Source organism: Bordetella ansorpii, assembly GCF_900078705.1.
Taxonomy (GTDB): domain Bacteria; phylum Pseudomonadota; class Gammaproteobacteria; order Burkholderiales; family Burkholderiaceae_B; genus Bordetella; species Bordetella ansorpii_A.
Window position 1 is genome coordinate 1,017,403 of sequence record NZ_FKIF01000006.1, and the last position, 54,927, is coordinate 1,072,329.

Below are 54,927 nucleotides of genomic sequence, written 5' to 3' on the forward strand. Positions count from 1 at the left end.
AGTAGCCGCTGTCCTTGCGCTGCAGGCCGGCGCCGCCGTCGGTGTTGCCCATGACGGCGTTGACCCAGCCGGTTTCGTCACGGCCATTGAGGTAGCCGGCGAACAGCTTGACCTCTTCGATGACCTTGAACGAGGCGTTGAGGTTCCAGACGCGCTGGTCGAAGTCCGAGTTGGCCGACGAACGCGACAGCTGGTAGCCGCCCCCGATCTGGAAGGGGCCGGCCGTGTAGGCCAGCGTGCCGCCATATTGCTGGCCCAGCTTGCGGTCGCTGAAGCTCTCGCCGCCGGTGACGTCGGAATTGAACGAGTATTGCAGCACCACGTCCAGGCCGCCCAGCTTGTTGTTGCGGTAGCGGATGGAGTTGTCGCTGCGGGCGCGCGACAGGGCCACGGGCAGCCACGAGTTCTGGTCGTAGTTGCCGACGGTCAGGGGATCGAAGGTATCGGCCAGCAGGGTGAACAGCGCGGTGTCCTGGCGGCCGAACGAGATGGCGCCGGCGCTGCCGCCGTCCAGGCCCACGTAGGCTTGGCGGCTGAACAGGCGATTGGAGTCGGAACGCTGGCCGTTCTGGACGTTGAAGCCATTTTCCAGGCGGAAGAAGGCCGAATTGCCGCCACCGAGGTCTTCGGTGCCGCGCAGGCCCCAACGGCTGCCCGAGATGGCGCCATTGTTCATGCCGATGCGGCTGTTGCCGTTCTCGCCATGATTAAGGTAACGGATGCTGATGTCGGCAATGCCGTAGAGGGTCACGCTGGTTTCGGCGTGGGCCGTGCCGGCGAAAACGCCAGCCAGTACCAGAGCCGGTACAAAACGCTTCATGGGTCCTTCTCCTCTTTTTTCGAGCCTGTTGGGCCCGCCATGTTCTCGGTGTGCCGCCCGGATGGGACGAGCGCTGCAAAGGTATTGCAGGCGCTAACAGTACCATCGGGTTACGGGATGTGGCTCACGGAAACGTGAATAGAGGATTAATTCACCCCATCTCGCTCTAAAGTAGCGATCTCGTTGCGGCGTAAATGCAACAGCAAAAGACCAGGCAGCGCGATCGCCACGGTGACCAGGAAAAAGCCGGGCCAATCGAGATAATGCACCAGCACGGGCGTCAACGGGCCGGCCAGATAAGTCCGTCCCACGGCGGACAGGGCGGACAACAGCGCAAACTGGGCAGCGGAAAACCGTTGCCGGCACATTGCCATCAGCAGGCCGACGAAGGCCGCCGTACCCAGGCCGCCGCAAAGGTTCTCGACGCCGACGGCGGCGCCCATCAGCCAGATGTTGCGCGGGCTGACCGCGATCAGCCAGTAGGCCAGGTTGGACACCGCTTGCAGCAGGCCGAACACCAGCAACGACCGATACAGGCCCCACCGTGACATCAGGCTGCCGCCCGCCAGGGCGCCGATGATCGTGGCCGCCAGGCCCATGATCTTGTTCACCTCTCCCACCTGGCTCGCCGTAAATCCGGCGCCCGAGATGAGAAAAGTCGTGGAGAGCGCGCCGGCGAAGGCGTCACCCAGCTTGTAGAGCACGATCAGCAGAAGCATGCCGAGCGCACCGCGCCTGCCGAAGAAATCCCGGAATGGCTCGACGACCGCGGCGCTGAGACTGCGAGGCGCGGCAGCGGGCACCTCGGGTTCGGGCGCCCACAGCGTGGCCGGGATGCAGGCCAGCATCAACAGCCCCATCAACATATAGGTGTTGTTCCAGCCAAACCAGTCGTCGGCCAGGACCAATGCCAACCCGCCCGACACGAGCATCGCGACACGGTAGCCCATCACCCTGACCGCCGCCCCCGCGCCGCGTTCTTCCTTGCGCAGGACATCGGTGCAATAGGCGTCGAAGGCAATGTCCTGCGTGGCCGAGAGAAACGCCACGAATACCGCCAGCAGGGCCAGCGGCATCAGCGCGGAGGACGGAGACATCAGCCCCATGCACATGATGCTGACCGCCAGCAGCAACTGCGCGATCAGCATCCAGCCACGGCGGCGGCCCAGGAACGGCGGGGCATAGCGGTCGATCAACGGCGCCCACAGGAATTTCAGCGTGTAGGCGCTGCCCACCAGCGTGAGAAAACCGATTTGCTGCAGGGAAATGTTCTCGACGGTGGCCCATGCCTGCAACGTGCCGCTGGTCAGCGCCAGCGGCAACCCGCTGGCGAACCCCAGCGCCAGCAACGGCGCCACGCGGCGGCTGAGATACACCTTGCCCGCGGCGGGCGCTTCTGCGTCTGCGATGACCACTCTCCGTCGATATCGGGGCAGGCATCTCGGCCCGCCCGGTTCCGGCATCTTACCGAAAGGCGGCCCTCCGCCGCTGGCTTTGGTAGAATCCCCAATTGCCGAACAAGAAGAAACGCGCGTTTTCTGGTTCCATGCGCCAGAGCAAGCCGGCATCCGCAACTCGCACGCCCTGGATGGAAAATCCCCACCGTGGGCACAGGCGGTTGCGCTTGGGGGAGATAAGTCAATCAGCCGGGCATCCGGCTGGATTCAAGACCCTGCCCTCATCAGGGTGATCTCCCCGGAGCACCAATAAAATTGGCCTCGAAACCCAACGCTGACGCGAAAACCCGCGCCGCCAGCAAGCATTCCTTCACCCGCCGCCATTTCCTGGGCACCGCCGCGCTGGGCGCCGGCGCCGTGGCGATCGGCTATCACGCCCTCTCCGACGACCAGTACCGCGCCGAGAAAGCCGACCGCAATGTGGACGTGCTGCTGATCGGCGGCGGCATCATGAGCGCGACGCTGGGCACCTACCTGACCGAGCTCGAACCCAAGTGGTCGCTCGAAATCTTCGAACGCCTGGACGGCGTGGCGCAGGAAAGCTCCAACGGCTGGAACAACGCGGGCACCGGCCACTCGGCCCTGTGCGAGCTGAACTACACGCCGATGGACGTCGACGGCAATGTCCAGATCGCCAAGGCCATCGAGATCAACGAGCAATTCCAGGTCTCGCGCCAGTTCTGGTCGCACCAGGTGCGCCGCGGCGTGCTGGGCCAGCCGCGCGAGTTCATCAATTCGACGCCGCACATGAACCTGGTCTGGGGCCAGGAGAACGTCGACTTCATGAAGAAGCGCGTCGCCGCCCTGCAGGCCAGCCCGCTGTTCACCGGCATGGAGCTGACGACCGACCCGGCCAGGATCGCCGAATGGGTGCCGGTCATGATGGAAGGCCGCCAGAGCGGCCAGATGCTGGCCGCCACGCGCTCGCCGCTGGGCACCGACGTGAACCTGGGCGAGATCACCCGCCAGTTCTACAGCCACCTGACCGGCACGTCGAAACTGAAGCTGTCGACCGGCCATGAAGTGCGCTCCATCACGCGCAACCCGGACGGCACCTGGCGCGTCTCGGCCTTCGACATGAAGGACGGCTCGAAGATCCAGACGGTCGACGCGCGCTTCGTGTTCATCGGCGCGGGCGGCGCGGCGCTGCCGCTGCTGCAGAAGTCCGGCATCCCGGAAGGCAGGCAGTACGGCGGCTTTCCCGTGGGCGGCGCGTTCCTGGTCACCGAGAATCCCGAGATCGCGCAGCGCCACCTGGCCAAGGTGTACGGCATGGCCGAAACGGGCTCGCCCCCGATGTCGGTGCCCCACCTGGACACGCGGGTGCTGGACGGCAAGCGCGTGCTGCTGTTCGGCCCGTTCGCCACCTGGTCGAGCAAGTTCCTGAAGGAAGGCTCGTACTTCGACCTGCCCGCGTCGCTGACGATGAGCAACCTGATCCCGTCGATGCAGGTCGGCGTGCACGAGTTCGGGCTGGTGAAGTACCTGGCCGAGCAGCTCTCCCTGTCCAAGGAAGAGCAGATGAACGAACTGCGCCGCTACATGCCCGAGGCCCGCGATGAAGACTGGCGCCTGTGGCAGGCTGGCCAGCGCGTGCAGATCATCAAGAACGATCCCGAAAAGGGCGGCGAGCTGAAGCTGGGCACCGAGATCGTCATGGCGAAGGACCGATCCATCGCCGCCCTGCTGGGCGCCTCGCCTGGCGGCTCGACCTCGCCGGCCATCATGCTGTCGCTGCTGCAGCGCGCCTTCCCGGATCAGGTGAAATCGGCCGCCTGGCAGGACAAGCTGCACCAGATCATTCCCAGCTACGGCAGGAAGCTGAACGAGAATCCCGAGCTGCTGGCCACCGTGTGGCGCGACACCGAGCAGGCGCTGCAACTGGCGATCCCGTCGCCCAGCCTGTCGGGCGTGCAGGCCGGCGCCGCCGCGCCGCGGAATCCCGCGCCGGTGCCCAAGGTGTCGGACATCCAGCTGTAAAGGCGGGCCGTCACCCGCTGCGCTCAGAACCTTGCCGCCGCCCCCAGCACGGCCAGGACCGACGCGGTGGCGATGTTCGGGTGGCGGCCCACGCCGAAACGCGAACCGGGCACTCCGGGCACGGCAGCCTCGACAATCGCGACGGCCACCGCATCGGAACCCGCGCCCAGGCTGCGCTGCTCATAACTGTCGATGCGCAATGTCCCCCCCAGCGCCGCCACGGTCGCGGCGATCGGCCCGTTGCCGGTTCCCTCGACGACCCGGACCTGCCCCTGCGCATTCGCCAGTTCCAGCCGGATGCCCTGCCCGTCCGCATGCTCGAACAGATGGTGGTCGCGATGGATGAAGTCGGATTGCCCTCGTACCGCCGCGAGATACGTGCGGTCGAAGACCGCCCAGATCTGCTCGCTGCTCAGTTCCGTCTCGCTGGCGTCGGCCAGCGCCTGGACGATGGCGCTGAACTCCACCTGCATGCGGCGGGGCATGACGATGCCGTGGTCGCGTTGCAGCAGAAACGCGATACCGCCCTTGCCCGACTGGCTGTTGACCCGCACGATACTGTCGTAGGTGCGGCCCAGATCCTTCGGGTCGATCGGCAGGTAGGGCACGCGCCACCGCGCATCGGCTTTCTGCGCCGCGAATCCCTTGGCGATGGCGTCCTGGTGCGACCCGGAGAATGCGGTGAACACCAGATCCCCCACGTACGGATGGCGGGGATGGATGGGCAGCGCGGTGCAATCCTCGGCCACGCGCGCCACCGCCGCGATGTCGGAGAAATCCAGTCCCGGCGCAATGCCCTGGGTATACAGATTCAGCGCCAGCGTCACCACATCGACGTTGCCGCTGCGCTCGCCATTGCCGAACAGGCAGCCTTCGACCCGCTGCGCGCCGGCCAGCATGGCCTGTTCGGCGCACGCCACGCCGGTGCCCCTGTCGTTATGGGGATGCACGGACAGCACGATGTGTTCGCGCCGTTCCAGCCGCCGGTCCATCCATTCGATCTGATCGGCGAAGACGTTGGGCGTGGAGACCTCCACGGTCGTCGGCAGATTGACGATCATCGGCCGCCGCGGCCCGGCGTCCCAGGCGCGGATGGCGGCATTGCAGACCGCCAGCGAGACATCCAGTTCGGCCATGCAGAACGTCTCGGGCGAGTATTGCAGGACCCATTCGGTCTCGGGATGCTCGGCCGTCAACTGCTTGAACCTTTCGATATGGCGCTCCACCATCTCGACGATCTGCGGCACGCTCATGCCGAAGACGATCTCTCGCCAGGCCGGCGCGATGGCGTTGTAGAAATGCACGATCACCCGCCGCGCGCCCGCGACGCTGCGCACCGTGTCGGTGATCAGGTCATCGCGCAGTTGCGTCATGACCATGGGCGTGACGTCGTCGGGAATCCGGCCCGCGTCGATGAGGTGGCGCACGATGTCGAAATCGGTGCGCGACGCGGCGGGGAAGCCCACTTCGATTTCCTTGAAACCGATGCGCACTAACTCATCGAACAGGCGCAGCTTGCGGTCACGGTTCATCGGCTCGAACAGCGCCTGGTTGCCGTCGCGCAGGTCGGTGGACAGCCAGACCGGTGCCCGCGTCAGCGTGCGCGAGGGCCATCGGCGGTCGGCAAGATCGACCGGGGGAACGGGATGGTATTTGGGGGAAGGGTCAGCCAGCATGATGGGATGCTCCAAGACAATCGATGACACCCGATCCCCCTGGCCTGGAACAAGCTGACGCGGTCGGGGTCAGGGGGGATCAGGATGGGTCGTGACGCGGAAGGACGCGTGCGGACCCCGACCGTGGAGCAGCCGTAGTAGCCATTGCGCGAGACCGGGTAAGAACATGCGTGGGATCGACGTGGGGATTCGCGCTTGCATGCTAGGCTTGCCGGAGCAGTCCGTCTACATAAAAATAGACATCTTCTTTCTTTATTTGGACAAACGACATCGCCATGGGATACCTCGCTCCAGAAGATGGCGGGCATGCCCTGGACCTGGCGGCCAGGCAGGTTCCCGATGTACCCGTGTTCGGCGCCGCCGTGCGCTATCCACAGGGCCACACCGTGCCCGTCCATACCCATCCCCATGGTCACCTGATCTACGCGGATCGCGGCCTGTTGCGGGTCGAGGCCGGGAGCGGCCAATGGCTGGTGCCGCCCACGGCGGCGGTCTGGCTGCGGCCGGGCGTGGCGCACCGCCTGATCGTGCCCGTGGCGCTGCGGGCGCATGGCCTGTTTCTGCGCACGGAGGTGTGCGCCCGCCTGCCGGCGACGGATTGCGTCATCCATGTCTCGGGGTTGCTGCGCGAGTTGATCATGGCGCTGACCCGCGCCGGCGACGCGGCCGCGCCTGAGCGCACGCGTTTGCTGGGCGCGCTGCTAGCCGAGGAACTGCGTGCCCAGCCAGTGCTTCCGTTTCATCTTCCATGGCCCACCGATGGCATGGGCGGGGCAGGCGGCCCGATACACCGCACTTGCCAGATGCTGCTGAACGATCCCGCGGATACCGCCACCGCCGCGCAGTGGGCGGACAGGCTGGCGCTGGGTGGCAAGACGTTCCACCGGCGCTTTCTGCAAGCCACCGGCATGACGTTCGGCAAATGGCGGCAGCAGCTACGGCTGATGTCTTCGCTTACCCCGCTGATGCAGGGGACGCCCATCACGCAGGTGGCGCTGGCCTGTGGCTACGACAGCCACAGCGCCTATACGACGGCCTTCAGCAAGCAGTTCGGGCAGCCGCCCTCCGCCTACGCGTCGAACGGCACGGCCGCCGATGCGTCGTGACGTGCGGCATCGCGGCGGAACCGCGCAGCCGCTCCAGGGCGCCGGCGCTTACGGCGCCGCGAACCGATAGACCGCCAGCGTGCTGCGCCATCCGGGCAGCACGCGCACTTCGCGGTCATTGTTGAAGGTGGCCCGTTCCAGGATGCGCAGCTTCAGGCGCGCGGCCAGGTCCTCGAAATCGCGCAGCGTGCACAGGTGGATGTTGGGCGTGTCGTACCACTGGTACGGCATCTGGCCGGTCACCGGCATGCGGCCGCGCAGCAGCGCCCAGCCATGCGGCCAGTAGCCGAAGTTGGGAAACGACACCACGCCGTGTCGCGCCACGCGCGCCATCTCGCGCAGGATGTGTTCGGTGCGGTGCATCGATTGCAGCGTCTGCGACAGCACCACGGTTTCGAACTGCTTGTCGTCGAACAGCGCCAGGCCGTCTTCCAGGTTCTGCTGGATGACGTTCACGCCCTGCTGCACACAGGTGATGACGTGGTTGTCGTCGATCTCGACGCCGGCGCCGCGCACCTGGCGGTGATCGCGCAGCCAGGCCAGCAGTTCGCCGTCGCCGCAGCCCAGGTCGAGCACGCGGCTGCCGGGATCGATCCAGCTGGCGATGCGCGCCAGGTCGGGGCGCAGTGCGGGGGCATCGGAACGGGCGGATACAGAATTCATGGGGCGCGTCATCCTTGGGCGGCGACCGGCTCCGTCAGGCCGAGTTCGCGCGCGATGCGTTCGTAGTAGCCGCGCACCACGGCGTGATAGCGGCTGTCTTCCAGCAGGAAGGCATCGTGGCCGTGCGGCGCATCGATCTCGGCATACGTGACGGGGCTGCCGTTCTTCAGCAGCGCGCGCACGATCTCGCGCGAGCGTTCGGGCGGAAAGCGCCAGTCGGTGGAGAACGACACCAGCAGGAAATCGGCGGTGGCCGGCGCCAGCGCGCGCGCCAGGTCGCCGCCGGTGTCGCGAGCCGGATCGAAATAGTCCAGCGCGCGCGTGATCAGCAGGTAGGTGTTGGCGTCGAAATAGCGCGAGAACTTCTCGCCCTGGTAGCGCAGGTACGACTCGACCTCGAACTCGACGTCGTAGCCGTAGCGGTAGGCGCCGTTCTCGGCGGGCTCGCGCCGCGTGCGGCCGAACTTCTCGGCCATGTCGTCATCCGACAGGTACGTGATGTGGCCGATCATGCGCGCCACCGACAGGCCGCGGCGCGGCACGGTGCCATGCGCGTAGTAGTCGCCGCCATGGAAATCGGGATCGGTGATGATGGCGCGGCGCGCCACTTCATTGAAGCCGATGTTCTGCGCGGACAGGCGCGGCGTGCTGGCGATGACCACGCAGTGGGCCACCCGCTCGGGGCAGGTGATGGCCCAGCTGAGGGCTTGCATGCCGCCCAGCGAACCCCCCATCACCGCGGCGAAACGCTCGATGCCGAAGTGGTCGGCCACGCGCGCCTGGGCATGCACCCAGTCCTCGACCGTCAGCACCGGAAAGGCGGCGCCCCACGGCCGGCCGGAGACCGGATCGGTGCTGGCCGGCCCGGTGGAGCCGAAGCACGAGCCCAGGTTGTTGACGCCGATGACGAAGAAGCGGTTGGTGTCCACGGGCTTGCCCGGCCCGACCATGTTGTCCCACCAGCCGACGTCCTTGGGGTTGTCGGCGGCGATGCCGGCCACGTGGTGCGAGGCGTTCAGCGCGTGGCACACCAGCACCGCGTTGCTGCGCTCGGCGTTCAGCGTGCCGTAGGTCTCGATGGCCAATTCATAGGACGACAGCGATTGCCCGCTGGCCAGGGGCAGCGGATCGTCGAAGCGCAGGAAAGTGGGAGAAACGACGCCCACCGAGCCGTGATCATCGGCCTGGGACGCGGAGGCGGCAACCGCCTCGCTCGATTCGAGAGCAGGAAGGGTCATACGGACCTCTTTAGCAGGATTTATAGAGGCGCCCGCAAGCGGATCAGGCAAATCGGCGCCGTTCGAAGCGTGAATTCTAGCACTGGCCCGGACCGCCGGGTCTGGCGGGCGGCAGCGGGGGCCGGTCCGGCCTGGCCGTGCGGCGCCTCAGACCAGGGCAACGTCCTGGCCCAGATACTCGTAGTGCTCGGTGTTGACGCGCGACACGCGCCACTCGACCGGCTGGCGGCTGTAGGAATAGGCCACGCGCCGCACTTCCAGCAGCGGCGCGCCCTCCGCCACGCCCAGCCAGGCGGCGTGCTGCGGGTCGGCCAGGCAGGTGCGCAGGCGTTCGTCGGTGGCGATGACGTTCACGCCGAACATGTCCTGGTAGAAGCTGTAGAGCGTGCCGGTGCGTTCGTGCAGCATGCGTTCGGTCAGTCCGGAGAAGCGCGCATCGGGCAGGCAGATGGTGTCGGTCTGGACCAGCTCTCCGTTAAGGGAAAGCACGTTCGAGAACTCGAACACGCTGGCGCCGGTGGCCAGCCCCAGCTTCTCGCGCGCCAGGGCGCTGGCGCGCACGCGCCGGAAACGCTGCAACGCCGTGACGGGATACGACTTGTGGCCGTCCTGGCGGACGATGCGGAAGAACTTGAAGAAATGCGAGTTGCGGCTGTGCACGGCCACGTAGGTGCCACGGCCCTGCTGGCGCACCAGGATGTTCTCGGCGGCAAGGTCGTCGATGGCCTTGCGCAGCGTGCCGATGGACACGCCGAAGCGCTCCGCCAGCTGTTTCTCGGGCGGGATGGCGTCGCCCTGCTTCCACTCGCCCTGCGCCAGGGCGGCCAGCACGGCCTGCTTGACCTGCTCGTAGAGGGGGCTGCCGGGAGGCGCCTCGGGAAGAAGAATCTGGTTCATCGTGAACGGAACGACTGCGATTCCCGGGATTCTACCGGTTGCGCTCGCAACGCCTCAAGTCATTTAAATCATATATATGATCTAGTTGACTTTGAGAAAGCAGGCCCATAACATGCGTGCTCCAGCCCGGCCGCGGGACGGCCGTGCGACACCTCAGGAGGAAACAATGATTCACGCCGTATTGCACGACGCCAAGGACACCGTGGCCGTCGTCGTGGTCGAAGGCCTGACCGCGGGGACGGAACTCAACGCCTGGATCATGGACGAGGACCGCGTCATCCAGGTCCGCGCCCGCCAGGACATCCCGATCGGCCACAAGGTGGCGCTGGCCGACATGGGCGTGGGCGACACGATCTACAAGTACGGGGAAGACATCGGCAAGGTGGTGGCGCCCATCCAGGCGGGCCAGCACGCCCACGTGCACAACATCAAGACCAAGCGCTGGTAAGGCGCGCTCGTCCACCCATTACAGGATTCCCGCCATGGCTATCGTCTCCCGCTCCACCACCTTCCACGGCTACCGCCGCGACAACGGCCGCGTCGGCGTGCGCAACCACGTCATCGTGCTGCCCGTGGACGACATCTCCAACGCCGCGGCCGAAGCCGTCGCGAACAACATCAAGGGCACCCTGGCCCTGCCCCATCCGTATGGCCGCCTGCAGTTCGGCGAAGACCTGGAGCTGCACTTCCGCACCCTGATCGGCACGGGCTGCAATCCCAACGTGGCCGCGGTCATCGTGATCGGCATCGAGGACGGCTGGACCAAGCGCGTGGTCGACGGCATCGCCGCCACCGGCAAGCCCGTGGCCGGCTTCAGCATCGAGCTGCACGGCGACCACGACACCATCATGCGCGCCTCGCGCCAGGCCAAGGAATTCGTGCACTACGCCACCGCGCTGCGCCGCGTGGAATGCCCCATCTCCGACCTGTGGGTATCGACCAAGTGCGGCGAGTCCGACACTACGTCGGGCTGCGGCGCCAACCCCACCGTGGGCAACGCCTTCGACAAACTGTACGACCTGGACACCACGCTGGTGTTCGGCGAAACCTCGGAACTGACCGGCGGCGAGCACATCGTGGCCGCGCGCTGTGCCAACGACGCGGTGCGCGAGCGCTTCATGTTCATGTTCAACCGCTACCAGGACATGATCGACCGCTGGAAGACCAGCGACCTCTCCGAATCGCAGCCCACCAAGGGGAACATCGCCGGCGGCCTGACCACCATCGAGGAAAAGGCCATGGGCAACATCCAGAAGATCGGCAAGAAATGCCGCATCGACGGGGTGATCGACAAGGCCGAGATCCCCACGCACAAGGGCCTGTGGTTCATGGACTCGTCGTCGGCCGCGGCCGAGATGGTGACGCTGTGCGCGGCCTCGGGCTACGCGGTGCACTTCTTCCCCACGGGCCAGGGCAACGTCATCGGCAACCCTATCCTGCCGGTCATCAAGATCTGCGCCAATCCGCGCACCGTGCGCACCATGTCCGAACACATCGACGTGGACACCTCGGGCCTCTTGCAGCGCGAGATCGACCTGGATCAGGCCGGCGACAAGCTGCTGGAGTGCATGCTGGCCACGGCCAACGGCCGCTGGACCTCGGCCGAGGCGCTGGGCCACCGCGAGTTCGTGTTGACGCGCCTGTTCGAAAGCGCCTGATCGGCCATCCCGGCAAATCCGCGCGCGGCGCCGTATCGAAGCGTCAGACTTCGGACGGCCGCCGCGCGCGCCGCAAGACCCGTCGTCCGCGCCTCGCGGCCGACGGCAGCAGACCCGGGCGCGGTATCGCCCCGCGGCAGCACAGCGGAGCAGGCCGGCCACAGTCCGGGCATTTCCACACACGGAGGAGGAAGGCATGCAACGCAACAACGATACGTCCGTCGATACCGGGCGGCGCCAGGTGCTGTGCGCAGGCGCCGCGGCCGGCCTGATGGGCATCCTGCCCTTGGGCAACGCGCTGGCACAGGGCAAGTGGCCCGCGCAACCCATCAACTACGTCGTGCCGTTTCCGCCCGGCGGCCTGACCGACGTGGCCGCGCGCACCGTGGCCAAGGCGCTGAACGACGCCCGCGGCTGGAACGTCATCATCGAGAACAAGCCCGGCGGCAACGCCAACATCGGCGCGGCCTTCGTGGCGCGCGCGCAGGCCGATGGCTACACCTGGCTGGCCATCACGCTGTCGCACGCCGCCAACGCCACGCTGTTCGAGGGCAAGGCCGGCTATGACCTTATGAAGGATTTGACGCCCCTGGCCGGCCTGGCGTCGTCGAGCATGATGGTGGTGGTCAACGCCAAGAGCCCGATCAAGAACATGGCAGACCTGCGCAAAGCCGCCGAGACCGGCAAGCTCACCGCCGCGTCCAGCGGCAACGGCACGCCCCCGCACCTGACGCTGGCGCTGTACCAGAAACTGACCGGCACCAAGATCATGCACGTGCCCTACAAGGGCGGCGCGCCGTCCCTGACGGACCTGATGGGCGGCCACGTCGACGTGATCTTCTCCAACTACCCCGAGTCGCTGGCGCACGTGCAGGCCGGCTCGCTGCGGGCGTTGGCGGTGACCACCAGGCAGCGCAGTCCCGACCTGCCCGACGTGCCCACGGTGGGCGAGGCCGGCATGCCCGAGTTGATCGTCGAGAACTTCACCGGCGTGATGGCGCCCAAGGGGCTGCCGCCCGAGGTCGTCGAGGCGGCCGGCGAAGCCATCGCGGCCGAGATGCGCAAGCCCGCCATGCAGCAGGGCATGGTCAAGCTCGGCTTCATTCCGCGGCCGCGCGGTACCGCCGAATTCGGCACGTACCTCAGCGCGGAAGTGAAGCGCTGGGGCAAAATCATCAAGGAAGCCGGCATTCAGACCGCTTGAATGCAACGCCCCCGCCCATCCCAGGAATCTTTCACATGCTCATCGTCATCTCGGAATTCATGGATGAAGCCGCCGTCCGCGCGCTGTCCGCCCGCTGCACCGTCCGCTACGAACCCGACCTGGCCGACCGGCGCGGCGATCTGCTCGCCGCCTGTGCCGACGCGGACGCGCTGATCGTGCGCAACCGCACGCAGGTCGACGCGGCGGTGCTGGCGGCCACGCCGCGATTGCGCGCGGTGGGCAGGCTGGGCGTGGGGCTGGACAACATCGACCTGCCTGGCTGCGCCGCGCGCGGCGTCCAGGTGCTGCCCGCCACGGGAGCCAACGCCCGCGCCGTGGCCGAATACGTCGTCGGAACGCTGTTGCTGCTGCTGCGCGGCGCCTATGGGCAGAGCGCCGACGTGGCCGGCGGCAAGTGGCCTCGCAACGCGCTGTCCAATGGCCTGGAGGCCGAGCATCGCACGCTGGGCATCGTCGGTTTCGGCGGCATCGGCCGGCTGACGGCGCGCCTGGCGCAGGGGCTGGACATGACGGTCGTGGCGCACGATCCCATGCTGGCCGACGACGCGCCCGTCTGGCAGGAATCCGGGGTGCGTCCCATGGCGCTGGACGCGTTGCTGGCCGACAGCGACGCCGTCACGCTGCACCTGCCGCTGACGCCCCGAACGGCGGGCCTGTTCGACGCGGCGCGCCTGGCCAGCATGAAGCCCGGCGCCATCCTCATCAACACCGCGCGCGGTGGCGTGGTGGACGAAGCCGCGCTGGCCGCCGCGCTGCGCAGCGGCGCGTTGCGGGGCGCGGCCATCGACGTGTTCGACCAGGAACCCCTGCCCGCTGGCAGCCCGCTGGCCGATGTCCCCAACGCCGTGCTCACCCCGCACATCGCCGGTCTGACGCAGGAAGCCAACGTGCGCGTGTCCACGCTGGTGGCGCAACGCGTGGCGGATGCGCTTGGCCTGACCCTTTGATTCCACGGCGCAGGGCGGGCATGCGGTTCCATGGACATGAGGAGACCGCTCACCCGCCTGGCCGCCACAGACTGACTGACCGCAAACGGAGTGTTCCATGGCACGTATCGCCATCGATGAATTGCAGCAACTGGCCACGCAGGCGCTGGCCGCCAGCGGGGCGCATGCCGGCATGGCCGCCAGCACGGCGCGCGCGCTGGTGCGCGCCGACGCGCAGGGCCTGGCCTCGCACGGCGTTTCGCGCGTGCCTTCCTATGCGGCGCATCTGCGCAACGGCCGCGCCGACGGCGCGGCGCAGCCCATCGTCGCGCACGAGCGCGGCGCGGCCCTGCTGGTCGACGCCGCCGACGGCCTGGCCTTCCCGGCCTGCGCGCTGGCCGTGCACGAAACCATCGAGCGCGCGCGCAAGCTGGGCGTGGCTTTCGCGGGCGTCACCAACAGCCATCACTTCGGCGCGGCGGGCCTGCATCTGGAAGCCGTGGCCGACGCCGGCATGGTGGGCCTGGCGTTCAGCAACTCGCCCTCGGCCATGCCGGCCTGGGGCGGCAAACGCGCCTTGTTCGGCACCAACCCGATCGCCGCCGCTTTCCCCCGGCGCGATGGCCCTCCCTTGCTGATAGACCTGTCGCTGTCGGCGGTGGCGCGCGGCAAGCTGATGGTGGCCGCGCGCGACGGCAAGGCCATTCCGGAAGGCTGGGCACTGGACGACCAGGGCCGGCCAACCACGGATCCCAAGGCCGGGCTGGCGGGCAGCATGCTGCCCGCGGGCGGCGTCAAGGGCGCCATGCTGGCCCTGGTGGTCGAACTGCTGGTGTGCGCGCTGACCGGCGCGCGGTTCGGCTTCGAAGCGGATTCGTTCTTCACCGATGAAGGCAACCGGCCCCGCATCGGCCAGGCCTTCCTGGTGATCGATCCGGGCGCGCTGGCGGGGCAGGACGTCTTCCTGGATCGCGTCGAGACGTTGATCGCGGCCATGCAGGAGGACGAAAACGTGCGCCTGCCCGGTGCGCGGCGCGGCGAGCTGGCGCGCCAGGCACGGGCCCAGGGCGTCGAAGTGCCCGACGCGCTGCTGGGGCAGATCCGCGAACTGGCCGGACAAGCCTGAGGCCGCAGGGCGGCTATCCGAAAAGACGGCCGCCGTCCGGGCGGCCGGACCGGCCCGGGAAAGGAATCCCCCCGCCGCGCAGCGCGGGCGCGACGCCGGGCATTCCCAGGATCAGGTCATCGCCATCAGCAGCAGCGGCGCCAGCACCAGGAACACCACGGTGGACACCAGCACGGCGCCGGCCGCGATGTCGCCCAGGTCGGTGTAGCGCTGAGCGTACATGTAGCTGACCACGGCGCACGGCATGGCCATCTGCAGCGCCAGGGCGCCGCCCAGGCCGTCGGGCAGGTGCAAGAGCGTCACCACGCCGTAGCCCACCGCCAGCCCCAGCACCAGGCGCAGCCCGGCCACCACCGTGCCGCCACGCAGCCCCTTGGACGGAATGATGGCCAAGGCATGGCCCAGGCTGATCAGCATCAGCGGCACCGTGACGGCGCCCAGCATGCGGCTGGTCTCGATGGTCCACCCGGGCACGGGGATGCCGGTCACGCGCAGCGTCACGGCCACCAGCGCCGCCAGCAGCACCGGGCTGCGCCAGGCCTTGTTGGCGCCGGCATCGGCGACCATGCGCACACCCACGGTATGCATCACGAAGGAATTGATGGCGAAGAACGCCACAGCCACCGACAACCCGGCGTCGCCGAACGCCAGGTGCGAGATCGGCAGGCCCAGGTTGCCCGCGTTCGGCATCGCGGCCGTCGGCAGCAACTTGCGCACCGGCAGTCCGGCCAGCTTCAGGCCCGCCGCGCACAGCAGGGCGCAGACGAACATGGCCAGCAGCGAGGCGCCCGCGATGTCGGCCAGCGCGCCATTGTCCAGCTGGGTGGTGGTGAAGGTATGGAACACCAGGGCGGGCGTGGTCACCGAGGTGACCAGCGTGGTGGCGAAGGCGCCGCCGAACGGATGATTGCGCTTGCCCCAATAGAGGCCGATACCCACGCAAAACAGCAGGGGCGCCATCAGCACCACGACAGACCAGTAGAACTCCGCGACCGAGACCATGATTGAGTGACTATTCGAACGAAAATTACGGCATCAATGCCGTGAGAAATGGTTGCTGGGCATGCCGCGAGGATGCGGCGATGATGAGGGCATGCAAAGACCTTCCGCCCCGACTGAATTGGCCGAATTGGCCGGCACACCGCCCGCCGCGCCGCCGAAACCGCTTTCCCAGCGCGAGCGGACCTGCCTGCATTGGGCGGCCGTCGGCAAGACCAGCTGGGAAACCTCGCTGATACTTGGCGTCAGCGAACACACCGTCAACTTCCACCTGAAGAACGCCTGCCGCAAGCTCGGCGTGCGCACGCGCCGCGCCGCGGTGGTGGCGGCGCTGCAACGGGGTGTGCTGGGCCCGCTCACCGATGCACCCGCACCCCATTCATGAACTCACGCGCGCGCTCCGGGGCCAGCTTGTTCTCGGCGCCGGCGGCCACGGCCTCGATCAGCATGCCGTTGGCCACCCACACCCTCGCCAGCATCCAGCTGCGCGCGCCGGCGTTGGCGGCCTGGCCATGCACCTCGATGTCCTGCCCCATGGCCGGCAAGGTGTCGGGCGCGTCGGCGCCCAGGTTGGCGTACAGCGATTGCACCAGCGCGCCAGCCAGCGCCTGGCTGGCGGCGGCGTCGCCGGCCACGCTGGCGGGCAGCGGCGCATACCCCACGGCATACACCGCCTGGTTCACCTCGGCCGCGGTCAGCGAGAACCTCAGCGTCTTGCCGCCCAGGGCCAGTTCCCGGGTTTCGGTCTGCACCCGGGCCGGGAAGGCCGCCCGCACCCGGCCATCCGCCACGTCGAGTTCCCGCCAGTTGTGCTCAGGCGAGCACGCGGCCAGCAGCGATGCCGCCGCCAATAGTGGCAGGGCATTCTTCAACATGAAACGAAACAGCGTTGAAATCATGGCTACGCTCGCCCGATGGGCCGTATCCCCCAGGAGACATGGAATTGTCGCCGATTTCCTACACCCCCGCCCCCGACGGCACCCCGCTGGCCAACTACCTATGGGAACCGGCCGCCGGCATGGCGCCGCCGCTGCCCGGTCCGGGCACGCCCAGCATCTACCTGCTGCATGGCCTGAGCGAGCATGCCGGACGCTACGACCGGCTGGCCCGGCGGCTGGCCGCCCTGGGATGGCGTGTCGGCATGCACGACCATCGCGGCCATGGCCGCTCCGAGGGGGCGCCGGCCACGCTGGCCACCCAGGAAGACCTGGTGCTCGACGCCGCCTCGCAACTGCGCGCCTGGACCGCCGCCCAGGGCCGGCCCCCGGTGCTGCTGGGCCACAGCCTGGGCGGCCTGGTTGCGGCCCGCATCGCCCTGCAGCGCCGCGCCGACCTGGCCGGCCTGGTGCTGGCCTCGCCGCCCTTCCAGGTGCGGGTGCCCAACTGGACCAAGCCGGCATTGACCTGGCTGGCCCTGCGCTACCCCGACGTGCGCGTGCCGCATGGGCTGCCGCCCGGCAACATCACGCACGACCGCGCCATCGTGGCCGCCTTCAAGGCCGATCCCCTGGTGCACCGCTGCATCACGGGCCGGCTGGCGCATTTCATCGAGCAGGGCGGGCGGGAGTCCCTGCGCGACGCCGGGCAGCTCCACTGCCGCACCCTGCTGCTGGTGGCGGGCGCCGACCGCATCGTGGCGTCCAAGGGCAGCCGCATTTTCGCCAGCCGCGCGCCGGCCGGCCTGCTCACCCTGAAATGGTACGACGGCGCCTGGCACGAGCTGTTCAACGAGCTGCCCCACGTGGCCGACCAGGTGCACGCCGACCTCGAACAGTGGCTCGCCGGCCTGGCCTTCGACGCGGCTCCCGCCATGGCGCCGGCGGCATTGTCCCTTCAGGATGTAGCCCTACCCCAGGCAATCGACGCCGTCACCCCGTAAAATCAGTCGATTGACATCCCAGATCTGTTTATCGTGACTGATACCGCCGCCACACGCCACGCCCGCCTAGAGGCGAACGCCACCCTGCTCAAGCAGGCCCTGCGCGGCATCGAGAAAGAAGGCCTGCGGGTGGACGCCCGCGGCGCGCTCGCGCTCACGCCCCACCCCGCCCGGCTCGGCTCGGCGCTGACCAACGAGCACGTCACCACCGACTACTCCGAGTCGCTGCTCGAACTCATCACCGGCACGCACGACAACGTCGACGGCCTGCTGGCCGAACTGACCGACACCCACCGGCACGTCTACAGCGTGCTCGACGGCGAATACATCTGGAATCAGTCCATGCCGGCCACCCTGCCGGCCGAGGCCGACATTCCCATCGCCTGGTACGGCACGTCCAACACCGGCATGCTCAAGCACGTCTACCGCCGTGGCCTGGCCGAGCGCTACGGCAAGACCATGCAATGCATCGCGGGCGTGCACTACAACTTCTCGCTGCCCGACGCAGTGTGGGAAGTGCTGTCGCCCGAGGAACCCGACCCCGTGCAGCGCCGCTCGCGCGGCTACATCAGCCTGATCCGCAATTTCACGCGGTATTCGTGGCTGCTGATGTACCTGTTCGGCTCGGCGCCGGCCCTGTCGCGCGACTTCATGCGCGGCCAGCCGCACGCCCTGCGCGTGCTGGGCGAGGACACCCTGTACCTGCCCTACGCCACCAGCCTGCGCATGAGCGACCTGGGCTACCAGAACAAGGCGCAGTCGCAGCTCAAGCTTTGCTACAACGACCTGGACACGTTCCTGGGACGCCTGTACTCGGCCGTCACGCAGCCGTGGCCCGCCTACCAGGCGCTGGGCACGCACCGCGACGGCCAATGGATCCAGCTCAACACCAACGTGCTGCAGATCGAGAACGAGTACTACTCGAGCATCCGCCCCAAGCGTGCCACCGGCCGCTGCGAGCGCCCCATCACGGCCCTGGCCGAGCGCGGCGTGCAGTACGTCGAAGTGCGCTGCCTGGACATCGACCCGACCTCGCCAGTGGGCATCACCGCCGACACCGCGCGCTTCGTCGACGCCTTCCTGCTGTACTGCGCCGCGTCCGACAGCCCGTTCTTCGGGCCGGACGGCTATTGCCAGCTCAGCGCCGACAATTTCTCGATGGTGGTCAAGGAAGGCCGCAAGCCGGGCCTGATGCTCAACCGCGAAGGCTCGCCGATCCCGCTGGCGCAGTGGGGCGCCCAAATGCTCGACGCCATCGCGCCGTACGCCGCGCTGTACGACAAGGCATCGGGCGGCACCGCCTACGCGGACGCACTGGAACGCCAGCGCGCCAAGCTGGCCGACCCGGCATCGACGCCCTCGGCCCGCCTGCTCGACGCCCTGCGCGCCTCCGGCGGTTCGTTCCACGACTACTCGCTGGAGCAAAGCCGCCTGCATGGCGACGCCCTGCGCGCGCAGCCGCTGCCCGCCGAGCGGGCGGCAGCGTTCGAGGCCGACGCGCAACGCTCGCATGAAGAGCAGCACAAGCTGGAAGCCGGCGATACCGTGGACTTCGAAACCTACGTGGCGAAGTATCACGAAGCGCTGAAGAACCCGCTGCCGCGGGCCGCCTGAGGCGCCAAAGAACCGCACAAACGATTCATTAACAGGGCTTATCGACCGAAAATGCCCTGTTAATGAATCAAATCCAGAGCCCCCGCCTGCTTGCCTGATCGCCGCCCCTCTCTCTTTCATGATCCATTAAAAGGGCGTACCATACAGATATGCCTCATTAATGAAGCATCGCCCGATCATGGCAAAACCTCCATCCCGCACTTATTCCCGTTACAGCATTGAGGCCGCCAAGCTGCTGGGCTTGAGCATCCGTGCTGCCCGGATCGAACGGGGCATCACCATAGAAGCCTTGGCGGAGCGCGCGGGCGTGTCGCGAGGGTTGGTCTCACGTGCCGAAGCCGGTGACATGGGATGCTCACTAGGCCTCGTTTTCGAGCTCGCTACCCTGGTCGGCGTTCCCCTTTTCACGCCAGACCGCTCCCAGATGACCCGTAGAGCAGCGGAGTTGGAGAAGACGCTCACCCTCTTGCCCCGCTCCGTGCACCACGCGAAGCCGGTGGTGAACGATGACTTCTGACCCGCTCGCCGACAATGCTTTCGTATGGATCTGGCTGGCCGGAGCAACGGAGCCCGTTGTCGCTGGCCAGCTCACCCGACATGCTGACCGGTTCATCTTCAACTATGGGCGCAGCTATCTCGAGCGGGCCGATGCCATCCCGATTTACACCCCTGAGTTGCCATTGCGGCGAGGTGCAATCAACCCCGCCGATGGGCTGCAACTGGCCAGCGCGCTACGCGATGCAGCCCCTGACGCCTGGGGCCGCCGCGTCATCCTCAATCGACTGGTCGGCGCGAAAGGCAAGAATGCCGATCTTGGCATGCTGGATGAACTGACATATCTGCTTCAGTCCGGATCCGACAGAATCGGCGCTCTCGATTTTCAGGCATCGCCGACGCACTACGTCGCGCGGGCCGCGCAAGCCGCCTCGCTGGACGAACTGATGAATGCCGCGGCAAGAGTGGAGCAAGGCATACCGCTGACGCCGGACCTCGAACAGGCGTTGTTTCATGGCAGTTCACTGGGCGGCGCGCGCCCGAAAGCCATGATCCTGGACGATGACCGCAAACTGATCGCCAAGTTCTCGTCCTCCACGGATACCTATGACGTCGTCAAAGCCGAATACGTGGCCATGAGCCTCGCCCGCACGATCGGACTGAATGTCGCACCCGTGCAATTGCGCCGCACATCTGGCAGGGACGTGCTGCTTGTCGAACGATTTGATCGTTCAAAGACGCAAGCAGGTTGGCAACGCCGGCCGATGGTGTCCGCCCTGACCCTCTTCGGCCTTGATGAACCGATGGCACGCTACGCCAGCTACGAGGATCTGACAGACATCATTCGCCAACGCTTCGATTCGCCAACAGCGACACTGCGCGAATTGTTCAGCCGGCTCGTCTTCAACGTCATCTGCGGCAACACCGACGACCATGCGCGGAATCACGCGGCATTCTGGGACGGCAAACAGCTTGAATTGACGCCCGCCTACGACATCTGCCCGCAAAATCGAGCAGGCAACGAGGCATCGCAAGCCATGCTGATTGTTGGTGACAACCGAATGAGCAACTTGGCCGTTTGCCTGAGAGCCGCATCGAAATTCCTTCTGTCGGAAGCCGACGCCGCGCAGCTCATCGTCGATCAGCTGGAAATCGTGCGGGAAAACTGGACGCGTGTCTGCGATGAAGCAGAGGTCAGCGCAGTGGACCGCGGCCTGTTCTGGGGCCGGATGTTTCTCAACCCCTATATTTTCCAGGACGCGCCGAACGCAATACGGCAACAGATGCAAGCCTGACCCGCACCGCGTCACGGCATCTTCAGCGATTGCGCTCCCATCCGCTGCCCGTCAACGACTGCGGTACGCTGCCGCCCGGCGCCACTTCCGGCTGCGTCGTGTAGCGGGCCGCCACCTGCCCGTCCGGGTAGAACCGCAGCGTCAGCACGGCATCGTCCGATGGACGGCGCGGCAGCTTCAACGTCGCGGCGTACGGGTAGTCGGTCGCCTGCCCGCCCTTCGAACGATCGACGTACCGCCACCGCACGGGCAACGGCGCCTCGTCCGAGGGCGGCGTATAGCCTTGCTTCAGCACCGTCTGCCCATCGGCCGCCCCCGGCGGCAGATAGGCCAGCAACGCCGCGCCGATCGCGTATTCCACGCCCTGGCCGGTGAAATTGTAGGGGTACACGGTGATCGGCTGGACCTCGGCCCGGGCGCCGCCACGGTCGCCCATCCAGCGATTCAGATCGTCCGAGGTGGCGGCCAGGCCGGCCACGGCGAACAGCGCCACGACCAGCACCAAGCGCAGAATGCGCCGGGCCGGCCCGCGGCGAAAGGGGTTTTGCTGCATTGACATGTCCTCGGGTTTCGCGCGGCGATACGCCACGCGATCAGGGTACGCCGGCGCTCAGGCCGGGGGTCCAGCCCGCCGGCACCGTATCGGCCAGCAAGCCAGCCGTGACGTCGACATCGCTGGCGCCGTCCAGGTAACGCGCCGCGGCCTTGCCGCCGGGATAGAGCCGCACGGCCAGACCCGTGGCATCATCAGGCCGGGTCAGGCCCGGAAAGTTCACCACATAAAGGGGCGCCGACCCCGCTGCCTGATCCGGAGCGTAGCGCGCCCAGGCGATATGCAGATCCGATCCATTGGCCGGCGGCGCCAGCGTGCAGGAGGAAGGCAACTGCAGCGCCCGGCGGTTGCCCCGCGAGACATACTCCCAATGCAGGTCCTGCGGCATCGCGCCCCGCCGTTCCGGCAGCGCGTAGCGGACATCGTGCTGCGTCAGGTTCTGCACCAGGCAACGCACCAGGTGCGGCGACTCGATTTCCTGCTTCAGCTCCGCCGCGGCCGTATAGACCGCGACGCCCGCCAGCCCGGCCAGCAGGACCAGGCCGGCGACGGTATGGCGCGCCAGGCGGCAGGCGGCGCGGCCGTTCATCGCATGCTCCGGTAGCCGGGCGGCTCCGGCTCGCTGCCATCCAGCATGCGCTGGACCTCGTCGCTGCCCAGGTACCGGGCCGCGATGCTCCCCTGCGGCTCGAATTTCAGCAGCAGCATGGCCGGGTTGTCCGGTCGGGCCAGATGCAGCATGGCGCTGTACGTGTAGTCATAGGTGATGTCGTCGGGATTGTCCTCGTACCGCCACTTGACCATCAGCGGCTTGCTGCGCGACAGCGAGACGTACGAGCAATTGCGCATGGAGACGTGACGCCCCTGCCCCGCAGGCACATAGATCAGCGTGGGCAGTTGCCCCGCCTCCCGAAACTCGAACTGCACGCCGCGGCCCGTGTCATTGGCCGGCACGCAGGGAATCGACAGCACCTCGCCATGACGGCTGGCCAACCAGGCCGAGTACAGGTACGCCAGCAGGGACAGGGCGAATGCGCAGATCACGGCAACGATCCACCACCGCGCCCAGCGCGGCCAACCGATCGGCGCGAGATGGAAGTGCGATGCCATGAATGTACGGTCCGCGGGCGATGACAACCGGCTATTGCGACAGACGAGCGGGCAATCGGAACAGACGGCCCACCGGCAAAAATCGCCTTTCTTCTTGTCGTGCCATGCGAGCTTCCGTAGCGGGCGCAAGCCCATTGCCCCGCGTCTCCAGGCGCGGAAGAATACCCCAATATGTTTCCGTAGCAGGGAATATAAGTTACGTTTTCTTGAAAACTGACGTGCCTGGAAATAGGCTCGTCACGTTATCCCCCTGGCCGCAGGGCCAGACAGGACGAGGCTTTCCGGGGGGATGCCCGCCCGAATCCCGGTACGTTAAGTAACGTTTTAGCCATTACATGCAGCCGGCCCGCCGGCCTGCCCGGGGCCGACCCGCGCTGCGACCTCGCCCCCCGCAACGGCGCGCGCCATGTTGTAAGAACTACCACAGGCGTATTTGCGAAAGATAGGTTTTGTTTCTTTTTTCGCAGTGCATAAACCGCCATGGTGCGCGCCGGCCAGCGCGGGCGGAACTGCGCACCCGCCTGAGCGGACAGCTCAGGCGGCGTCCTGCTCGGCGTAGCCAAAGGGCCAACGGCGCGGCTGGGACGGAGCAGGAGCAGGTACGGGAACCTCGTTCATGGTGCACCCCTATAAAGTTGAATGATGGATTCAGGATAGACCCGGGACATTCGAATCATTGTTAATGATCCCCAACAAACTCCGACAAAGTCCCCGCGAACCTGACCATTGGTGACAAGCGCGACGGTCATTTCTACAACGCGGGACGGCTTTCCCCGGAAAGATCGGCTCATGGGCCGGATGAGGCCGGGGCGTGATGGCCATGGGGCGCCCGGTTGCCCCTCTCCAGACGCGGGGCGCGCATGTTAACAGGTATTTGGCCCCATTTTGGTGCGTATCGCCGCACTGCCGCACTGCCGGCGCAACGCGGACAGGCACACGGGCATTGTTCTTTTTATGTACGCCCAAGGCGTGATCCGACCAAGGGTTAGCCCCAATTCCTACTCGATCCGCTGCGATCTATAACCCCATTTTGTATTTTTATTGTATTTACGAGTCATGAAAATCGCGCTGATAGGTTGTGGGGAAGTCGGTCACTGCTACGCCTTGGCGTGGCGCGCCGCGGGGCATTCCATCATCGGCATAGGCGAATTGCGACAAGACGCCGAGATGCAGGCCCGCGCCCGGGAGCACGGCGCCGCCCTGCACGGCGCCAGCGGCGCCTGGCTGGCCGACGCCGATCTGGTCGTCTCGGCGGTCTTCGGCCACGCCGCGCTGGCCGTGGCGCGCGATGCCCTGCCTCACCTGCGCAAGGACGCCGCCTATGCGGACTTCACCACCGCCAGCGCGGCGGACATGCGCACGGCCTCGCAGGAGGCCGCCCGCCTGAACGTGCCTTTCACCGACGTCGCCATCATGGGCGCGATCATCCTGCTGGGCGCCCGCACGCCGCTGTTGTGCGCCGGCGTGGGCGCGCAGGCGGTGGCCGGGTTCGCGCAGTCCTGCGGCGCCCCCGCCCAGGCGATCGACGGCGAAGCCGGCGACGCGGTGAGGCTGAAGCTCTTGCGCAGCATCATGACCAAGGGGATGGAAAGCCTGGCCGTCGAATGCCTGGTCGCCGCCGAAAGCATGGGCTTGCGGCCCGCGCTGTACGACGTGCTGTCCGACATGGACAAGACCCCCCTGACCACCTTCGCCGATTCGTTCGTGCGCTCGCACGTGCTGCACGCGCCGCGCCGGCTGGCCGAAGTGCGCGAGGCGCGCGAACAACTGATCGACGCCGGCCTGCAACCCCTGGTGCTGGACGGCGTGGAGCGCCTGTTCGCCCGTACTGCGCAAGGCATCCAGGCGGCCCGCGACGCCGGAACGTTCGACGTGCCGGACACCGTCGGCGACCGCCTGGCCTGGCTGACCCCCCTGGCCCGCCAGAATCCGGCCTGATCCATAATCTCCCACCCGATCCGGCACGCAGAAGGCCGGACGCATCCTACTCAGACAGACTCAGCGAGGAAGACAACAATGAAATCCCTGAAGCATCTGCTGGCGGCCGCGTTGTGCGTCGCCAGCACGGCGGCGTGCGCGGCGGACATGGGCTCCGCCCCCATCACATTCATCTCGCCCTTTCCCCCGGGCGGCGGCACCGACACCCTGACGCGCATGATCAGCGCGGCCATCGGGCAGGACACCAAGTGGAACATCGTGGTGGAGAACAAGCCCGGCGCCGGCGGCAACCTGGCGCTGGACGCCACGGCCCGCGCCAAGCCCGACGGCCACACGCTGGTGATGGCGCAGACCGACAACATCGTGCTGAACCCGTGGCTGTACGAGAAGCTCAGCTACGACACCTTCAAGGACTTCAAGCCGGTCGGCCCCGTGGCCTCGTCGCCCAGCGTGTTCGTGGTCGTGCCCGACTCGCCCTACAAGACGCTGGCCGACGTGGTGGCCGCCGCGAAGGCCAAGCCCGGCCAGATCTCGCTGGGTATCCCCGGCATCGGCGGCAGCGGCGACCTGATCGGCCATCTGTGGCGCAAGGCGGCCGGCATGGAACTGATGCACGTGCCCTACCGCGGCTGGTCGCAGGCGTTCCCCGATCTGGTCAGCGGCCGCATCGACCTGTACACCGGCTCGGTGGCTTCGCTGCTGCCGCAGATCAGAGGCGGCAAGGTGCGCGCGCTGGCCGTGGTGGCCAACGAACGATCGCCGGCCCTGCCCGACGTGCCCACCTTCGTGGAAAGCGGCTTCAAGACCATCAACCAGACCATCTGGTGGGGCCTGATGGCGCCGGGCAAGACGCCCGACGACGTCATCGCCACGCTGAACCGGGCCTTGAACAAGGCGCAGGACAACCCCGACCTGGTGAAGAAGCTGGAAGAAGCGGGCTACAGTGTCATGAAGGGCTCGCCCGCCGACCTGGGCAAGCGGCACCGCATCGACCACGACGCATTCGGCAAGATCGTCCAGGAAGCCGGCATTCCCAAGCAATGACCCGGCGCCATCCCATCACGTACCCGGCAGGAGCAGTGCAATGATCGGTTTCGAGGTTCACCCGCGCAAGCGCGCGATCAGCAACGAGTTCGTCCAGAAGTTCCTTCGCATTCCCGTGGCCAACGTCAGCGACTGCATGTCGCGCATGACGGCCGGCGGCGCGCGCCTGCGCCCCATGCACGACGGCACGCCGATGGGCGGCCCGGCCCTGACCGTGCGCACCCGTCCGGGCGACAACCTGATGGTGCACAAGGCGCTGAGCCTGGCCCAGCCGGGCGACGTGATCGTGGTCGATGCCGGCGGCGACCTGACCAACGCCATCATCGGCGAGATCATGACCTCGCACGCGCAGACGCGCGGACTGGCCGGCATCATCATCAACGGCGCCATCCGCGACAGCGGCACCATCGGCCGCGGCAGCTTCCCCGTGTACGCCGCGGGCGTCACGCACCGTGGCCCCTACAAGGACGGCCCGGGCGAGATCAACTGCACCGTGTCGCTGGACGGCATGACCATCGAGCCGGGCGACCTGATCCTGGGCGACGACGACGGGCTGCTGTGCGTGCCGTACGACCAGGCGCAAGCCATCCTCGACGCGGCCACGGCCAAGCACGCGGCAGAGGAAAAGATGCTGGCCGACATCGCGGCCGGCAAGCTGGACACGTCGTGGATCGATGCGCGGCTGAAGGCGCTGGGCTGCCTGTAAGGCAGGGCGTTCCATTACGCCGCACCGGACGGGCAAACCCGCGAGGGCTTGCCCGTCCCGTTTGCACATGCGGCACGCAGCCGCCGCGCATCACCCCTGCGCAGGCTTGCGCTGGCTGCGGAACAGCAGATGCGTGGACGTCAGGTGGAACCGCACCGCCACCTCGGCGCACGTGGCATCGCACGCGCGCAGCGCCGTGATGATCTGCCGGTGATGCTCAACGCTGCGCAGCATGTCCTCGCGCGTGTAGAAGTAGAACGAGCCGATGATGATCGGCATGTCCAGCAGGTTCTCGACCATGGCGCGCACGCGGGCCGATTGCGCGGCGTCCAGCAGGGCGTGGTGAAAGAGGTTGTTGTAGTGCTGGACCTGCGCCGTCCTGTCGTCATCATCGGACAGGACGGCCTCCAGCATCTTCTGGTTCAGCGATTCCAGATGAGCGATGTGCTGGGGCGTGGCGCGCTGCGCGGCGGTGCGGGCCGCATAGGGTTCGAGCAGCATGCGCAGCTCGAAGGCTTCGTCGATGTCGCGGTCCGCCCAGCCCACGACGACGGCGCCGCGGCGCTCTTCGTGCCTGACCAGGCCATCGGCCACCAGCCGTTCGATGGCCGCGCGCACGGGCGTGCGGCTGACGTCGAGTTCGCTGGCGATGTGCTCTTCGCGCAGGCGCTCGCCTGGCAGGAAAGCACCGGCCATCAGGCGGCGGCGCAGCTCTGCATAGACTCGGTCGCGGGCGCTGGTCATGGTGGCGCGAATGTCCTGAAACCCGGTGAATCAGGCGACTATACAGGAACCGTCACCCGTGGATTCGCCCTTCGGAACGCGCTGCCGCTCCCTCGTGCAAGGCACACGATCCCGCACCGCCTGGGGCCACGCATGGCCAGCAAATCGGTTATAGATGAGATCACGGGGCGCACCGCGCCGCGACGGAGCGGGCCATGCCCTTTTCACTGCTCGATATCGATTACTTCCTGGCCGTGGTACGGCACGGCCATCTGGGCCGCGCCGCGCAGGAGTGCGGCGTCACCCAGCCCGCCATCACCAAGGCGCTGCGCCGCCTGGAGGACATGGTCGGCGTCATGCTGTTCGAACGCGGCGCCCATGGCGCGCGGCTGACGGGCGAAGGCCGCCTCTTCCACGAACACGCGCGCCGCCTCGGCATGCAGCACGATGAACTGACCAAGGTGGCGGGCGACCTGCGCGCGCATCACAGCGGCCTGCTGCGCCTGGGCGTGACCAACCCCACGGGCGACAGCGACACGGTGCGCGTCCTTGCCGACATGCTGCGGCGCCGGCCCGGCGTGCGCGTAAGGCTGGCGATCGGCAAGTCGGATGCGCTGAACAACGCCGTGCTGGCGGGCGACCTCGACCTGGCCGTGGTGCCTTGCCCCCCCGGCATCAGCTATTCCTGCGACAGCCTGGACATCAGCCGGGACACCATGCAGGTGGTGGCGCGCGCGGCGCACCCCGTCCTGCAGATTCCCCATCCCTCGCTGCAGGCGCTGGACGAATACGCCTGGCTGATGCCAAGCCGCGACAGCGGCGCACGGCGCGCGGTCTGCGCGCGCTATGAAGAAGCGGGCCTGCCCGAGCCGCGCGTCATGGTCGAGGCCGAATATATGTCCGAAGCCGCGCTGGGCCTGATCGCCAGTACCGACCTGCTGGCGCTGTGCCCCTCGATCAGCCTGCGCAGCTGGGCCGGCCGCATCGAAAGCGTACCCATCCCCGAACTGTCGCTGACGCGCAGGTTGCTGCTGCTGTCCCGCCCGGGCAGCCACTGGTCGGCGTTGATGGAGACCTTCCGCGACCTGCTGCTGCAATTCAGCCGGCCCGGCGCCTGAGTACGGACTTACCCTATTCATTCCCGGCGGTCATCGATAACCGCAACGCCAGGAATCGGACCGGCCCCGCCCCGCTCCTATAGTGGCCACAGACCTACCCTCCTTTTCAGGAACCACGTCGTGGCAACACCGAACATCGTATTGATCGTGGCCGACAACCTCGGCTGGGGCGAACTGGGCTGTTATGGCGGCGGGGCGCTGCGCGGCGCGCCCACGCCCCGCATCGACGCCCTGGCGAAACAGGGCATCCTGCTGCAGAACTTCAACGTGGAAAGCGATTGCGTGCCCACGCGCTCGGCGCTGATGACGGGCCGCCATCCCATCCGCACCGGCAGCCTGCAATCCGTGCCGCCCGGCCTGCCGCAGGGCCTGACGCGCTGGGAGGTCACGCTGGCGCAATTGCTGAGCCAGCAAGGCTATGCCACCGCCCATTACGGCAAATGGCATCTTGGCGACATCGAGGGCCGTTATCCCTCGGACCGGGGCTTCGACGAATGGTACGGCATTCCACGCACCACCGACGAAAGCCAGTTCACGTCGACGGTGGGCTTCGATCCCTCGGTGGTCGACATTCCGCACATCATGGAAGGCCGCGCGGGCGAACCTTCGCGGCAAGTGAAGGTATACGACCTGGAATCGCGCCGCGGCATCGACGCCGACCTGGTCGAACGCGCCAAGACCTTCATGGCGGGCAACCACAAGCAGGGACGCCCGTTCTTCCTGTACCTGCCGCTGGTGCACCTGCACTTCCCGACCCTGCCGCATCCCGACTTCGCCGGCAGGACCGGCGCGGGCGACTTCGCCGACTCGATGGCCGAGATGGACCATCGCGTGGGGCAGATCATCGACGCCGTGGACGCCATGGACGCGGCCGAAGACACGCTGCTGATCTTCTGCAGCGACAACGGCCCCGAGTTCCGCGCCCCCTATCGCGGCACGGCCGGCCCCTGGCGCGGCACGTACCACACCGCCATGGAAGGCAGCCTGCGCGTGCCCTTCATCGCGCGCTGGCCGGGCAGAATCCAGCCGGGACGCGTCAGCAACGAGATCGTGCACGTCACCGACCTGTTCACCACGCTGGCCAGCCTGGCGGGCGCGCGGATCCCGCAAGACCGCCCCATCGACGGCATCGACCAGTTGCCCTTCCTGACCAGCGAGGATCCCCTGGCCAAGTCCGCCCGCGAGGGTTTCCTGTTCTACATCAAGCAGGAGATGCGCGCGGCCAAGTGGCGCGACTGGAAACTGCACTTTTACTGGGAGCCCGAGGTGAACGAAGGCAAGGGCAAGCTGGAATCGCCCTATCTGTTCAACATCACGCGCGACCCCAAGGAAGAGACCGACGTGCTCGTCTACAACACCTGGGTGCTGGGGCCGATCCTGAAAATGGTGAAGGCCTTCAACGACAGCGTGAAGGCACACCCGAACGTGCCGCCGGGCAAGGAAGACTGATGCCGCGCAAGGCGCCCGGCGAGGCGCCGCCCGGCAGGCTGTGGATAACGTAAAACCGCCATGACAGGACGGCGCCGACCGTCCATCAGAACATTCAAGGGAAAAGCCATGTATCAATCGATCCGACTTCTTGCGCGCCGCGGCCTGCCTAGGCGCGGCCTGACACGGCCCGGACTCGCGAGCGCCGCCGCGGCGCTTGCCCTGGCCTGCGCAGGCACCGCCTGGGCGGCACAGGATACCGGCGCCTGGCCCACGCGCCCCATCACCTGGGTGGTGGGCTGGCCGCCCGGCGGCAGCGCCGACAGCGTCACCCGCGTGCTGGCCAAGCACCTGGGCGAACGGCTGGGCCAGTCGGTCGTGGTGGAGAACCGGCCGGGGGCATCGGGCGCCATCGGCCTGAACCGGGCCGCCACCGCCGAACCCGATGGCTACACCGTCGCGCTGGTTCCGGGCCCGGTCATCACCAACACCAGGATGCCGGAGATCGGCAAGGAACTGACCGCCGTGACCGAACTGGCGCGCGGTCCCATGGTGCTGGTGGGGACCACCGCGCGCGACATGCCGAAGGACGTGAAGTCGCTGTTCGCCGCCGTGAAGGCCATGCCCGACCGGTATGACTACACCTCGTCGGGCAACGGCACCAGCCAGCACCTGACCGGCGAACTGATCAAGCAGCAGGCCGGCCTGCAGATGACGCACATCCCCTACAAGGGCGGCAGCCAGGCCGCGCTGGACATCATCTCGGGCCAGGTGCCGCTGGGCGTGCTGGGCATCACGTCCATCCTGCCCCATGTGCAGGCGGGCAAGATGCGCGCCTACGCCGTCACCACCGCCAAGCGTTCGGCATCCCTGCCCGACACGCCCACGCTGGCCGAAAGCGTGCTGCCCGGCTTCGACGCCAGCCAATGGTTCGTGATGGCCGTGCCCAAGGGCGTACCCGCCGACCGCGTGCAGCGCCTGAATGCCACGCTGGGCGAGATCCTCAAGCTGCCCGACGTCAAGGCCGCCTTTGCCGCGGTGGGCGTGGACCCCAGCTCGGCATCGCCCGAAGACACCGCCCGGTTCGTCATCGAAGACCAGGCCCGCTGGCGCGACCTGGCCGTCAAGCGCGCCCTGCCGCTGAACTGAACCCGCATCCTTTTCCGTCTACAGGAACCGCCGCCGTGACCGCCTACGAGACCGCCTTCGCCGACTTTCCCATGCCCGATCGCCAGTTCAAGCCGCGCACGCGCGGCCTGTCCATGATGATCGACTGGGGCATGGGCTTGCAGCGCCAGGCCGACGTGCTGGAATCGACCTCGCAATGGATCGACTTCGCCAAGATCGCGGCGGGCATCGCGCGCTTCATGCCGCGCCGGGTGCTGGCCGACAAGCTCGAGAACTACCGCACGCACGGCATTTCCACATCTCCGGGCGGCCTGTTCGCGGAAGTCGCGATGAAGCTGCGGCGCTTCGAGGACTATGTCGCGCAGGCCATGGACGTGGGCTTCACGGGCATCGAGATCTCGGACAACCTGCTGGAGATGACGCTGGCCGAGAAGGCCGCGGCCATCCGGCATGCCAAGTCACAACGCCTGAAAGTGTTCGGCGAAGTGGGCCGCAAGGACAGCGTGCAGGACGATGCGTCGTTCCTGGCCGACGTGGCCAACTGCCTGGACGCGGGCGCGGACTGGGTGTTCCTGGAAGCGTCCGAACTGTACGTGGACGGCGTCATCCGCCAGGACCTGATTGCGCAGCTGGCGGCCCGGTTTCCCGCCGAGAAGCTGATCTATGAACTGCCCGTGGTGATCATTCCCGGCATCAGCCGCGACTTCAAGCACCAGACGGCCACCTGGCTGGTGCGCGAGCTGGGTACCGAGGTGAACCTGGCAAACCTGGAGTGGGACGAGATGTACATCACCGAGCTGGTGCGGCGCGGCTTCGCGGGAGACAAGTCGCATCCGCAGGGGGTGTATCGGATGGCGGGGTTCTAGGAAGCCAGCGCCGCATGGCGGGCCGGCCGCGCATCGGCATGCCCAGGCCAAGGCCAAGCGGCCTTCCAGATCATCGGCCGGTTCTCGACCGCTGGCGGCCCATGCTACAAGCGTGGCGATGGCGCCGGATTCCGTGGCGCCCTGCCCGCATCCTTCGCCATGGCCGACCTGAAGCTCTTCGAAGACCTCATCGCACTGGCCCAGACCGGCAGCTTCGTGCGCGCCGCCGAACTGCGGCACGTCACGCATCCGGCGTTCGGGCGGCGCATCCGTGCGCTGGAGGAGTGGGCCGGCGTGCCGCTGGTGGACCGTCAGCGCACGCCGGTGACCCTGACGCCCGAAGGCGAGGAACTGCTGAAGACCGCCAGCCAGGTCGTCGAACGCGTCGGCCACGCGCGCCACCGCATCCGCTCGGGCAGTTCCGCGGGCAACGCCGTGGTGCGCATCGCCACGGGACGCAGCCTGGCGCGCACGCTGGTCTCCGACTGGATCGGCCGGCTACGCCACAAGACCCCGCGTGTGCTGGGCAAGGACACGCAAGTCGACATCTCCACGGGACGCATGCAGGACATGGCCCGCCTGCTCGAACACGGCCGGGTCGACCTGCTGTGCGGCTACGAGCATCCCGCGCTGTCCGTCGAACTGACGCCAGGCAGCTACCGCTACATGACGCTGGCCACCGACAAGCTGGTGCCCGTCTGCCAGACCGACAGCCGGGGCCGCCCGCGCCATGCGCTCGAAGAAGGCGGCACACCGGCGCCGCTGATCAGCTATGCCGGCGGCCTGGCGATGGCGCGCATCGCGGGCGACCGCCTGGACACTTTTCCCTATGCCCTGACGCCCTTCGTCTGCTGCGACTCGCCTGACGGCGTGCATGGCCTGGCCTTGAAGGGGCTGGGCGTGGCGTGGCTGCCCTGGTCGATGGTGGCGGGCGATTGCCGCCGCGGCGTGCTGGCCGTGCTGGGCGGCCGCGCGGAAGAGATCAGCTTCGAGGTGCGCCTGTATCGGCCGCGCATGCAGCTATCCGATCTTGCGGAAGCCGTGTGGGAAGCCACGCAGCGCGGGCAGTAGAGAACGAGGCTTGCGCGGTGGCGCGGGCTGCCTTCCCCTTTTCATTCCAGCCAGGCGCCTGAGGCACGTCATACGCCGAGGCGATTCGACAGAATTACCCAGGTGCCGAAACAGCACTGGTTCGTGCCGAATGCGCATGTTGGGTGCGACCACCACCGCGCACAATTTCCGCACGAACACCTCATAACAGATGCGAAACGCCCCGCGCCGCTCGCACCATCAAAGGGAAACCCTCATGCAGATCTCGCATCTGGCGCGCGCCATGCTGGCCGTCGCTTGTACCGCCGCCTCGCTCGCCCCTCTCGCCGCCCAGGCCGCCGATTACCCCGACCATCCCATCTCGCTGGTCGTGGGCTATCCCGCGGGCGGCAGCGTCGACCTGACCGCGCGCCTGTTCGGTGAAGAACTGGCGAAGCAATTGGGCCAGAGCGTCGTCATCGAGAACTTCGGCGGCGCGGGCGGCACCATCGGCGCGCAACGCGTGGCGCGCGCCCAGCCCGACGGCTACACGCTGCTGCTGGGCTCGGCCAACGAAATGGCCATCGCGGGCCTGATCAATCCGGCAGTCAAGTACGACGGCGCCCGAGACTTCACCGCGCTGGGCGTGATCGCGTCGCAACCCTTGCTGTTGGCCGCCTCCAAGGCCTCGGGCATCACCACCGCCGCACAATACCTGGCCAAGCTGCGCGAACAGGCGCCGGGCACCTACAACTTCGGCTCGTCGGGCGTGGGCACCTCGCTGCACCTGGCCGGTGAAATGGTCAACGAGGCCACCGGCACCCATGCCGAACACGTGCCCTATCGCGGCGTCTCGCCGCTGGTCACCGACCTGATGAGCGGCCAGCTCACGTTCGGCATGCTCGTGCTGTCCTCGGGACTGCCCCAGGTGCGCGCCGACAAGATCGTGGCGCTGGGTGTGACGGAGAAGAAGCGTTCCCCGGTCGCCCCCGACATTCCCGCCCTGGCGGAAACGCCGGGCTTCGAGAGCGTCGACATCAACGTCTGGTTCGCCCTGTACGGTCCGGCGAAGCTGCCGCAGCCCGTCGCCGACAAGCTCCGTGCCGCGACGGCGCAAGTGCTGAAGTCCGATGCCTTCCGCAAGAAGATGCAGGACGCCGGCGGCGAACTGTCCGCGCCCGGGCTGGACCCCGTGAAGTTCCAGGCCGTCGAGACGGCCAAGTACGGCACGCTGGTCAAGGCCGCCAAGATCGAAGCCCAATAACGCGGCCCTTCCGGCCGCCCCTGCACAGGAGAGCCGGCGCATCGCCGGCTTTTTCAATCGATGTCCTTCCTGCTTTCCATTCCCGACCTGCGCGCCGAACGGCTTGGCAATACCGGCACCGCCGGCGTGTGGCACTTCGACTCCGGCCTGCCGGGCAAGCGCGTCATGATCACGGCGCTGGTGCATGGCAACGAACTCTGCGGCGCCTGGGCGCTGAAGGACCTGCTGGCCGCCGGCGTGCGGCCGCGCCGGGGCAGCCTGACGCTGGCCTTCGGCAACCTGGCGGCCTTCGACCGCTTCGACCCGGCGCGCCACGATGCCTCGCGCTTCGTCGATGAAGACATGAACCGCGTATGGAGCGATGACCGTCTGGCACGGCCCACCACGCAGGAACGCCGCCGCGCCGCCGAACTGGCGCCCTGGGTCGCCCGCGCCGACAGTCTGCTGGACCTGCACTCGATGCACGAACCGGGCGCGCCGCTGCTGCTGACGGGCACGCTGCCGCGCAACGTGGCCCTGGCGCGCCGGCTGGGCGCTCCGGTGCACGTGGTGGTGGATGCGGGACACAAGGATGGCGTGCGCATGCGCGACTACGGACGCTTCGGCGCGGCCGACGACGATGCCTGCGCGCTGCTGATCGAGTGCGGCTTTCATGGCGATCCGGCGTCCCACATGGTGGCGCTGGATATGTGTGCGCGCTTCCTGACGGAAGCCGGCGGCGTGGATGCCTCGGACCTGCCCACGGCCTGGCTGCAACCCACGCCGGCGGCGCAACGCGTGCTGGAAGTGACGGAGCCCGTGGTCGCGCCGTCGATGAACGTGCGCTTCGCGCAGGACTGGCAGGGATTGGAAACGTTGGAGAAGGCGGGATCGGTGCTGGGTTGGGCGGATGATGCCCCCATCGTCACGCCCTATGACCGCTGCACGCTGGTCATGCCGTCGCTGCGACAGTTGAAGCCGGGCGTGACGGTGGTGCGGTTGGCGCGGGATTACGCGGGCTGACCGGCGCGACGGCAACAGGGGGTCCCATCGCACGCATGCAACCGGCGCGTGCCGTGCCAGCGCATGCATGCCGGGCCACCCCGCCAGGCCAGATCAGCCGCAGGCCGCCAGCGCGGCCTCGATGCGGCGCTCGTAGGCCTTGCGTTGCTCCAGTTCCGCCAGCAGCGCCGTCACCTTCTGGTAGAAGGACGCGTCCTCGGGCAGCTCCGAAGTCGCCCATGCGGGGGCTGCCATCCGCTGGACACGGCAAGGCACGGCTACCGGCACCTCGACGCGTTCGGACCGCATCATGGGCGTCGCGCCGCAGCCGGCCAGGCTCAAGCTCAGGAATGACATCGCGGCCAGGGCCTTCATGGCGCCCCCTTCAAGTACTCGTCCAGCGCATCCTCGGCGGCCGCGCATTGGTCGGGGCGTTGCGCGACCCGGCGGCGCCAATAGCCGGCGGCGCTTTCATGCCGCGCCGCGGCTGTTTCGGCCGCCACAACGGCCGCCTTGGCAAGCGCCTCTCGCGCATCCGCCTCCGCCCGCAGCCGGGAGACGGCGGCACGGGCGTCACTCACGTCGGCCGCGCATTGCCGGTTCACGGTATCCGCCATGCTGACACGCAGTTCGGCGGCGGCCAGGCGTGCCTGCACGGCGTCGACGCGCAGTTGCTGCACGCCCGCCATGGCCACGCCGCCCGCAAGCGCCGCCGCGGCGTAACCGCGCCATCCCGACAGCAGGGCCAAAGCGTCGGCGATCATGGCGTATCCCCCCACGCGGAGGTGGCCGGTTGCCGCCCAGGCGTGGGCGCGGCGGGCGGCGATTTCAACACTTTGCCCACCTTCACGGCCGACGCCGCTTCCAGCACATTTTCCGCCACGTCCTCGATACGGCCCGCCGCCTGGACGTCCCCGGCGGCATCCGCCGCCTGCCGCGCGGCGCCGATGGTCTTGTCGGTCAACGCCGCCAACGAACGGCGATAGTCCTCGCGTTGCTGGGCCATCGCGTGGCCCGCGTCGCTCCACGCCACCAGCGAGCCCGTGGCGTAGCCACCCACGAAGATCGCCAACACCAAGGCCAGGGCATACAGCGCCAGCAGCCCGTGCGTCAATCGCGGATGGCCCCCCGCGAACCCCTCAAGCATTCTTGCCATGGACGGCCTCGTTCAAGTTCTGGATCTGCGCGGTCAGCTCGGAAATCAGATGGTTCTGCCGCTCGATGGTCTGGGCCTGCGCCGTGGCGCGTTCGGTCAGACCGGCCAACTGCGCCTTCACGTCGCCCATCTCGCGCAGGATGTCGTTGCGCTCCTTGTAGGCCGCGTTGGCATCTTCGCGCGCCTGGCGGGCGTTCTGCCGCTCGACCTGCAGCTGCTGCTCCAGGCGTTCGATGCTGTCCCGTTCGGACTTCGCGCCTGCCAGCGACACGGACAGGCGCGCCAGCAGGATGGGCAGCACCTTCCACGCGGCGCCGCCGCCGACCAGGATCGTCACGATGTACGCGACGATCTGGCCGACGCTGAGCGCCTCGGCGGAGACCGCGGCCGCGCCGGGATCTCCGGCCGCCAGCGGCAACATCATTGCCATGGACTCGAGTAACGCCATAGCGGATTCCCCTTCATTGCGCCTCGGCGATCAGGACGTCGGCGACGGCGATGGCCAGGGCTTCTTTATTGGCTTGGTAAAGCAAGAGATCGGTTGGGTTGGTGAGAAAGAACAGTTCACAGATCACGCCGCCCGCGCGGACGAAACCCAGGCGGACATGCTGGCCCGCGCTTTCGCCCTTGGCGCCACGGCTGGGGATGCCGAGAACGGCGGAGATGGCCTCGCACAGGCGGCCGCCGAAAGCCTGTTCGTCGGGGCGGCTGAGGGTCTCGACGCCGGTGGCGGTGCGCGGGCCGGCGTTGCAGTGGAATTCGACGGCCAGACTGCCGGGTTGGATGAGGCGAATGGCGTCGGCCAGCGGCAGATTGTGGGGACCGGAGCCGTCGGTGATGGGGTTGGCGCCGAGTTCGCGCAATTGGGCAGCGACGAGATTGCGGAACTCGGTGACGATGATGGCTTCGGTGGTGTCGTTGGCGACTGCGCCGGGGTCGGCGTTGCTGTGGCCGGCGGTGATGACGATGGGGCGCATTGATTTCTCCAGGAAATGCAGGAATGGAGCCTGCCGCCCTGTTAAGGCACGGCAGGACCAGCGTGCCGGCAAGGCACGGGAATCGAGGAAGCCTCGTATCACCTTGCGAACGACAGGACGGCCAATCGACCGCCCCAGGCATTCGGTCTGTCGCGGTTGCCTTCAACCGTGAAGGTGTGCGTTCCCGCTGAAAGACCCGTCAGCGCCAAGCTTTGGGACGTGAAGCTCGAACCATCTATCCAATCCGTCAATGCATTGCCATCGAGCAGCAACCGGTAGGTTCCACCCGGGACGTAGACCAGTGTGTATCCCCCATCACCCCCACCCTGCTGATTCCACTGGGCAGGCGGCAGCGTCGCACTGAATACACACACCGCATTGGAATTCGAGTTCTTGATGGGGAACGTCAGGCTGGCCGACGACGTACCTGACCCCTGCCCCCAGTAGTTGAGGGAGAAGCCGGTCGCGTTGCCCGTGGTCACCGCCCCGTCCGCCAAATGCAGCGTGTCGATCGACGCCGTTCCGATCTTGGCACTCGTGATCGACGCATTCTGGATCTTGGCGCTGGTGATCGAGGCATCCTGGATCTTGGCACTGGTGATCGCGGCATCGGCAATCTTCGCGTTCGTGATCGCAGCATTGTCGATATGCGCGTTCTTGATCCAGCCCGTTCCGATCAGCGCCTGGTTCATGAACACCTGGCCGTTCTGCACGACGAAAGGCGTCATCACGGACCCGCTGGACTCGTCCAGAATCGCCACGCGTTCGGCGGCCAGCAGTATCTGCGAGATGATCTTGTTCTCGTCCTTCTCGACCCCGACGGCGATGCCCGCCAGATATCGGTCGCCGTTCACCGACAGCTGAGTCCTGAGCGTGTACAAGGCGGCCATTTCCGTCGCGATCTGGTTGATCTGGATCTGCGCCGGCGACGTGTTGTCGATACGGGTCAGCAGATCCTGCGCCAGCTCGGTCTCCGTGATCTCGCCCTTCAGATACTCGAGGATCTCGTCGGCATCCGCGCTGGCCATGCCCAGCGTGCCGGAACGCTCCGGATACCACGGCCCGATCTCGCCCTGCTTGTCGATCAGGCGCACCCAGAAGTACAACCTGGCCCCGGCCGCCAACCCGAAGAGCGTATGCGTGGATTGCGGATAGGCGAATTCGCCAAGCAGCGTGGCCTGCTCGCGGTCATCGTTCTGCGAGTACCAGACCTGGCTGCGCTCGATGATCGAAGGACCGGTCGGAAAGCCCCAATCCAGCTGGATGCCGAACACCAATGACTTGGCGGTCAGCGAGGTGACGCTGGGCGGCGGCGCGATGGTGCCCGTCAGTTGCGTCTCCATCGACACGGTCCAGGCGGAGGGAATGTTCGCCGCATTGAGCGCGCGAACCCGTGCAATGTAGGATCCCGCACGGATGTTCTGCAGCTCCAGGCGCGACGAACTCGTCCGCCCGCCCTCGATCCAGTCGGAGTTGTCGCGGCGCCATTGCACCTGGTACACCACCGCTCCCGACACCTGAGGCCACTGGAGGACGGCGTTGTGCTGGGCCATGCCCTGCTCGACCACGGAGTACGACGACAAGGTCACCTCGGTCGGCGCCGGCTGCACGGACGGAGGGACGACACTGATGGGCCGGGTATCGATCTTGGTGCCGTAGTCGACATTGGCGAACTTGCCGGGCTCATGGGCCACCGCCGAGATCTCGGCCTCCATCGCCCCGTCCTTGCGCGAGATCGTGAGAATGCGGTAGAGCTGAGAGGTCAGTTGCCCCGACTCCACCGTCCACACCGCATCGGGTTCGGGCAATTCGCTGAAAGGCGGCGTCACCGTGATGTCGAGCGTCGCGCCGGGCAAGCCGACCAGATCGGCCGTCAGCTCCGAACTGTCGGCCCGCCACGTGGTGCCATCGGCGCTCAATCCCTCGCCCACGACGCCGCCGATGATGCGCGACTCGGACACCCCACTGGGCAGGTTGACCACCAGGCGATCTCCGGGGCGGACCATGACCGAGAAGTCGGTCGTGACCCCGGACCGGGTAGCGCTGTTGATACGGCCACCGATGCGCCGGCCCGCACGGTTCGGATCCACGATACGGATAATCTTGCCGGGCGCGACGACGGCGTGATCCAGGCCGACGCGGAACGTCACCCCTTGCGTCTCGCGCTGAGACGTCAGCAGCGCCCACTTGGCAGCGCGTACAGCCTGCCCGCGCGAAGCGCAGCCGAACGCCGTCACCTGCGTGATGTTGAGACCATATCGCGCCTGGCCCGCCGTGTCTTCGACGGCCTCCATCTTGGCGCGGCCCATGTCCGCCATGTCGTTCCAGCTGACCTGAGCAACGGTGTAGCGCGTACGCCGAGGCGTGCCGCTGTAGCTGAACCGACCGTCCACGACGTTCGCCGCCGAATAGGTGTAGGCCGGTTCACCGGGGATGTCCGCGCTGGCCATGACCGCGCCGCCCTGCTCGTACACCATGCCCCGGAACACGCTGGCCAGGTCAGCCAACACCCGGTACGCATCGCCCTGTTGCTGCAGATACGCGTTGCAGGCGAAACGCGGCTCCTGGTTGCCGAAGCCATCCGGCACGCGCTCGTCGCAGTACTGCGCGATGGGGTACAACGCCCACTTCAGCATCGACAGCTTGCCCGCTGGAATGAATGCGCCCAGACCATATCGCGGATTGCTGACCAGGTCGTAGAAGACCCAGGCCGGGTTATCGGTCCAAGCCTGCTTGAACGCGCCGTCCCAGACGCCGCTGTAGGTCCGCGTGGACGGGTCGTAGTTGCCGGGCACGGCGAGGATACGGCCACGCAGGTGATAGGCGCGCTGCGGAATGCTCTGGAACGCGGCGGCATCGACCTGTACTCCCATCAGAGCCGACATGGGCATGCGCAGCCTGGCGTCGACGACCTCGGTGAACGCCTGCACATACGTGGTGTCCGCGATCGTGCCGCTGTTGGCATTCGGCGTCAGGCGAGTGACGCGCAGGAACCAACCGGATGATGCCCTCGGAAGATCGATCCGGTGCGTTCGCGCATACGTGGAGGTGGTCTTGCCGTCGAACGCGCTGCGCAACACCTCCTGCCAGGCGCCTCCATCCGTCTGGACATCGATCATGTACTCGACCCGATATCCATTGATATCGCCGTTCGAAGTGTTGGCTTTCGACAGGCCGCGCGTTTCCAGCGTTACTCGTACCGCCGATAGTTCCCGATTGGTGATCTGGCGGAGCCACGGCTGAGCGCCGGTCAGCTCGACGTTGACGCCCGTGGTCGATTCCGACTCGGGAAAACCACCGACATGCTCCTGGTCCTGGGTGCCAGGCCGCCAATCGGCCTGCGCGCTCGGGAAATTGCATGTGCCATCGGCGTTCTGCATGGGCGTGCCATCCAGATAGATGTCGCGCAACAGCCCGTCCTGACCATGCACGGGTCCATGGATCGGTCCTTCGCTGATCAAGTCCAGGACCTTGGCGAACGACGTGCTGTGCAGGCTGTCCGGGGTTTCCACGGGCTGGCGGACCGATCCTCCCCCTTTCCCGCCCTTGGCCCCCACGATCGTCAACCCGCCCCCTTGGCGGGGAATCGCTTTCAAGGGCCCAGAAATGCAAAAGGCGCCCGAAGGCGCCTCGATGTGTTCGTGCAGTTCGGTCATGCCTGATCCTCCGCATAGATACCCGCCGAGACGACCGCGCTGCCCACGAACATCTCGCCGTACAGCACGGGAACGGGATTGCCTTGGGCGGTAGTGTTGACCGGGCCGTTGAAGTTGTAGCTGGCACCGTTGTCGGGGCTGTCACGCGTGGATAAGCCGCGTTGCTGGGGAGCGAGCATCTGGGTAATGCCTCCCAATGCGAGAGCCATGCCAACTCCAAGAAGGCTGCCGTAGGTCACTGACGCGCCAGCCCAAACAGCCACGTTCAACCCTGGAATAAAGGATGCGGCAATGAATGCGGCTCCAAGGATCGTCTGAAAGAGACCACTTCTCTTGCGTCCCTGCAACACGGGAGCAATGCGAATATCCTCTGCTCCTGCATATCGCATGAGGTCTTCTTCGCTGAGATTACGCCTGCCCAGGAAACAAGCATATCGGATGCCGTCCGCGAGAAATTCGCGTTCGAAACCGCGCACGGTGGCACATAGGGCCTGGACCGCCTCCGACGCGCTCATGACAGCAAAGCGATGAACGCGCCCGAACTGCGCGCCGAGCCGACCATAGAGTCGGACGGTAACTAAAGGTTGAGACATTGCGATTATCCAAGAAAAACCCGCCGGACTTGGCGGGCTGGTATTTAGTCTCGTGCGAATGCTGGCATTGGATCAACGCTTTGAAGCTGAAAATCTCAATACGCGCCACAAGCCGCGAGAGCGCTCCGCACCTTTTCGGAATAGTAAGATTTGGCGAGCATCGGATTTACGCCAGCGGTCCGAGCCACTGGTTTTGCCAGAACATGCCCGTCGCGCTGCAGCAAGAGAATGGACCATGCCCACACCGACGACTCAACGCTGATCAGTTCGCGTCCGCCTTCTCGAGGAACTACGGATGTCACCGGCGATCGGGCATCGGATAACGTCCATTTCTCTTGATCGAAATAGTCGAATAGACAATCACTGACGCTACTGACATCACCGCGCATCGGCTGTTCCCATGCCTCTCCCTGCTTCATGAGTCCATCTCGTCCTGGAGCTGCGCATCCCGCCAGCACGAACGCCAGCGCAATCGAAAAAAAGCGTCTCATCCTGATCTCTTGAGCAAGTAATCGCAACCAACATATCGTAGCCGAGCGCGCGTCACGCCCGCCCCATCGCGACGACATCGCCGTCTCCCTTTGCGCGGGGACTCGGCGATCGCGTGTTCAAGGGTCGCCGCCAAAGTTGCCTTACGCATGGTTCCATCTCAGAGGCCCGGAAATGCAAAAGGCGGCCGAAGCGCCTCGATCTGTTCGTACAGTTCGGTCATGCCTGGTCCTGCGCATAGATACCCGCCGAGACGACCGCGCTGCCCACGAACATCTCGCCGTACAACACGGGGACGGGATTGCCTTGGGCGGTAGTGTTGACCGGGCCGTTGAAGTTGTAGCTGGCACCGTTGTCGGGGCTGTCACGCGTGGATAAACCACGCTGTTGGGGGGTAAGCATCTGCGTTATCCCCCCCATAGCCAATGAAAAGCCCATCCCGAACATCATCGTCGTGCCCATTGCTCCCTGCGCCCCCAGCGCCACCCACCCCATAGGGTTCCATATCGCCAAGGCGATCAAAGCGGCGCCCAGGATCGTCTGGAGTAGCCCGCCACGCTTGGAACCCCGGATCACTGGGGCGATCCTAATCTCCTCATTCCCCGCGGGTAAACCGAGTTGATCCTCCCCTAGCGTCCGCTTACCCAACAAACAGACATAGCGGGCGTTCCCATCGTCGCCTAGAAGCGCCCGCTCGAAGCCCGGTAGGGTTGCGCACAACGCCATCGCTGCCTCTGACGCGCTACCGACAACAAGTCTGTGCGTTCGCCCGAACTGTGCACCAAGGTGCCCGTACAACCGCACGGTTCTCAGCCCCTCTTTCATAGCTGCCCCAAAAGAAAAAGCCCGCGCAAAGGCGGGCGGTATGGCTGACAATGGCTCAGGCTGGCGGAGCGCAGCGCTTCATCAAGCCCCTGAACTCGGTCTCCGTGATCGACATCGAACTTTTCCCGGAGAATCGACCCTCAATTCGGCTGCCCGTGCCAAGCCGCTCCGCCGATGCCAGGTAAAGCACCACGGGGCTAAAGCCCTGGAACGTCCTGAACTCGAATTCCAATCGGCCCGACTCCGGATATGGAGTGACCTCCAGATACTTGGCATCGTCATCAACGCGAAGGCAACGCATGATTTCGTCGACTCCCGCAGATGACTGGTAGACCTCCGGCCGCACCGCTCTGATCTCTGCGGGCGACATTGCCATACAGCCGCTCAGAAGCCCCGGCAGCACCGCCGTCATAACGCGTTTCATGTCCGCTCCCTCGAAACTAAGCCGGGCCAATATACCGCAGCCGCGCCCGAGTCACGTCGCGCCAGTAGCCTCCGTACACGACGCGTTCCGCTGGGCGGTTGTAGAGGTGGTGCAACATGGCGTCGGGCAGAGGATGTAGGTCCGGGCGCTCGGCCAGAGGCTGCGCGCCCAGATAGACGCCGGCGTGGTTCGTCCGCTGGCTGAGAACCTGCATCAGGATCACATCACCCGGCACCAGCGCCTCGTCGCCATCCAGGCGCCGGAAGCCCGCCTGGCCGAAATGCTCCAGATACAGTTCGGCCTCACCCTCCCACCAGCCGTCCGCCCGATCAAAATCTGGCAATTCGATGCCGCGCTCCCGCTCGTACCAATCCCGGATGATGCTGTAGCAGTCCAGGATGCCGTGGTGGAACTCGCGTCCCAGCAGCGGTGCCTGGTAGCCTTCGGGCGCCCAGGAATAGACCTGCCCGGCAGTCACAACACCATCGTCTGCCTGGCGCACCTCTGCGATGTACCAGGGCAGGCCCGATGCCTCGCACGCCACGCGGTCGGCCTCGCTGGGAGTCGGATCGGCGTCGGGGTGGCTGTGCACCACCGCCAGCACCTGGCCGGCATCTTCCGCCGCGGCGTACTCGTCGGCAGCGATCATGAACTGGCCGCCGTCGACGGCTACATTGCGGCACGGCACATACCGCTCGGCCGCGCCGCCCGGCCCCCGCCGGGCACTGTCGGAGACGATGAGCCCGCATGCCTCGCGCGGGTATTCGGCGACCGCGTGCGCACGGATCGCCGCCAGGATATTCTTGCGCATGGTCTACCTCAGACGATCGGCTGCGGGGAAGCCGCCGAAGTTGATCAGTTCGTACTCGCCGAATCGAGCCTTGCAACTGGCGACCCGCCCGCCGCACTTGTCCAGCGCCGGATCGCTTACCGGGTTGTCCAGGGCGTCGAAATATTTGCTGCCGGTGTACTGGCAGTACGGACCACGATACCCTCCGATCCAGAGCCAGGTGCACGCGCCGGCGGTGATTTGCCGGCCGGGCAACTGGCGGCCGTCGAAGCTCAGGCTGTTGGCCAGCTCGAACTCGACCACCTCGGCGGTCTCGGATGTCTTCTGCTCGACGATCCAGACTTCGGTGGGCAACTCCTGCACCGGGTCGGCGCCTGGATTTCCATCCGGGAAATTCCTTGCGTCCAGGTACTGGCCCAGGGTCTCGCGCACCGTCAGCACCGCGCCCACCAGATCATCCAGCGCCAGGCACAGCGCCGAGATCACGCCGGGCAATGGATTGCCCTGGGTATCCTGGCCGATATTGCCCACGGACAGCGATGGCGATGGCTGCTGCGCCTCTCCGGTGCGCTGGAAATCGCGGGCCTCGATCGCCCACGGATCGTACTGCTGGCCCTGCCACCAGATCGGTCCAGCTTGTGTGTGAGCATGGAAGCGCAGCACATCGCCGCCGATGCCGGTAGCGTCCAGTTCGAACAGCCGGACGAAGGCGCCCGGCTCCAGCTTTTGCACATCAGATGTGATTGGCATGGTCGTAAAAAAGCCCGCTCAGGCGGGCTGCTGTTCGATGGACTGTTCCGGCTCGCTGGCCGGTGGCGCCGCCTGCGCGGACAAGGCTTCCAGTTGCTGCTGCAACTGCGCCACTGTCTCGCGCAACGCCGCGGCATCGGACTGCGACGACTGCAGCTCGCCCGTCAGCCGCTCGACATCCGCGGATTTCGCGCCGAGATCCGCCTGCAGGGACGTGTTGTGCTCGACGGCCTGCGTCAGCGCCTGGCCCATGTACTGGGCCAAGGTCGCGTTGTCGAAAATGGGTTGCGGTTGACCGATCTGTTCGGTCTGTTGGTTCGTGAATGGGTCGGTGACGATGGCCATTTCCTTGTAGTGGGCACCGATCAGACCGAACGCGCCGAAGCGCAGCATGATTTCGTTGAGTTGCATTATTACTCCAGTATTTAAGCTTTCCAGCGGCCCTTGGCGGTGAGATATACAGCACCTTCAAACGATCCGGTATTGCCATTCCCGAGATTCTTGATATAGACCCCTCCTGTAGAAGTCGTGAGCGTCGCCCCAATTGCAGAGCAAGATGAGTACATATACGGCGACCAATCTCCGACGTAGTTCGTGTGTAAGCGATCCACCGAAGTAAACGTGACAGGCCAATTGGTCGGGGTAGCGGCCAGAGAAACTTGAGCCCCTGCCGCAAATCCGCCGCTTACTATGATGAATCGCATAGTGCATTCCATGCTGCCGTCAGCGTATCTGCGAGCAGTCCAGGTGCCATACGTGCCGTCTCCAATGGCCCCGCTCACGTACGCCTGCAACCCAACAGGCAGCCCAGTTTTCAGCGAAATCCACTCGGTACCATCACATTGCACCTCCGCCGCCCCGCCAGCGGCGTTGCTGCACCAGGCGATGCAGCCGGTACTGGAAGACGCAGTGGGTAGCGTGGCCTGGGTGTAGGAACCGAGAAACGTGCGACCGTCGATCTGCGTGTCGCCGTAGACGCGCAGCGTCCGACCTGCGGTGTTTACGCCTCCGATGCCCACCCGGCCACCGCCTCGCGCCAGATCAGCCCATGACGACGCTGGTCCGTTGGTTCCCCCGCTCCGGAATGCGTGGGTTGCGTTTAGTGAGCCGTCTCCGTTGCAAAAATTGATGGTCACTGAACCGCTCGTAGTCACAGAACGGTTGAAATTGATGGTGGACGAGTCTGTTGCATCGACCGGGATGTCGTCTATGTCGATGCGTCCAGCGGTCGCCGTCCGAGACGACTGGATCTGGAAAATGCTCCCAGGGCGAAACGTCAAGACAGACCCGGTGCCCTGCCCCACCGTGACCGGGCCGCTGAAGGTCGTGCCATTCAGGGCGGTGACTGCAAACACGCCCGTACCGGAACGGGTCAGGAGAACGTCGGACGTTGCGGCAATGCTGCTTGCGAACGCCACAGGCCCGACAGTTCGCATTTCGGCTTGCATAAATCGCACGCGGGAACTGCCATTCACCGCGACCGTGAGATCGGTAGATGCGCCTCCGCTATACAGGCCCGTGTTGGAGGCACCTATAGCTACACTGGCTGCCGACGCACTACCGATCGGCACTTGCAGCGGCCCCGTCATCGTGTCGCCAGAACGGCTGAGAGGGCCCAAGTCAGGGGCCACAACAACGTTCGTAAACGCCGTCAAATCTGTCGCCGACCCGCCGGTCCAACTGCGAATGTAGTCATCCGTCGCGTTGCTATGCGACATCAGGGCGCTGTCCAACACCGCGTGAGTCCACCCCACCGAGTCAGTAGCTACGATGACTACCGGACGGCCATCCGCGTTCACGCCCAGGCGCACGGTCGGCCTGCGAACGCCGAAGTGCGTCAAGTTCACGTTGGAAAACGTGCTACTCGATGATTGATAGAAAAAGCTCAAACCAAACCGGATCAGCGACGCAACGCCGGAATGGGCGTAGCCTATGAATTCCAACGCGTACATACCGTTCGCATTGGCAACCGCAGTTGGGTAATAGGTCAGAAAGGCGGGGTTGGCCGATCCGTCATTCGCGCGTACAACCGCCGCGTGGCTGTACGTGACACGGAACTGGCTGCCCGAACTGCCATCCGTGCTCATCACAGCAGGGCCAGAGGCCAGACCGGCGGCCAGCAGCCGGTTTGACAATTCGCTGCGGCCGCTCAGCGCCGCCACGCCGTTCGCAGCTCCTTTCTGGGTCAGCGGAACCACCCCATTTCCTATAGCCGTGTACAGCTCGTCGAAATTGCTGTTCGCCTTGGCGAACGCAGTCCTCGCGGGATCGCCGGTCCCATCGTTCGGCGACGTGCCGGTGTTGATTACCTGCTTGGTCATGGCTTGAATACCTGTTGAAATGTGGCCGAAATGGTGTAGACCGGGCCTCCGATGGGCGTGGGGCTGTACGACGTGACTTCGTACCAGCCCTCTTCACCCAGCGGCGGCGTCCACCGGAAGGACCGGTAGCCCGCGTGCCGGTCGAAGAACGCCAGAATGGGCGCCAGATAGGTGTCCGTGCCGATGAACTGCAGCGGCCAGGACTGCACCTTGTTGTTGATCCCGTCGGCGGCCGCCTGGCGGTAGCCATCGCCAAACTGTGCGACCAGGCGGCGGAACGTCACGGTGCCCTGTGGATCGTTGGCCGACGGCCAAGTGAAAGTTTCTTCTATTGCCATCTCACACCCTTCCGTTGCGCTGCTGCCAGGCCATGCCGCCCTGCTTGTACGACCGCCCCTGGAGTTGCTGGAAGCGTTGATCGATCATGATTCCGATCTCCTGCGCGAATTGCTCGTAGCCGCCGGGCGCCTTGGACTGCACGTCGCCGCCGCCATTGATGGTGACGCCGACGTTGACCACGCTGCCGCCGGCGGTCGCGGCGCCTCCAGCGGTGATCGGCGTGACATAACCATCGCTGCCGCCAGCCATCAACCAGGTGCGGCCACTTGCCGTATAGAGTTCAGGGCCGCGTTCGTTGACTTCGTACAAACCTCCGGCCACAGTGGGACCGCCATTGGCGCGTCCACCGAGAACCAACGTGGACCCGCTACCCAGCGTGGTCATGCCATCCAGGCTGGAGAACAGTTGGCCGCCCTGCATAGCGCCGGCAGCGGCAGATATCCCTGGCGTCGAGGTAGCACCGAACAGCATTCCAAGACCTGTACTCACCAATCCCATCAACGGTCCGGTAATGCTCTGCCGCACGGCGATCCTCGCCATGTCCGCCAGGATGCTGTTGACCAGGTCCGAGAACTTGGTCTTGCCGGTCAGCACGGTCTGCGTCAGCTTTTCGTCGAAGCTGGTCAGCCAGCCCGAGGTCGCGTTCCTGATCATGCCGAAGCCGTCTTCCGACGCCACGACGAAGTTGCCCAGCGCCTTCTGGGCGCCCAGGTACCAGCTGCCCTGCGCGCTGTCCTCGCGTTCGAACTGCGATTGCTGCGCGGCCAGCGCCGTCTGCATGCCGCCCTGGACCGCACCGATTTTCTGGTTGAAGTCAGGGTCGGAGAGTTCAGCGGGACGGCTCTTGGTCAACTGATCCACGTACTGCTGGAACTCCTTGGCCAACGACGCGCTGGCTCCCGCGCGCTGCGCGTCCCGGTCGCTCATGCCCATCGCCGTCAGGGCCTGCCGCGCCTGGTCGTTGCGCGACGCCTGCGACGTCTTGATGCCGTCCAGGAGGCGGTCGGCGTTCTGGAGCCACTCCGCGACGAGATCCTTGGTCTTGGGCGGTTCAGTGGGTTGTGCCTGAGCAGGTGTCACTGCATTCCCTGTCCGCACGATCACCCTGACGGCTGGCTTGCCTGACGTCATCGAAGCGTCTTTCTTATCGATGCGCGCATCCGCGTCAGCCTGCACCTGCGCGGCAGCGCGTGCCTCGTTCGCCGCGGCCGACCGCGTCGCCAATTGCGACTCGATGCCCGCCAACTGCCGCCGGAGCTGGCTGCTCATGCCGTCCGCCGACGCAGGGCCGGACCCGAGCCACACCTGCGCCTTCAAGGCTTCGGCGCCGCCCTTGGCCAAGGCCTGTCTGGCCTGCTCCTTGCTGGCCTCGATGCTGGCGATCGACTGCCGCAGCGTTTCGGCCTGTTGCTGAAGCGTCCCGGTGTCGTCCTCGCGGCCCAGGTTCGCCATGGCACTCCACGCCTGCGAGGCCGCGCTCTTCACCGACATCCACACCTTCTGCAAGGTGCCCAGCCCCCTCTTGACACGCTCCACCTGCTCGACCTGCACGTTCGCGTAGATCAACTGGGCTTTCGTCGCGGCCTCGTGCATCAAGCCCTGCTTTTCCAGCGCCACCACTTGGTCGTACTGCTCTTCGGTCAGGAAGTGCTGCTGCCGGTTCAACGCGGCCAGCGTCTTGGACGGCGCATCGGCCAGCAGGGCGTACTGCCTGACCGTTTCGTCGATGCTCTGGCCCGTCGTGTCGCGCATCGAGACGGCCGCCAGGCCGATCTGCTCGATCGCGGATCCCGAGATACGTCCGGTGGCCGCGATCCGCGCCAACGCCTCCGATGCGCTCGACACCGTTCCCGACGATCCGGCGATGCGGCGCGCCATGTCGTCGAGCTCCTGCGCGGAATATCCCGCGAAGCCACCGGTCAGCGACAGCGCTTCGTTATAGCGGCTGATCTCTTCCGAGCCTGAATAGACCGCCGCCCCCAGCGTGGCCGCAGCGGCCGTCAACGCGGTGCCCGCCAGCGTCAGGCGCGGGACGATCAGGCCCGCCGCATTGAATATAGTCTTGCTGCCCTCCATGACGTCATTCAGCTGGCTGCCTTGTTCCAGCAGTCGGGGGATGGAACCGCCGGCCTGCGCCGGACCAGGCGCAGCGGCCGCCGGGACGGCCGCCGAGCCGTCCCGCTCGCCAGGACTGAACGACGTCAGCACTTCGACGGTGGAGACCGTCTGCCCACCCGTCCCCTGGCCGCCCGCCTGCAGCGCACGCAGCCTGGCATATTCGGCAGACGTCGCGGACAAGCGCTCCGACTGCATGTCCAGCAACGCCAGTGCGCGCTGGCCAGCGGCCTGGATCTTCGCGCTGGCCGCGACGGCAGCCTGGCCGATGCTGCCGAACGCTCTGCTGGCCTGCTGGCCGCCCTGATTGAGAGAGGTCGTGGTCGACTGCATCTCGCGCTTGAAGCCTTGCAGTGCCGTCTTCGCCTTCGCGCTGTCGACCTCGATCTGGAGGGTGGCTTTGATTACTTCGTTTGCCATGTCAACCTCGGTATATTTCCTTCAGCGCCGCCTGTTCGAGGACCTGCAGGTCCTCGAACAACTGGCGCTGGTCCTTGCGGGGGATGCCATACAGGCGCAGAAGAATGGGTAAGGCCTGATAATTCAAGCCCGTGGGACCGCTCATCCCCACCACCCACTGCGTGCCCATCGCGTCGAAGACGTTGATGACGGGCACGTGCTCTTCCCACACCTCGATACCCGCCGGACGCACGTCGTCCGGCGTCAGCCCGAATCCGGCAAGCTGCCGGGCGTCGGGCCGACGCCAGTACATCGCGCGGCCGACGGCGCCTAGTTTTTTCGGCGCAGCACACCCAGCTCGGTCAGGTACGACTGCAGGATCGCTTCCGGCGCACCCGGGAAGTTGCCGCACAGCACCGACATGTTCTCGGTGGTGTACGGCTCGTCCACGTTGCGCCAGCCGGCCACGATCTCGTCGAGCACCGAGCCGTCGGTATCGCCTTCCCGCGGCTCGCGCTCCAGGTAGGCCTTCGCCGCCTCGCGCGTCTTGTGCTTGAAGACCAGTTCCAGCGGCTGCACGCCGCCGCCAGGCACCGGCACGTCGACCACGGCGGTGAACGTGGGCTGCGCCACGATCTTGAACATCGCCGGCTTAGGCTGCATAGCGGGTCGGCTCCGAGGCCAGCGACAGGTTCACGGCCAGGACCATGATCTCGTCCTGGTTCAGCGTGGGCACCTTGTCGAACGACACGTAGGCGGCGTAGTAGATGACCGAACCGTTGGCCAGCGTCAGGCGGATCACGCGGGCCTGGCGGTCGCTGTCGGCGGCGTCCAGGATGGCGTAGTGCGGCTGCGTGGGATCGTCGGCGACCTGCAGCGTGATCTGGCGCGGCGTGCGCTTGGTGGGCAGTTGGCGCTGGTCGCCCGTGTCGGCCAGGAACGAGTAGGTGGCGAATTGCTGCTCGCCGCCCGAGGCGCTGCTTTCGGTGATCTGCGAGATATCGGTCCAGCTGGCGGACGTCACCAGACGCGCGCCGCCCACACCGCCGCCGGCGGGGTAGCGGCGCAGGTTGGTGGTGTCGATGCCTTCGAGGTCGAACGTGCCGGAAGCCTGGGCGGCCACGCGTGCCACGCGGCTATCCAGCGACGTCCAGCCCGAGCGCATCAGCACGATGTCGCCATTGACGAAACCGTGCGCCGTCGAAGACGCCACGCCAGGATTGGCATTCGAGATGGCGGTGACGGTCTTCTCGGCAGCCAGGGTGCCGGCGATCGCGATGGTCGAGCCGTTGGAAAGGAAAACGCTCATGTAGAACTCCAAAAGAAAAAGCCGCCCGAGGGCGGCTGATGCGGCGACCTGTCGGACCGCCGTAGTGAACTGCAAAGAGAAGAGGAAGGCACTGCGTGCCGCGCTGCGCAGCGGAAGGGGCGTATGCGTGCCGGACCGGCATGGAGCGGCAAAAGAAAAAGCCCGCGGCACAGGGCTCGCGGGCTTTGCGGGCGGACTTCCGAGGAAATCCGATAAAGCAGATTCTGACGTTGTTTTTCGTCGGAGGCAACGATTTTCTTGCCTGAAGGAAGATACGCGCGAAAAAACAAAAGGCCCGCGGCAATGTGTGCTGGCGGGCCTTCGTTATTGTTCATCCGGACGGATTTCTGAGGAAATCCGATAAAAAAGATTCTGATGTTCTTTTCATTCTACGTCAAATTTTATTGTGTACTGCAAGCCGTGGATTTTTATACTGCATTCACCGCGCCACATTCGCCGTGGCCAACCCGACCCGCTTGCGCCAGGCCATCATCACGCTATTCGACGAAGCCTGCGTGGCGCAGGATGTCTTCAGCCCGTGCATACGCCGCCTGATCGATGCCTTGCAACGGCAACGCCCCGTTCTTGCCGTGCTTCGCCCCCTTCAGGAAAGGCGTGACTTGCGAATTGATGCGGCTGACGGTCGACAGGCTGACGTGATGCCGTTGGGCCAGGGTCTCGAGCCGTTCGCCGTTGTCTTCATAATGCCGCTGCACCAGCGCCAGCCGCAGATCGGCATAACCGGCCTGCCCCATGGCCTGGCCCGCCGCGTTGGCGATCTCGCGCAGCGCCGCCAGCCACTCCAGGCGCGGCCGCTGGCCATTGCATTCGCAGCAACGCATCTGACGCGGCGCATAGCGTGCGCGCAGCGCAGCCAGATGCAGGCGGCTCAGTTCCTTCGACAGGATGCGCTCGGCCATCGCCTTCTCGGCATCGAGATCGGCGCCGGCGAAAGGCGGAGGATCCGCCAGGCGCGCATCGGCCAGGCGGGATGCGGCGGGCCGGGGACTGCCGCCGCGGCGCTCGTCGTTCAGGGCATGGACAATGGCCTGCGTCACGGTCTTGAACGGATATTCCACCTGGATCATGCCGCCTCCGGGTAGACAGGTTCGAACTCGGTCGAGCCCTGCGCGATACGCACCCATGCCTGCAGCACGGCACGCGCCTTCAGGCCATGGCGGGGATTGGCCGTCCAGTCGGACAGGAAGCGCTCGCGGTCGTCGTCCGGCATGCGCGCCAGATGCGCACCCAGGATGCGGTCCAGGGTGCGGCGGTCGCCCTGCGCGACCCCGCCCGTGCCGGGAAAACAGCGCCAGCAGCGGCAGCCCGAGAACACGCGGCGCTCGGACCGGTCTTCGTCGGCGATGCGGTGTTGGCGCGTGGGCAATTCAGGCAGGCCGAGCAGGAGGCCCCACGCGCCCTCCAGCTCTTGCCATTGTTCATTGATGGTGTTCATTGGACTTCCTTTGGTCTGACATGGAACACCACGAAAGATATCAATAGATATCCGATACTTCAACCAAAAGATTGTGTATCATTCGATATTTATACGCCCACCAGGATGACGCGATGAGCCTCTCCGCAACCGCCCACCGCAACGCCCGCGAACTCGTCCAAGAGGCCGGCTCGCTGGCGCGCTTCGCCGACATCGTCGGCATCTCCCCCGCCCAGGCATGGCAGATCGCCGGCGACGATCCGCGCCGTGGCATCGGCGCAAAAATGGCCGACCGCATCGAGCGCGCCTTCAACAAGCCTACGGGTTGGCTGTATTCGTCGGGGGGCCCTTCGGGTGAAGACCGGGCCGCGCTGGGCAGCGTCCGCCGCATTCCCGTCGTCAACTACGTGCAGGCCGGCAGGCTGACCGACGTGGGCTTCGGCTTCGCGGGCGAAACCCTGGAGTACCTGGTTTCCGACCTGGGGCTGTCCGACCGCGCCTTTGCGCTGATCGTGCGCGGCCTGTCCATGGCGCCCATGTTCCAGCCCGGCGACAAGATCATCGTCGACCAGGACATCAACCCCAGCCCCGGCTCGTTCGTCATCGCCATGAACGGCGGCGAGGAAGCCACCTTCAAGAAGTACCGGCCGCGCGGCGTCGACCAGCACGGCAACGACATCTTCGAACTGGTGCCGCTCAACGAAGACTTCGCCAGCCTGTATAGCGACCGGCAGCCGCTCACCATCATCGGCACGGTGGTCGAGCATCGGCGCTACTTGAAGTAGCTCCGCATCGCCCGAAAATATCTTACGCTTGACCTGAAAAATATCTATTGATATCTTTGCTGGCCCCACCCGTCCCATAACACAAGCCCCGGTCTACGCCCCGGATCAGGGCGCTACCGCTACCGCGGCCCCTGCCGCGAACCAAGAACAACCTGGACTACGGAGGCCACCCATGTCCGCCCCAAGCAGGTCCTGCGCCAATGCCGCGGGAAGCCGAATGCCGTCCAGTGTCGCCGCAAGGCTAGACGCGGGCGTGCCCCCGTTCGACAGCCTCGCGCTGCCGGACGGCCATGAAGAAAGTGCCGCCGCTCCGCTTCGTATCGCGTCCAACACCTTGGCGCAGCTCGGCGCGCTGTTTCGCCAGCTCGTCATCGGACTGGACATGCGCGACCTCTCCGCCGTCGATCGCCATCGCCTGAAGCAGTTGGCGGCTCTGGGCGCCCACGTGGCGGAAGACGCGGCGAATCTTGCCGATTGCCCGCGAGAGGTTCACGCTTCCATGGCCACGGCCAGAGGCCAGCGATGAACCACGACCCTTCACTGTCCGCCCGGCTGCGTGTATTGCTGGTGCAAGCGCTCGAGCGCCATCACCCAGGCTGCGGCGCCTATACGAAATTCGATCAGGCCAGTGGCGCGGCGATCACGCGTTGGCGCGACCATCTGCCCACCGACATCGAGCGTGAGATGCGCGCCTTCAGCGCGGGCTGGGCGGCCGCTTCCGCGGCATGGGCCTCCGAACTCAGGAATCGTGGCTCCGAGCGGGCCCGCGGCAACGCCCCCGCGATGCCTCGCCGGCCTGGCGGACCGCGCACCGCCCAGGCGCATCAAGGCGCGCGAGCGCGGCTGGAATCCTTGTTCAAGGAGGACGAAAAGACATCATGATGCCAAGGGTGCGCCTGGCATGGGACAGGGCCGACCCTGCATGCCGTCCCGCATCGGCGGCGGCAGGCCAAGTCAACGCGGACACGGGCGCGAGCCCGCTCCTTTCGATATCTACCGCAATTCCAGCGTCGCCCCGATCACCTTGAAGGTCTCCAGTAACTGCCGCCAACCCTCCTTGGGCATCGAGGCCGGCCGCTTGATCTCGGCCGCCGCCGGATCCTCCAGCAGGTCGCCCTTGCAGGCGAACACCACGCTGTTGGTCATGTCGTCATCGACCACCTCGAACATGCTGTGGCCAAAGGCCTCCCGCAAATGCCCAAGATAGCGGGGATAGTCCACATGGTTGAAATGGAAGTTGTTCACCAGCAGGCCGTCTTCGCGCAGCGTGCGGTGGCAATCGGCATAAAACTCCGGCGTGCACAAGGGTGCCGGAATGCCACCCGCCACATAGCCGTCAAGCAACACCACGTCGGCCTCGTCCTGCCGGCCGCGCATGTAGTACGCCGCGTCGGCCTGCACCACCTGGAAGCGCTCGCTGTCGGGCGGCACCATGAAAGACTCGCGCAGCGCGATCACCGCCGGATCGATCTCGACCACCGTGATCCGCGTCTGTGGCAAATAGCGATGGCAGAACTTCGGCAACGAGCCGCCGCCCAGTCCGACCATCAAGAGGCGCTCCGGCGCCGGATTGAACAGCAGGAAACCCATCATCATCCGCGTGTATTCGATCTCCAGCGCGT

59 protein-coding genes and 1 riboswitch (2 of these 60 cut by a window edge) are annotated in these 54,927 nt (G+C 66.3%); of the genes, 25 read left to right on the plus strand and 34 right to left on the minus strand.

Annotation, left to right across the window (positions count from 1 at the left end; genetic code table 11):
• Nucleotides 1-820, minus strand: the 5' portion of a protein-coding gene (locus A6745_RS15040; RefSeq protein WP_066128340.1) for a porin. Its footprint begins 257 nt before the window's first position; only the first 820 of its 1,077 coding nucleotides appear in the window; its start codon is at nt 818-820; its stop codon lies beyond the left edge, outside the window.
• 146 nt (nt 821-966) lie between these two features.
• On the minus strand, nt 967-2,229 hold the full coding sequence (locus A6745_RS15045; protein ID WP_269148904.1) for a muropeptide transporter: 1,263 nt from the start codon (nt 2,227-2,229) through the stop codon (nt 967-969).
• A gap of 405 nt (nt 2,230-2,634) precedes the next feature.
• Here A6745_RS15045 and mqo point away from each other — a divergent pair, with 405 nt between their 5' ends.
• Entirely contained in the window at nt 2,635-4,257 is a 1,623-nt protein-coding gene (gene mqo / locus A6745_RS15050) for a malate dehydrogenase (quinone) (RefSeq protein ID WP_269148905.1), read from the plus strand.
• A 23-nt stretch (nt 4,258-4,280) separates the two neighbouring features.
• On the opposite strand, the gene A6745_RS15055 is transcribed toward mqo, so the two are convergent.
• Nucleotides 4,281-5,933, minus strand: coding sequence for a 2-isopropylmalate synthase (locus tag A6745_RS15055; protein WP_066128344.1), 1,653 nt, complete (start codon nt 5,931-5,933; stop codon nt 4,281-4,283).
• Between the two features lie 275 nt (nt 5,934-6,208).
• Here A6745_RS15055 and A6745_RS15060 point away from each other — a divergent pair, with 275 nt between their 5' ends.
• Nucleotides 6,209-7,039 carry an AraC family transcriptional regulator gene (locus A6745_RS15060; protein WP_066128347.1) on the plus strand — a complete coding sequence of 277 codons (831 nt, stop codon included), beginning with the start codon at nt 6,209-6,211 and terminating at the stop codon, nt 7,037-7,039.
• Between the two features lie 48 nt (nt 7,040-7,087).
• On the opposite strand, the gene metW is transcribed toward A6745_RS15060, so the two are convergent.
• From metW to A6745_RS15075, 3 genes are all read right to left on the minus strand, one after another.
• Nucleotides 7,088-7,702 (minus strand): methionine biosynthesis protein MetW, encoded by a 615-nt coding sequence (gene metW, locus A6745_RS15065; protein WP_066128933.1) that lies wholly within the window; start codon nt 7,700-7,702, stop codon nt 7,088-7,090.
• Nucleotides 7,703-7,710: 8 nt separating this feature from the next.
• A complete protein-coding gene (gene metX, locus A6745_RS15070; RefSeq protein WP_066128350.1) occupies nt 7,711-8,940 on the minus strand; it encodes a homoserine O-succinyltransferase MetX in 1,230 nt (409 codons plus the stop codon).
• A riboswitch (SAM riboswitch) is annotated at nt 8,930-9,009 on the minus strand. (Overlaps the previous gene by 11 nt.)
• Nucleotides 9,010-9,087: 78 nt before the next feature.
• Complete coding sequence (locus tag A6745_RS15075) at nt 9,088-9,837, minus strand: GntR family transcriptional regulator (protein WP_066128353.1); 750 nt, start codon at nt 9,835-9,837, stop codon at nt 9,088-9,090.
• A 166-nt stretch (nt 9,838-10,003) separates the two neighbouring features.
• On the opposite strand from A6745_RS15075, the gene A6745_RS15080 reads away from it, so the two are divergent.
• The 5 genes from A6745_RS15080 to A6745_RS15100 all read left to right on the plus strand — a co-directional run bounded on the left by A6745_RS15080 (nt 10,004) and on the right by A6745_RS15100 (nt 14,772).
• A complete protein-coding gene (locus A6745_RS15080) occupies nt 10,004-10,285 on the plus strand; it encodes a UxaA family hydrolase (RefSeq protein WP_066128359.1) in 282 nt (93 codons plus the stop codon).
• Nucleotides 10,286-10,319: 34 nt separating this feature from the next.
• Nucleotides 10,320-11,495, plus strand: a complete 1,176-nt coding sequence (locus A6745_RS15085; protein ID WP_066128362.1) for a UxaA family hydrolase — start codon at nt 10,320-10,322, stop codon at nt 11,493-11,495.
• A 196-nt stretch (nt 11,496-11,691) separates the two neighbouring features.
• A complete protein-coding gene (locus tag A6745_RS15090; RefSeq protein ID WP_066128365.1) occupies nt 11,692-12,699 on the plus strand; it encodes a Bug family tripartite tricarboxylate transporter substrate binding protein in 1,008 nt (335 codons plus the stop codon).
• A gap of 35 nt (nt 12,700-12,734) precedes the next feature.
• Complete coding sequence (locus tag A6745_RS15095) at nt 12,735-13,667, plus strand: hydroxyacid dehydrogenase (RefSeq protein ID WP_066128368.1); 933 nt, start codon at nt 12,735-12,737, stop codon at nt 13,665-13,667.
• Nucleotides 13,668-13,764: 97 nt separating this feature from the next.
• Nucleotides 13,765-14,772, plus strand: coding sequence for an Ldh family oxidoreductase (locus tag A6745_RS15100; protein WP_066128371.1), 1,008 nt, complete (start codon nt 13,765-13,767; stop codon nt 14,770-14,772).
• 111 nt (nt 14,773-14,883) lie between these two features.
• Here the strand turns inward: A6745_RS15100 and A6745_RS15105 are convergent, their stop codons facing one another.
• Complete coding sequence (locus A6745_RS15105; RefSeq protein WP_066128374.1) at nt 14,884-15,774, minus strand: AEC family transporter; 891 nt, start codon at nt 15,772-15,774, stop codon at nt 14,884-14,886.
• Nucleotides 15,775-15,865: 91 nt separating this feature from the next.
• Between A6745_RS15105 and A6745_RS15110 the strand changes: the two genes are divergently transcribed.
• Nucleotides 15,866-16,156: a helix-turn-helix domain-containing protein gene (locus A6745_RS15110; RefSeq protein WP_066128377.1), complete on the plus strand. Its 291-nt coding sequence runs from the start codon at nt 15,866-15,868 to the stop codon at nt 16,154-16,156.
• Here the strand turns inward: A6745_RS15110 and A6745_RS15115 are convergent.
• Entirely contained in the window at nt 16,128-16,670 is a 543-nt protein-coding gene (locus tag A6745_RS15115) for a hypothetical protein (RefSeq protein ID WP_066128380.1), read from the minus strand. The two genes, A6745_RS15110 and A6745_RS15115, sit on opposite strands and share 29 nt — an antisense overlap.
• Before the next feature lie 119 nt (nt 16,671-16,789).
• Between A6745_RS15115 and A6745_RS15120 the strand changes: the two genes are divergently transcribed.
• The 4 genes from A6745_RS15120 to A6745_RS15135 all read left to right on the plus strand — a co-directional run bounded on the left by A6745_RS15120 (nt 16,790) and on the right by A6745_RS15135 (nt 21,054).
• Entirely contained in the window at nt 16,790-17,650 is an 861-nt protein-coding gene (locus A6745_RS15120; RefSeq protein ID WP_082853100.1) for an alpha/beta hydrolase, read from the plus strand.
• Nucleotides 17,651-17,683: 33 nt separating this feature from the next.
• Nucleotides 17,684-19,264, plus strand: coding sequence for a glutamate--cysteine ligase (gshA, locus tag A6745_RS15125; RefSeq protein ID WP_066128383.1), 1,581 nt, complete (start codon nt 17,684-17,686; stop codon nt 19,262-19,264).
• Nucleotides 19,265-19,442: 178 nt separating this feature from the next.
• Nucleotides 19,443-19,781: a helix-turn-helix transcriptional regulator gene (locus tag A6745_RS15130; protein ID WP_066128386.1), complete on the plus strand. Its 339-nt coding sequence runs from the start codon at nt 19,443-19,445 to the stop codon at nt 19,779-19,781.
• On the plus strand, nt 19,771-21,054 hold the full coding sequence (locus A6745_RS15135) for a type II toxin-antitoxin system HipA family toxin (RefSeq protein WP_066128388.1): 1,284 nt from the start codon (nt 19,771-19,773) through the stop codon (nt 21,052-21,054). Before A6745_RS15130 ends, A6745_RS15135 begins: the two co-directional genes overlap by 11 nt.
• Before the next feature lie 22 nt (nt 21,055-21,076).
• Here A6745_RS15135 and A6745_RS15140 read toward each other — a convergent pair whose 3' ends face one another.
• From A6745_RS15140 to A6745_RS15150, 3 genes are read right to left on the minus strand one after another with little or no spacing between them, the layout of a single operon-like run.
• Nucleotides 21,077-21,607, minus strand: coding sequence for a hypothetical protein (locus A6745_RS15140; protein WP_066128391.1), 531 nt, complete (start codon nt 21,605-21,607; stop codon nt 21,077-21,079).
• Nucleotides 21,608-21,647: 40 nt separating this feature from the next.
• Entirely contained in the window at nt 21,648-22,196 is a 549-nt protein-coding gene (locus tag A6745_RS15145; RefSeq protein WP_066128394.1) for a hypothetical protein, read from the minus strand.
• On the minus strand, nt 22,193-22,717 hold the full coding sequence (locus tag A6745_RS15150) for a hypothetical protein (protein WP_066128397.1): 525 nt from the start codon (nt 22,715-22,717) through the stop codon (nt 22,193-22,195). The genes A6745_RS15145 and A6745_RS15150 overlap by 4 nt, the downstream gene beginning before the upstream one ends.
• A 1,056-nt stretch (nt 22,718-23,773) precedes the next feature.
• Here A6745_RS15150 and A6745_RS15155 point away from each other — a divergent pair.
• From A6745_RS15155 to A6745_RS15165, 3 genes are all read left to right on the plus strand, one after another.
• Complete coding sequence (locus tag A6745_RS15155) at nt 23,774-24,655, plus strand: NAD(P)-dependent oxidoreductase (protein ID WP_066128400.1); 882 nt, start codon at nt 23,774-23,776, stop codon at nt 24,653-24,655.
• Nucleotides 24,656-24,733: 78 nt separating this feature from the next.
• Complete coding sequence (locus A6745_RS15160) at nt 24,734-25,699, plus strand: Bug family tripartite tricarboxylate transporter substrate binding protein (protein WP_066128402.1); 966 nt, start codon at nt 24,734-24,736, stop codon at nt 25,697-25,699.
• Nucleotides 25,700-25,739: 40 nt separating this feature from the next.
• Entirely contained in the window at nt 25,740-26,405 is a 666-nt protein-coding gene (locus A6745_RS15165; RefSeq protein ID WP_066128403.1) for an RraA family protein, read from the plus strand.
• Nucleotides 26,406-26,495: 90 nt separating this feature from the next.
• On the opposite strand, the gene A6745_RS15170 is transcribed toward A6745_RS15165, so the two are convergent.
• A complete protein-coding gene (locus A6745_RS15170; RefSeq protein ID WP_066128406.1) occupies nt 26,496-27,149 on the minus strand; it encodes a GntR family transcriptional regulator in 654 nt (217 codons plus the stop codon).
• Between the two features lie 194 nt (nt 27,150-27,343).
• Here A6745_RS15170 and A6745_RS15175 point away from each other — a divergent pair, with 194 nt between their 5' ends.
• The 7 genes from A6745_RS15175 (at nt 27,344) to A6745_RS15205 (ending at nt 34,963) form a co-directional block, all read left to right on the plus strand.
• The gene (locus A6745_RS15175) at nt 27,344-28,246 is read left to right on the plus strand and encodes a LysR family transcriptional regulator (protein WP_066128409.1); all 903 of its coding nucleotides are present in this window, start codon (nt 27,344-27,346) and stop codon (nt 28,244-28,246) included.
• 120 nt (nt 28,247-28,366) lie between these two features.
• Nucleotides 28,367-29,695 (plus strand): arylsulfatase, encoded by a 1,329-nt coding sequence (locus tag A6745_RS15180; protein ID WP_066128413.1) that lies wholly within the window; start codon nt 28,367-28,369, stop codon nt 29,693-29,695.
• 108 nt (nt 29,696-29,803) lie between these two features.
• The gene (locus tag A6745_RS15185; RefSeq protein ID WP_066128414.1) at nt 29,804-30,823 is read left to right on the plus strand and encodes a Bug family tripartite tricarboxylate transporter substrate binding protein; all 1,020 of its coding nucleotides are present in this window, start codon (nt 29,804-29,806) and stop codon (nt 30,821-30,823) included.
• Between the two features lie 35 nt (nt 30,824-30,858).
• Entirely contained in the window at nt 30,859-31,668 is an 810-nt protein-coding gene (locus tag A6745_RS15190) for a phosphosulfolactate synthase (protein WP_066128417.1), read from the plus strand.
• 159 nt (nt 31,669-31,827) lie between these two features.
• Nucleotides 31,828-32,739: a LysR family transcriptional regulator gene (locus A6745_RS15195; RefSeq protein WP_066128419.1), complete on the plus strand. Its 912-nt coding sequence runs from the start codon at nt 31,828-31,830 to the stop codon at nt 32,737-32,739.
• Nucleotides 32,740-32,974: 235 nt separating this feature from the next.
• Nucleotides 32,975-33,961, plus strand: coding sequence for a Bug family tripartite tricarboxylate transporter substrate binding protein (locus A6745_RS15200; protein ID WP_066128422.1), 987 nt, complete (start codon nt 32,975-32,977; stop codon nt 33,959-33,961).
• A 60-nt stretch (nt 33,962-34,021) separates the two neighbouring features.
• Nucleotides 34,022-34,963 (plus strand): M14 family metallopeptidase, encoded by a 942-nt coding sequence (locus tag A6745_RS15205; RefSeq protein WP_066128424.1) that lies wholly within the window; start codon nt 34,022-34,024, stop codon nt 34,961-34,963.
• A 93-nt stretch (nt 34,964-35,056) separates the two neighbouring features.
• Here A6745_RS15205 and A6745_RS15210 read toward each other — a convergent pair whose 3' ends face one another.
• The 21 genes from A6745_RS15210 to A6745_RS15305 all read right to left on the minus strand — a co-directional run bounded on the left by A6745_RS15210 (nt 35,057) and on the right by A6745_RS15305 (nt 52,541).
• Complete coding sequence (locus A6745_RS15210; RefSeq protein WP_066128939.1) at nt 35,057-35,299, minus strand: hypothetical protein; 243 nt, start codon at nt 35,297-35,299, stop codon at nt 35,057-35,059.
• Between the two features lie 14 nt (nt 35,300-35,313).
• Nucleotides 35,314-35,706, minus strand: a complete 393-nt coding sequence (locus tag A6745_RS15215) for a hypothetical protein (RefSeq protein ID WP_066128427.1) — start codon at nt 35,704-35,706, stop codon at nt 35,314-35,316.
• Entirely contained in the window at nt 35,703-36,098 is a 396-nt protein-coding gene (locus A6745_RS15220; protein WP_156513384.1) for a hypothetical protein, read from the minus strand. Before A6745_RS15220 ends, A6745_RS15215 begins: the two co-directional genes overlap by 4 nt.
• Nucleotides 36,082-36,522 carry a hypothetical protein gene (locus A6745_RS15225; RefSeq protein ID WP_066128433.1) on the minus strand — a complete coding sequence of 147 codons (441 nt, stop codon included), beginning with the start codon at nt 36,520-36,522 and terminating at the stop codon, nt 36,082-36,084. The genes A6745_RS15220 and A6745_RS15225 overlap by 17 nt, the downstream gene beginning before the upstream one ends.
• Before the next feature lie 37 nt (nt 36,523-36,559).
• Nucleotides 36,560-37,075 carry an N-acetylmuramoyl-L-alanine amidase gene (locus A6745_RS15230; protein WP_066128436.1) on the minus strand — a complete coding sequence of 172 codons (516 nt, stop codon included), beginning with the start codon at nt 37,073-37,075 and terminating at the stop codon, nt 36,560-36,562.
• Nucleotides 37,076-37,173: 98 nt separating this feature from the next.
• Entirely contained in the window at nt 37,174-40,731 is a 3,558-nt protein-coding gene (locus A6745_RS15235; RefSeq protein WP_066128439.1) for a host specificity protein J, read from the minus strand.
• Complete coding sequence (locus A6745_RS15240) at nt 40,728-41,324, minus strand: tail assembly protein (RefSeq protein ID WP_066128441.1); 597 nt, start codon at nt 41,322-41,324, stop codon at nt 40,728-40,730. The genes A6745_RS15235 and A6745_RS15240 overlap by 4 nt, the downstream gene beginning before the upstream one ends.
• Before the next feature lie 95 nt (nt 41,325-41,419).
• Complete coding sequence (locus A6745_RS28710) at nt 41,420-41,743, minus strand: hypothetical protein (RefSeq protein ID WP_156513385.1); 324 nt, start codon at nt 41,741-41,743, stop codon at nt 41,420-41,422.
• Nucleotides 41,744-42,032: 289 nt separating this feature from the next.
• Nucleotides 42,033-42,638, minus strand: coding sequence for a tail assembly protein (locus tag A6745_RS15245; RefSeq protein WP_066128443.1), 606 nt, complete (start codon nt 42,636-42,638; stop codon nt 42,033-42,035).
• Between the two features lie 55 nt (nt 42,639-42,693).
• A complete protein-coding gene (locus tag A6745_RS15250) occupies nt 42,694-43,062 on the minus strand; it encodes a hypothetical protein (protein ID WP_156513386.1) in 369 nt (122 codons plus the stop codon).
• A 16-nt stretch (nt 43,063-43,078) separates the two neighbouring features.
• Entirely contained in the window at nt 43,079-43,873 is a 795-nt protein-coding gene (locus A6745_RS15255; protein WP_066128449.1) for a C40 family peptidase, read from the minus strand.
• Nucleotides 43,874-43,876: 3 nt separating this feature from the next.
• Nucleotides 43,877-44,602 carry a phage minor tail protein L gene (locus A6745_RS15260; RefSeq protein WP_066128451.1) on the minus strand — a complete coding sequence of 242 codons (726 nt, stop codon included), beginning with the start codon at nt 44,600-44,602 and terminating at the stop codon, nt 43,877-43,879.
• Nucleotides 44,603-44,620: 18 nt separating this feature from the next.
• Entirely contained in the window at nt 44,621-45,013 is a 393-nt protein-coding gene (locus A6745_RS15265) for a hypothetical protein (protein ID WP_066128452.1), read from the minus strand.
• A gap of 14 nt (nt 45,014-45,027) precedes the next feature.
• The gene (locus A6745_RS15270; protein WP_066128455.1) at nt 45,028-46,923 is read right to left on the minus strand and encodes a hypothetical protein; all 1,896 of its coding nucleotides are present in this window, start codon (nt 46,921-46,923) and stop codon (nt 45,028-45,030) included.
• A complete protein-coding gene (locus A6745_RS15275; protein WP_066128458.1) occupies nt 46,920-47,261 on the minus strand; it encodes a phage tail protein in 342 nt (113 codons plus the stop codon). Before A6745_RS15275 ends, A6745_RS15270 begins: the two co-directional genes overlap by 4 nt.
• A gap of 1 nt (nt 47,262) precedes the next feature.
• Complete coding sequence (locus A6745_RS15280) at nt 47,263-49,797, minus strand: phage tail length tape measure family protein (RefSeq protein WP_066128460.1); 2,535 nt, start codon at nt 49,795-49,797, stop codon at nt 47,263-47,265.
• A gap of 1 nt (nt 49,798) precedes the next feature.
• Entirely contained in the window at nt 49,799-50,089 is a 291-nt protein-coding gene (locus A6745_RS15285; RefSeq protein ID WP_066128463.1) for a DUF1799 domain-containing protein, read from the minus strand.
• Nucleotides 50,090-50,106: 17 nt separating this feature from the next.
• Nucleotides 50,107-50,439, minus strand: a complete 333-nt coding sequence (locus A6745_RS15290; RefSeq protein ID WP_082853073.1) for a phage tail assembly chaperone — start codon at nt 50,437-50,439, stop codon at nt 50,107-50,109.
• A complete protein-coding gene (locus A6745_RS15295) occupies nt 50,429-51,085 on the minus strand; it encodes a phage tail protein (RefSeq protein ID WP_066128469.1) in 657 nt (218 codons plus the stop codon). The genes A6745_RS15290 and A6745_RS15295 overlap by 11 nt, the downstream gene beginning before the upstream one ends.
• Nucleotides 51,086-51,582: 497 nt before the next feature.
• Nucleotides 51,583-52,173 (minus strand): hypothetical protein, encoded by a 591-nt coding sequence (locus tag A6745_RS15300; protein WP_066128470.1) that lies wholly within the window; start codon nt 52,171-52,173, stop codon nt 51,583-51,585.
• Complete coding sequence (locus tag A6745_RS15305; RefSeq protein WP_066128472.1) at nt 52,170-52,541, minus strand: hypothetical protein; 372 nt, start codon at nt 52,539-52,541, stop codon at nt 52,170-52,172. Before A6745_RS15305 ends, A6745_RS15300 begins: the two co-directional genes overlap by 4 nt.
• A 113-nt stretch (nt 52,542-52,654) precedes the next feature.
• Here A6745_RS15305 and A6745_RS15310 point away from each other — a divergent pair, with 113 nt between their 5' ends.
• The 3 genes from A6745_RS15310 to A6745_RS15320 all read left to right on the plus strand — a co-directional run bounded on the left by A6745_RS15310 (nt 52,655) and on the right by A6745_RS15320 (nt 54,187).
• Entirely contained in the window at nt 52,655-53,305 is a 651-nt protein-coding gene (locus A6745_RS15310; RefSeq protein ID WP_066128475.1) for a LexA family protein, read from the plus strand.
• A gap of 253 nt (nt 53,306-53,558) precedes the next feature.
• Nucleotides 53,559-53,831: a hypothetical protein gene (locus A6745_RS15315; protein WP_156513387.1), complete on the plus strand. Its 273-nt coding sequence runs from the start codon at nt 53,559-53,561 to the stop codon at nt 53,829-53,831.
• Nucleotides 53,828-54,187, plus strand: coding sequence for a hypothetical protein (locus A6745_RS15320; RefSeq protein WP_156513388.1), 360 nt, complete (start codon nt 53,828-53,830; stop codon nt 54,185-54,187). The genes A6745_RS15315 and A6745_RS15320 overlap by 4 nt, the downstream gene beginning before the upstream one ends.
• 111 nt (nt 54,188-54,298) lie before the next feature.
• Here the strand turns inward: A6745_RS15320 and A6745_RS15325 are convergent, their stop codons facing one another.
• Nucleotides 54,299-54,927 carry the 3' portion of a fused MFS/spermidine synthase gene (locus A6745_RS15325; protein ID WP_407922733.1) on the minus strand. 211 nt of this gene lie beyond the right edge of the window, so the window shows 629 of its 840 coding nt (coding positions 212-840); its start codon lies off the right edge, out of view; the stop codon is at nt 54,299-54,301.

What these genes read in the sequence shown, in the direction of transcription:
- A6745_RS15160 (WP_066128402.1), top strand. Translation starts at nt 24,734, where the DNA reads ATGAAATCCCTGAAGCATCTGCTGGCGGCCGCGTTGTGCGTCGCCAGC.
- A6745_RS15270 (WP_066128455.1), bottom strand. Translation starts at nt 46,923, where the DNA reads ATGACCAAGCAGGTAATCAACACCGGCACGTCGCCGAACGATGGGACC.
- metX (WP_066128350.1), bottom strand. Translation starts at nt 8,940, where the DNA reads ATGACCCTTCCTGCTCTCGAATCGAGCGAGGCGGTTGCCGCCTCCGCG.
- A6745_RS15290 (WP_082853073.1), bottom strand. Translation starts at nt 50,439, where the DNA reads ATGCAGCCTAAGCCGGCGATGTTCAAGATCGTGGCGCAGCCCACGTTC.
- A6745_RS15200 (WP_066128422.1), top strand. Translation starts at nt 32,975, where the DNA reads ATGCAGATCTCGCATCTGGCGCGCGCCATGCTGGCCGTCGCTTGTACC.
- A6745_RS15320 (WP_156513388.1), top strand. Translation starts at nt 53,828, where the DNA reads ATGAACCACGACCCTTCACTGTCCGCCCGGCTGCGTGTATTGCTGGTG.
- A6745_RS15300 (WP_066128470.1), bottom strand. Translation starts at nt 52,173, where the DNA reads ATGATCCAGGTGGAATATCCGTTCAAGACCGTGACGCAGGCCATTGTC.
- A6745_RS15245 (WP_066128443.1), bottom strand. Translation starts at nt 42,638, where the DNA reads ATGAAAGAGGGGCTGAGAACCGTGCGGTTGTACGGGCACCTTGGTGCA.
- A6745_RS15265 (WP_066128452.1), bottom strand. Translation starts at nt 45,013, where the DNA reads ATGCAACTCAACGAAATCATGCTGCGCTTCGGCGCGTTCGGTCTGATC.
- A6745_RS15150 (WP_066128397.1), bottom strand. Translation starts at nt 22,717, where the DNA reads ATGGCATCGCACTTCCATCTCGCGCCGATCGGTTGGCCGCGCTGGGCG.
- A6745_RS15155 (WP_066128400.1), top strand. Translation starts at nt 23,774, where the DNA reads ATGAAAATCGCGCTGATAGGTTGTGGGGAAGTCGGTCACTGCTACGCC.
- A6745_RS15090 (WP_066128365.1), top strand. Translation starts at nt 11,692, where the DNA reads ATGCAACGCAACAACGATACGTCCGTCGATACCGGGCGGCGCCAGGTG.
- A6745_RS15095 (WP_066128368.1), top strand. Translation starts at nt 12,735, where the DNA reads ATGCTCATCGTCATCTCGGAATTCATGGATGAAGCCGCCGTCCGCGCG.
- A6745_RS15145 (WP_066128394.1), bottom strand. Translation starts at nt 22,196, where the DNA reads ATGAACGGCCGCGCCGCCTGCCGCCTGGCGCGCCATACCGTCGCCGGC.
- A6745_RS15175 (WP_066128409.1), top strand. Translation starts at nt 27,344, where the DNA reads ATGCCCTTTTCACTGCTCGATATCGATTACTTCCTGGCCGTGGTACGG.
- A6745_RS15085 (WP_066128362.1), top strand. Translation starts at nt 10,320, where the DNA reads ATGGCTATCGTCTCCCGCTCCACCACCTTCCACGGCTACCGCCGCGAC.
- A6745_RS15110 (WP_066128377.1), top strand. Translation starts at nt 15,866, where the DNA reads ATGCAAAGACCTTCCGCCCCGACTGAATTGGCCGAATTGGCCGGCACA.
- A6745_RS15165 (WP_066128403.1), top strand. Translation starts at nt 25,740, where the DNA reads ATGATCGGTTTCGAGGTTCACCCGCGCAAGCGCGCGATCAGCAACGAG.
- A6745_RS15240 (WP_066128441.1), bottom strand. Translation starts at nt 41,324, where the DNA reads ATGTCTCAACCTTTAGTTACCGTCCGACTCTATGGTCGGCTCGGCGCG.
- A6745_RS15120 (WP_082853100.1), top strand. Translation starts at nt 16,790, where the DNA reads ATGGCGCCGCCGCTGCCCGGTCCGGGCACGCCCAGCATCTACCTGCTG.
- A6745_RS15280 (WP_066128460.1), bottom strand. Translation starts at nt 49,797, where the DNA reads ATGGCAAACGAAGTAATCAAAGCCACCCTCCAGATCGAGGTCGACAGC.
- A6745_RS15250 (WP_156513386.1), bottom strand. Translation starts at nt 43,062, where the DNA reads ATGAAACGCGTTATGACGGCGGTGCTGCCGGGGCTTCTGAGCGGCTGT.
- A6745_RS15135 (WP_066128388.1), top strand. Translation starts at nt 19,771, where the DNA reads ATGACTTCTGACCCGCTCGCCGACAATGCTTTCGTATGGATCTGGCTG.
- A6745_RS15235 (WP_066128439.1), bottom strand. Translation starts at nt 40,731, where the DNA reads ATGACCGAACTGCACGAACACATCGAGGCGCCTTCGGGCGCCTTTTGC.
- A6745_RS15220 (WP_156513384.1), bottom strand. Translation starts at nt 36,098, where the DNA reads ATGGCAAGAATGCTTGAGGGGTTCGCGGGGGGCCATCCGCGATTGACG.
- A6745_RS15100 (WP_066128371.1), top strand. Translation starts at nt 13,765, where the DNA reads ATGGCACGTATCGCCATCGATGAATTGCAGCAACTGGCCACGCAGGCG.
- A6745_RS15310 (WP_066128475.1), top strand. Translation starts at nt 52,655, where the DNA reads ATGAGCCTCTCCGCAACCGCCCACCGCAACGCCCGCGAACTCGTCCAA.
- A6745_RS15055 (WP_066128344.1), bottom strand. Translation starts at nt 5,933, where the DNA reads ATGCTGGCTGACCCTTCCCCCAAATACCATCCCGTTCCCCCGGTCGAT.
- A6745_RS15215 (WP_066128427.1), bottom strand. Translation starts at nt 35,706, where the DNA reads ATGATCGCCGACGCTTTGGCCCTGCTGTCGGGATGGCGCGGTTACGCC.
- A6745_RS15285 (WP_066128463.1), bottom strand. Translation starts at nt 50,089, where the DNA reads ATGTACTGGCGTCGGCCCGACGCCCGGCAGCTTGCCGGATTCGGGCTG.
- A6745_RS15115 (WP_066128380.1), bottom strand. Translation starts at nt 16,670, where the DNA reads ATGATTTCAACGCTGTTTCGTTTCATGTTGAAGAATGCCCTGCCACTA.
- A6745_RS15170 (WP_066128406.1), bottom strand. Translation starts at nt 27,149, where the DNA reads ATGACCAGCGCCCGCGACCGAGTCTATGCAGAGCTGCGCCGCCGCCTG.
- A6745_RS15075 (WP_066128353.1), bottom strand. Translation starts at nt 9,837, where the DNA reads ATGAACCAGATTCTTCTTCCCGAGGCGCCTCCCGGCAGCCCCCTCTAC.
- A6745_RS15140 (WP_066128391.1), bottom strand. Translation starts at nt 21,607, where the DNA reads ATGCAGCAAAACCCCTTTCGCCGCGGGCCGGCCCGGCGCATTCTGCGC.
- A6745_RS15275 (WP_066128458.1), bottom strand. Translation starts at nt 47,261, where the DNA reads ATGGCAATAGAAGAAACTTTCACTTGGCCGTCGGCCAACGATCCACAG.
- A6745_RS15260 (WP_066128451.1), bottom strand. Translation starts at nt 44,602, where the DNA reads ATGCCAATCACATCTGATGTGCAAAAGCTGGAGCCGGGCGCCTTCGTC.
- A6745_RS28710 (WP_156513385.1), bottom strand. Translation starts at nt 41,743, where the DNA reads ATGAAGCAGGGAGAGGCATGGGAACAGCCGATGCGCGGTGATGTCAGT.
- A6745_RS15060 (WP_066128347.1), top strand. Translation starts at nt 6,209, where the DNA reads ATGGGATACCTCGCTCCAGAAGATGGCGGGCATGCCCTGGACCTGGCG.
- A6745_RS15295 (WP_066128469.1), bottom strand. Translation starts at nt 51,085, where the DNA reads ATGAGCGTTTTCCTTTCCAACGGCTCGACCATCGCGATCGCCGGCACC.
- A6745_RS15185 (WP_066128414.1), top strand. Translation starts at nt 29,804, where the DNA reads ATGTATCAATCGATCCGACTTCTTGCGCGCCGCGGCCTGCCTAGGCGC.
- A6745_RS15205 (WP_066128424.1), top strand. Translation starts at nt 34,022, where the DNA reads ATGTCCTTCCTGCTTTCCATTCCCGACCTGCGCGCCGAACGGCTTGGC.
- A6745_RS15305 (WP_066128472.1), bottom strand. Translation starts at nt 52,541, where the DNA reads ATGAACACCATCAATGAACAATGGCAAGAGCTGGAGGGCGCGTGGGGC.
- A6745_RS15195 (WP_066128419.1), top strand. Translation starts at nt 31,828, where the DNA reads ATGGCCGACCTGAAGCTCTTCGAAGACCTCATCGCACTGGCCCAGACC.
- A6745_RS15230 (WP_066128436.1), bottom strand. Translation starts at nt 37,075, where the DNA reads ATGCGCCCCATCGTCATCACCGCCGGCCACAGCAACGCCGACCCCGGC.
- A6745_RS15225 (WP_066128433.1), bottom strand. Translation starts at nt 36,522, where the DNA reads ATGATGTTGCCGCTGGCGGCCGGAGATCCCGGCGCGGCCGCGGTCTCC.
- A6745_RS15210 (WP_066128939.1), bottom strand. Translation starts at nt 35,299, where the DNA reads ATGTCATTCCTGAGCTTGAGCCTGGCCGGCTGCGGCGCGACGCCCATG.
- A6745_RS15130 (WP_066128386.1), top strand. Translation starts at nt 19,443, where the DNA reads ATGGCAAAACCTCCATCCCGCACTTATTCCCGTTACAGCATTGAGGCC.
- A6745_RS15105 (WP_066128374.1), bottom strand. Translation starts at nt 15,774, where the DNA reads ATGGTCTCGGTCGCGGAGTTCTACTGGTCTGTCGTGGTGCTGATGGCG.
- A6745_RS15255 (WP_066128449.1), bottom strand. Translation starts at nt 43,873, where the DNA reads ATGCGCAAGAATATCCTGGCGGCGATCCGTGCGCACGCGGTCGCCGAA.
- metW (WP_066128933.1), bottom strand. Translation starts at nt 7,702, where the DNA reads ATGAATTCTGTATCCGCCCGTTCCGATGCCCCCGCACTGCGCCCCGAC.
- A6745_RS15080 (WP_066128359.1), top strand. Translation starts at nt 10,004, where the DNA reads ATGATTCACGCCGTATTGCACGACGCCAAGGACACCGTGGCCGTCGTC.